The sequence below is a fragment of the Enterococcus pallens ATCC BAA-351 genome, from assembly GCF_000407485.1.
GTDB lineage: Bacteria > Bacillota > Bacilli > Lactobacillales > Enterococcaceae > Enterococcus_A > Enterococcus_A pallens.
Genome location: NZ_ASWD01000001.1, coordinates 517698 through 575368, shown reverse-complemented (window position 1 = coordinate 575368; position 57671 = coordinate 517698). Strand labels below are relative to the sequence as shown.

The 57671-nt window shown below is 39.5% G+C and carries 60 protein-coding genes and 1 riboswitch (2 of these 61 cut by a window edge); of the genes, 38 read left to right on the top strand and 22 right to left on the bottom strand.

Annotated elements, in window-relative coordinates; all coding sequences use genetic code 11:
• From I588_RS02785 to I588_RS02750, 7 genes are all read left to right on the top strand, one after another.
• Nucleotides 1–2089: the 3' end of a WxL domain-containing protein gene (locus I588_RS02785; RefSeq protein ID WP_016250029.1), read on the top strand. 2426 nt of this gene lie to the left of the window's left edge; the window shows 2089 of its 4515 coding nt (coding positions 2427–4515); the start codon falls outside the window, past its left edge; the stop codon is at nt 2087–2089.
• A gap of 47 nt (nt 2090–2136) precedes the next feature.
• Entirely contained in the window at nt 2137–2370 is a 234-nt protein-coding gene (locus I588_RS02780) for a hypothetical protein (protein WP_010757422.1), read from the top strand.
• 26 nt (nt 2371–2396) lie between these two features.
• Nucleotides 2397–3122, top strand: a complete 726-nt coding sequence (locus tag I588_RS02775; RefSeq protein ID WP_010757421.1) for a winged helix-turn-helix domain-containing protein — start codon at nt 2397–2399, stop codon at nt 3120–3122.
• Nucleotides 3123–3713: 591 nt separating this feature from the next.
• Nucleotides 3714–3902 (top strand): YcxB family protein, encoded by a 189-nt coding sequence (locus tag I588_RS02765; protein WP_010757419.1) that lies wholly within the window; start codon nt 3714–3716, stop codon nt 3900–3902.
• Nucleotides 3903–3912: 10 nt separating this feature from the next.
• On the top strand, nt 3913–4329 hold the full coding sequence (locus I588_RS02760; protein ID WP_010757418.1) for a hypothetical protein: 417 nt from the start codon (nt 3913–3915) through the stop codon (nt 4327–4329).
• On the top strand, nt 4316–4693 hold the full coding sequence (locus tag I588_RS02755; RefSeq protein WP_010757417.1) for a hypothetical protein: 378 nt from the start codon (nt 4316–4318) through the stop codon (nt 4691–4693). Before I588_RS02760 ends, I588_RS02755 begins: the two co-directional genes overlap by 14 nt.
• A 71-nt stretch (nt 4694–4764) precedes the next feature.
• The gene (locus I588_RS02750; protein ID WP_010757416.1) at nt 4765–5139 is read left to right on the top strand and encodes a hypothetical protein; all 375 of its coding nucleotides are present in this window, start codon (nt 4765–4767) and stop codon (nt 5137–5139) included.
• A gap of 55 nt (nt 5140–5194) precedes the next feature.
• Here the strand turns inward: I588_RS02750 and I588_RS02745 are convergent, their stop codons facing one another.
• Together I588_RS02745 and proB are read right to left on the bottom strand one after the other, a co-directional pair.
• Nucleotides 5195–6442: a glutamate-5-semialdehyde dehydrogenase gene (locus tag I588_RS02745; RefSeq protein ID WP_010757415.1), complete on the bottom strand. Its 1248-nt coding sequence runs from the start codon at nt 6440–6442 to the stop codon at nt 5195–5197.
• Nucleotides 6442–7248, bottom strand: a complete 807-nt coding sequence (gene proB / locus I588_RS02740) for a glutamate 5-kinase (protein WP_010757414.1) — start codon at nt 7246–7248, stop codon at nt 6442–6444. Before proB ends, I588_RS02745 begins: the two co-directional genes overlap by 1 nt.
• Nucleotides 7249–7487: 239 nt before the next feature.
• Here proB and arcA point away from each other — a divergent pair, with 239 nt between their 5' ends.
• Complete coding sequence (arcA, locus tag I588_RS02735; protein WP_010757413.1) at nt 7488–8714, top strand: arginine deiminase; 1227 nt, start codon at nt 7488–7490, stop codon at nt 8712–8714.
• 13 nt (nt 8715–8727) lie between these two features.
• A complete protein-coding gene (locus I588_RS02730; protein ID WP_010757412.1) occupies nt 8728–9258 on the top strand; it encodes a GNAT family N-acetyltransferase in 531 nt (176 codons plus the stop codon).
• A 101-nt stretch (nt 9259–9359) separates the two neighbouring features.
• Here the strand turns inward: I588_RS02730 and I588_RS02725 are convergent, their stop codons facing one another.
• Nucleotides 9360–11156, bottom strand: a complete 1797-nt coding sequence (locus tag I588_RS02725) for a heavy metal translocating P-type ATPase (RefSeq protein WP_010757411.1) — start codon at nt 11154–11156, stop codon at nt 9360–9362.
• A 337-nt stretch (nt 11157–11493) separates the two neighbouring features.
• On the opposite strand from I588_RS02725, the gene I588_RS02720 reads away from it, so the two are divergent.
• Nucleotides 11494–12168: a L,D-transpeptidase gene (locus I588_RS02720; RefSeq protein ID WP_010757410.1), complete on the top strand. Its 675-nt coding sequence runs from the start codon at nt 11494–11496 to the stop codon at nt 12166–12168.
• 82 nt (nt 12169–12250) lie between these two features.
• Here the strand turns inward: I588_RS02720 and I588_RS02715 are convergent, their stop codons facing one another.
• The 3 genes from I588_RS02715 to I588_RS02705 all read right to left on the bottom strand — a co-directional run bounded on the left by I588_RS02715 (nt 12251) and on the right by I588_RS02705 (nt 15734).
• The gene (locus I588_RS02715) at nt 12251–13291 is read right to left on the bottom strand and encodes a hypothetical protein (protein WP_010757409.1); all 1041 of its coding nucleotides are present in this window, start codon (nt 13289–13291) and stop codon (nt 12251–12253) included.
• A gap of 160 nt (nt 13292–13451) precedes the next feature.
• Nucleotides 13452–14714 (bottom strand): MFS transporter, encoded by a 1263-nt coding sequence (locus tag I588_RS02710; protein ID WP_010757408.1) that lies wholly within the window; start codon nt 14712–14714, stop codon nt 13452–13454.
• A 315-nt stretch (nt 14715–15029) separates the two neighbouring features.
• Nucleotides 15030–15734 carry a MurR/RpiR family transcriptional regulator gene (locus I588_RS02705; protein WP_010757407.1) on the bottom strand — a complete coding sequence of 235 codons (705 nt, stop codon included), beginning with the start codon at nt 15732–15734 and terminating at the stop codon, nt 15030–15032.
• Nucleotides 15735–15943: 209 nt separating this feature from the next.
• Between I588_RS02705 and I588_RS02700 the strand changes: the two genes are divergently transcribed.
• From I588_RS02700 to I588_RS02660, 9 genes are all read left to right on the top strand, one after another.
• Entirely contained in the window at nt 15944–17431 is a 1488-nt protein-coding gene (locus tag I588_RS02700; RefSeq protein ID WP_010757406.1) for an FAD-binding oxidoreductase, read from the top strand.
• Between the two features lie 69 nt (nt 17432–17500).
• Nucleotides 17501–18289 (top strand): electron transfer flavoprotein subunit beta/FixA family protein, encoded by a 789-nt coding sequence (locus I588_RS02695; protein ID WP_010757405.1) that lies wholly within the window; start codon nt 17501–17503, stop codon nt 18287–18289.
• On the top strand, nt 18289–19215 hold the full coding sequence (locus tag I588_RS02690) for an electron transfer flavoprotein subunit alpha/FixB family protein (RefSeq protein ID WP_010757404.1): 927 nt from the start codon (nt 18289–18291) through the stop codon (nt 19213–19215). The genes I588_RS02695 and I588_RS02690 overlap by 1 nt, the downstream gene beginning before the upstream one ends.
• A 55-nt stretch (nt 19216–19270) precedes the next feature.
• Nucleotides 19271–20047 (top strand): SDR family oxidoreductase, encoded by a 777-nt coding sequence (locus I588_RS02685; RefSeq protein ID WP_010757403.1) that lies wholly within the window; start codon nt 19271–19273, stop codon nt 20045–20047.
• A gap of 43 nt (nt 20048–20090) precedes the next feature.
• Nucleotides 20091–21533, top strand: coding sequence for an FGGY-family carbohydrate kinase (locus I588_RS02680; protein ID WP_010757402.1), 1443 nt, complete (start codon nt 20091–20093; stop codon nt 21531–21533).
• A gap of 132 nt (nt 21534–21665) precedes the next feature.
• Complete coding sequence (locus tag I588_RS02675) at nt 21666–22778, top strand: ABC transporter ATP-binding protein (protein WP_010757401.1); 1113 nt, start codon at nt 21666–21668, stop codon at nt 22776–22778.
• A 9-nt stretch (nt 22779–22787) separates the two neighbouring features.
• Complete coding sequence (locus I588_RS02670) at nt 22788–23411, top strand: ABC transporter permease (protein ID WP_010757400.1); 624 nt, start codon at nt 22788–22790, stop codon at nt 23409–23411.
• A 9-nt stretch (nt 23412–23420) separates the two neighbouring features.
• Nucleotides 23421–24332, top strand: coding sequence for an osmoprotectant ABC transporter substrate-binding protein (locus I588_RS02665; protein ID WP_010757399.1), 912 nt, complete (start codon nt 23421–23423; stop codon nt 24330–24332).
• Nucleotides 24329–24946 (top strand): ABC transporter permease, encoded by a 618-nt coding sequence (locus I588_RS02660; RefSeq protein WP_010757398.1) that lies wholly within the window; start codon nt 24329–24331, stop codon nt 24944–24946. Before I588_RS02665 ends, I588_RS02660 begins: the two co-directional genes overlap by 4 nt.
• A gap of 96 nt (nt 24947–25042) precedes the next feature.
• Here the strand turns inward: I588_RS02660 and I588_RS02655 are convergent, their stop codons facing one another.
• Nucleotides 25043–26134 (bottom strand): hypothetical protein, encoded by a 1092-nt coding sequence (locus tag I588_RS02655; protein ID WP_010757397.1) that lies wholly within the window; start codon nt 26132–26134, stop codon nt 25043–25045.
• 424 nt (nt 26135–26558) lie between these two features.
• Between I588_RS02655 and I588_RS02650 the strand changes: the two genes are divergently transcribed.
• Nucleotides 26559–26780: a hypothetical protein gene (locus tag I588_RS02650; protein ID WP_010757396.1), complete on the top strand. Its 222-nt coding sequence runs from the start codon at nt 26559–26561 to the stop codon at nt 26778–26780.
• 72 nt (nt 26781–26852) lie between these two features.
• Nucleotides 26853–27158: a glycosyl hydrolase-related protein gene (locus I588_RS02645; RefSeq protein WP_010757395.1), complete on the top strand. Its 306-nt coding sequence runs from the start codon at nt 26853–26855 to the stop codon at nt 27156–27158.
• 43 nt (nt 27159–27201) lie between these two features.
• On the opposite strand, the gene I588_RS02640 is transcribed toward I588_RS02645, so the two are convergent.
• Nucleotides 27202–28011 (bottom strand): HAD family hydrolase, encoded by an 810-nt coding sequence (locus I588_RS02640; protein WP_010757394.1) that lies wholly within the window; start codon nt 28009–28011, stop codon nt 27202–27204.
• Between the two features lie 309 nt (nt 28012–28320).
• Between I588_RS02640 and I588_RS02635 the strand changes: the two genes are divergently transcribed.
• From I588_RS02635 to I588_RS02620, 4 genes are all read left to right on the top strand, one after another.
• The gene (locus I588_RS02635; RefSeq protein WP_010757393.1) at nt 28321–29172 is read left to right on the top strand and encodes a glycosyltransferase family 8 protein; all 852 of its coding nucleotides are present in this window, start codon (nt 28321–28323) and stop codon (nt 29170–29172) included.
• Nucleotides 29172–30074, top strand: a complete 903-nt coding sequence (locus I588_RS02630; protein ID WP_010757392.1) for a glycosyltransferase family 8 protein — start codon at nt 29172–29174, stop codon at nt 30072–30074. Before I588_RS02635 ends, I588_RS02630 begins: the two co-directional genes overlap by 1 nt.
• A gap of 150 nt (nt 30075–30224) precedes the next feature.
• Nucleotides 30225–30575: an iron-sulfur cluster biosynthesis family protein gene (locus I588_RS02625; RefSeq protein ID WP_010757391.1), complete on the top strand. Its 351-nt coding sequence runs from the start codon at nt 30225–30227 to the stop codon at nt 30573–30575.
• A gap of 78 nt (nt 30576–30653) precedes the next feature.
• Nucleotides 30654–31664, top strand: coding sequence for a DUF3114 domain-containing protein (locus tag I588_RS02620; protein WP_010757390.1), 1011 nt, complete (start codon nt 30654–30656; stop codon nt 31662–31664).
• A 55-nt stretch (nt 31665–31719) separates the two neighbouring features.
• Here I588_RS02620 and I588_RS02615 read toward each other — a convergent pair whose 3' ends face one another.
• Together I588_RS02615 and I588_RS02610 are read right to left on the bottom strand one after the other, a co-directional pair.
• Entirely contained in the window at nt 31720–31938 is a 219-nt protein-coding gene (locus I588_RS02615) for a hypothetical protein (protein WP_010757389.1), read from the bottom strand.
• A gap of 91 nt (nt 31939–32029) precedes the next feature.
• A complete protein-coding gene (locus I588_RS02610; RefSeq protein ID WP_010757388.1) occupies nt 32030–32782 on the bottom strand; it encodes a MerR family transcriptional regulator in 753 nt (250 codons plus the stop codon).
• Nucleotides 32783–32909: 127 nt separating this feature from the next.
• Between I588_RS02610 and I588_RS28010 the strand changes: the two genes are divergently transcribed.
• Nucleotides 32910–33044 (top strand): hypothetical protein, encoded by a 135-nt coding sequence (locus I588_RS28010; RefSeq protein ID WP_010757387.1) that lies wholly within the window; start codon nt 32910–32912, stop codon nt 33042–33044.
• A 51-nt stretch (nt 33045–33095) separates the two neighbouring features.
• On the opposite strand, the gene I588_RS02605 is transcribed toward I588_RS28010, so the two are convergent.
• From I588_RS02605 to I588_RS02575, 8 genes are all read right to left on the bottom strand, one after another.
• On the bottom strand, nt 33096–34763 hold the full coding sequence (locus I588_RS02605; protein ID WP_010757386.1) for a recombinase family protein: 1668 nt from the start codon (nt 34761–34763) through the stop codon (nt 33096–33098).
• A 53-nt stretch (nt 34764–34816) separates the two neighbouring features.
• A complete protein-coding gene (locus I588_RS02600) occupies nt 34817–35026 on the bottom strand; it encodes a hypothetical protein (RefSeq protein WP_139244034.1) in 210 nt (69 codons plus the stop codon).
• Nucleotides 35004–35849, bottom strand: a complete 846-nt coding sequence (locus tag I588_RS02595) for a replication-relaxation family protein (RefSeq protein ID WP_010757385.1) — start codon at nt 35847–35849, stop codon at nt 35004–35006. Before I588_RS02595 ends, I588_RS02600 begins: the two co-directional genes overlap by 23 nt.
• 156 nt (nt 35850–36005) lie before the next feature.
• Nucleotides 36006–38240: a type IV secretory system conjugative DNA transfer family protein gene (locus tag I588_RS02590; protein WP_010757384.1), complete on the bottom strand. Its 2235-nt coding sequence runs from the start codon at nt 38238–38240 to the stop codon at nt 36006–36008.
• Nucleotides 38237–38464, bottom strand: a complete 228-nt coding sequence (locus I588_RS02585; RefSeq protein WP_010757383.1) for a hypothetical protein — start codon at nt 38462–38464, stop codon at nt 38237–38239. Before I588_RS02585 ends, I588_RS02590 begins: the two co-directional genes overlap by 4 nt.
• A 185-nt stretch (nt 38465–38649) precedes the next feature.
• Nucleotides 38650–38823 carry a hypothetical protein gene (locus I588_RS27175; protein ID WP_010757382.1) on the bottom strand — a complete coding sequence of 58 codons (174 nt, stop codon included), beginning with the start codon at nt 38821–38823 and terminating at the stop codon, nt 38650–38652.
• 122 nt (nt 38824–38945) lie between these two features.
• The gene (locus I588_RS02580) at nt 38946–39221 is read right to left on the bottom strand and encodes a hypothetical protein (protein WP_010757381.1); all 276 of its coding nucleotides are present in this window, start codon (nt 39219–39221) and stop codon (nt 38946–38948) included.
• Nucleotides 39222–39239: 18 nt separating this feature from the next.
• Complete coding sequence (locus I588_RS02575; protein WP_010757380.1) at nt 39240–39536, bottom strand: hypothetical protein; 297 nt, start codon at nt 39534–39536, stop codon at nt 39240–39242.
• 392 nt (nt 39537–39928) lie between these two features.
• Between I588_RS02575 and I588_RS02570 the strand changes: the two genes are divergently transcribed.
• Nucleotides 39929–41083, top strand: coding sequence for a hypothetical protein (locus tag I588_RS02570; protein ID WP_010757379.1), 1155 nt, complete (start codon nt 39929–39931; stop codon nt 41081–41083).
• Nucleotides 41084–41241: 158 nt separating this feature from the next.
• Nucleotides 41242–41526, top strand: a complete 285-nt coding sequence (locus I588_RS02565; protein WP_010757378.1) for a hypothetical protein — start codon at nt 41242–41244, stop codon at nt 41524–41526.
• A gap of 136 nt (nt 41527–41662) precedes the next feature.
• Here I588_RS02565 and I588_RS26330 read toward each other — a convergent pair whose 3' ends face one another.
• A complete protein-coding gene (locus I588_RS26330) occupies nt 41663–43360 on the bottom strand; it encodes an Ig-like domain-containing protein (protein WP_010757377.1) in 1698 nt (565 codons plus the stop codon).
• Nucleotides 43361–43622: 262 nt separating this feature from the next.
• On the bottom strand, nt 43623–44294 hold the full coding sequence (locus I588_RS02555) for a recombinase family protein (RefSeq protein ID WP_010757376.1): 672 nt from the start codon (nt 44292–44294) through the stop codon (nt 43623–43625).
• A 127-nt stretch (nt 44295–44421) separates the two neighbouring features.
• Here I588_RS02555 and I588_RS02550 point away from each other — a divergent pair, with 127 nt between their 5' ends.
• The 4 genes from I588_RS02550 to I588_RS02535 all read left to right on the top strand — a co-directional run bounded on the left by I588_RS02550 (nt 44422) and on the right by I588_RS02535 (nt 47609).
• The gene (locus I588_RS02550) at nt 44422–45081 is read left to right on the top strand and encodes an ABC transporter ATP-binding protein (protein ID WP_010757375.1); all 660 of its coding nucleotides are present in this window, start codon (nt 44422–44424) and stop codon (nt 45079–45081) included.
• 1 nt (nt 45082) lies between these two features.
• Complete coding sequence (locus I588_RS02545) at nt 45083–45799, top strand: ABC transporter permease (protein ID WP_010757374.1); 717 nt, start codon at nt 45083–45085, stop codon at nt 45797–45799.
• A gap of 132 nt (nt 45800–45931) precedes the next feature.
• The gene (locus tag I588_RS02540; RefSeq protein ID WP_010757373.1) at nt 45932–46633 is read left to right on the top strand and encodes a DNA-binding response regulator; all 702 of its coding nucleotides are present in this window, start codon (nt 45932–45934) and stop codon (nt 46631–46633) included.
• Nucleotides 46634–46703: 70 nt separating this feature from the next.
• Nucleotides 46704–47609: an NAD(P)-dependent oxidoreductase gene (locus I588_RS02535; RefSeq protein ID WP_010757372.1), complete on the top strand. Its 906-nt coding sequence runs from the start codon at nt 46704–46706 to the stop codon at nt 47607–47609.
• Between the two features lie 64 nt (nt 47610–47673).
• Here I588_RS02535 and I588_RS02530 read toward each other — a convergent pair whose 3' ends face one another.
• Complete coding sequence (locus tag I588_RS02530) at nt 47674–48567, bottom strand: ArsR/SmtB family transcription factor (protein WP_010757371.1); 894 nt, start codon at nt 48565–48567, stop codon at nt 47674–47676.
• Between the two features lie 225 nt (nt 48568–48792).
• Here I588_RS02530 and I588_RS02525 point away from each other — a divergent pair, with 225 nt between their 5' ends.
• From I588_RS02525 to tenA, 5 genes are all read left to right on the top strand, one after another.
• Nucleotides 48793–50058, top strand: a complete 1266-nt coding sequence (locus tag I588_RS02525) for an oligosaccharide MFS transporter (protein ID WP_010757370.1) — start codon at nt 48793–48795, stop codon at nt 50056–50058.
• 19 nt (nt 50059–50077) lie between these two features.
• The gene (locus tag I588_RS02520) at nt 50078–51049 is read left to right on the top strand and encodes a glycoside hydrolase family 43 protein (protein WP_010757369.1); all 972 of its coding nucleotides are present in this window, start codon (nt 50078–50080) and stop codon (nt 51047–51049) included.
• Between the two features lie 239 nt (nt 51050–51288).
• Nucleotides 51289–51507, top strand: coding sequence for a hypothetical protein (locus I588_RS02515; RefSeq protein WP_010757368.1), 219 nt, complete (start codon nt 51289–51291; stop codon nt 51505–51507).
• Between the two features lie 151 nt (nt 51508–51658).
• A complete protein-coding gene (locus I588_RS02510) occupies nt 51659–52642 on the top strand; it encodes an ornithine cyclodeaminase family protein (protein WP_010757367.1) in 984 nt (327 codons plus the stop codon).
• 552 nt (nt 52643–53194) lie between these two features.
• Nucleotides 53195–53287: riboswitch (TPP riboswitch) on the top strand.
• A gap of 130 nt (nt 53288–53417) precedes the next feature.
• Nucleotides 53418–54077, top strand: coding sequence for a thiaminase II (gene tenA / locus I588_RS02505; protein ID WP_010757366.1), 660 nt, complete (start codon nt 53418–53420; stop codon nt 54075–54077).
• A gap of 62 nt (nt 54078–54139) precedes the next feature.
• Here tenA and I588_RS02500 read toward each other — a convergent pair whose 3' ends face one another.
• Complete coding sequence (locus I588_RS02500) at nt 54140–56965, bottom strand: NB-ARC domain-containing protein (RefSeq protein WP_139244035.1); 2826 nt, start codon at nt 56963–56965, stop codon at nt 54140–54142.
• 273 nt (nt 56966–57238) lie between these two features.
• On the opposite strand from I588_RS02500, the gene I588_RS02495 reads away from it, so the two are divergent.
• Nucleotides 57239–57671, top strand: the start of a protein-coding gene (locus tag I588_RS02495; protein ID WP_010757364.1) for an LPXTG cell wall anchor domain-containing protein. 2210 nt of this gene lie beyond the right edge of the window; the window shows 433 of its 2643 coding nt (coding positions 1–433); the start codon lies at nt 57239–57241; its stop codon lies off the right edge, out of view.

Below are 57671 nucleotides of genomic sequence, written 5' to 3'. Positions count from 1 at the left end.
TGGTACTCCCACAGTCGATCAGACTACCCCCAAAGTATCTTTTACAATTGTTGGTTTGACAAATAGGCGAACCTATTGGGTGAGGTGTCGTGTTAAAAACCAAAGCAATGTGTGGTCTCAATATCCTACAGAGGGAAGGGGTTTCACAACGAAATGTATACCTTTGAATATACCACCCCCAACCTTTGATACAGATACTATCACTTCGCACAGTATTACTTTTGAAGATGGTGATTACACTGGTGATATCACTACTACTCCCAATCAAGGAATTCTTACGGTTACAGATGGATTGACTCCAATAGAGTATACGCTAAATCATCAAACTATTTATAATGGCACTTACTTTGGTAGAGTTGCAGACAATTTGCAGCCAGGTACTCGATACAGGGGAAATGTAACCTTAACAGATTATGACGGAAACACTAAAGCTTCTTCGTTGAGTGAGGAATTTCAGACTGCTAATACAGTTGAAACTCCACACCTATTCACTTTAGGTGATCCTCCTGAACTTGGAAATGAAGCAACTGTGACCTTAACAGCTAGGTACGGGGCCGCTGATGGAAGCAAGGGTGCTCACCCAGAGGATTATACGTGGGATTCTGCAAATAATTCTTGGAAGAATGTTCAAGTAGAGATTAGTAAAACAGGTGATGAAACTGGATTTAATCGTATTACTGATGGAACTCCTGAGGGAAGAATATCTCATCTAGAACCACCAGTAGTTGATACCATAAATAAAACAGTCACCTTTAAGGTCTCAAAACTAGCCATAAAACAAGACTATTGGATTCGTTGCCAAGTAAGGAATCAAAGTGGTAAGTGGTCAGGTTATCCAACAAAAGGAAAATATATTAGAACACCTGGGTTAAAATTAACATTAAATGCACCTAAGTTTAAGCAAGATACCGCTACTGATACAAGTATTGACATGGAAGGCCAACAGTATTTTGGAGATATTACACAGTTTAATGGTGGTGGAATAGTAACCGTCACTCCTAATAATGGAGGCATATTGGAAAATAAAGTGACAAATCTAATGCATATGCAGAATCAAGGAAATAGTTGGAATCCTCAATTTTATGGAAGTGTCACCATTGGAAATTTAGAGCCAGGTACACAGTACAAGGGAAAAGTATCTATTAAAGATTCTATTGAAGAATATCGACATTCTCCTTGGGGAGGAAAAGATGGAATTGACACTTTCTTCTATACTAAGAATAGAGTTATGGCTCTTTCAGAACCTATGCAAGAAACACCAACATCAATTAATGGTGCGGTAGCAACCTTCACGGCTGGATATAAAGCGGCAGATAGCAATCCGGCCTATGTTCCAGCCCATCCAACTAAAGTAAAAGTTTATCTTAGCACAGATGATAATAGTTTCGATGAAATAACAACTAGTTCATTGGGACCTAGATTAGTCGCCGATAACAATATCGATACACTGAATAAGCTGACTACATTCCGTTTAGAAGGATTACAAGAAAACACAGTATATTTTGTGAAGTATTCGGTTGTAAATGATGGTGGAGAATCGGCGAAATCTACTTCATATCGTTTTGAAACTTTGAGTCGCCCTGATGGTCTGTACATCAACGAGAGCGCTGCTGATTTTAATTTTGGCACGGTTGGATTTTCTTCAAGCAATAGCACGCATCCATTAGAGGACACTTCTGGAAATGAAACGGCTGTTGATTTTGAAAATATCAATATCAATAGTAACTGGTCACTATCTGCGAAGTTGAGCGAATTAAAAGTTGAAGGAGAGACACACCTTAAGTTAGTTGGAAGTAGTATTACTATGAACAATCAACTTGAGAGATCTACAGATGGAGGAACTACTTGGACATCAGCCGATTCGACAAAGTTTGCATCTGGTTTAAATACGACAGGTCCGATTACGTTGATGGCAGATGGTTCGACTAGTGTGGAACTGTTTAAAACAACTGATATTTCTTATGGACAGAGTCGATTTAAAAATAAGATCCCATTAAGCTCTGTGAGTCTATTTATTCCGGGTAATCAGGGAATGAAAGGAAAAACTTACGAAGGCAAAATCACTTGGACACTTGATGACACACTATAACTCTTATGCGGCAGGAAACTGCCGCGTAAGTATTAGGAGGAAACCACATGGAACGCTATAGCTGGATGATTTTTTTAGCTGTAATTGGAGCAATTGCATTAATCGGCTTCTTTGTTTTCCTATTTGGAGACATGGAAAGGATCAAAGCTTTAAAGAAACCGAAAGTAAATTATTTGCTGAACGCATCGCTGTTAATGATTGCAGCTATCTGTATCGTGTTAGCAATTTATTTGTATTTTGATATTCAGGAACAGATTCGTTTACTGGATACCATTTTATAATTGATGAGGGTAGGAGAGGTGATACAATGTGCAACATTATGATTATAACCAGAAATATTTTAGTCGAACAGCAGCTGCAGCAGCGCCTGCAGCATTTAGGGCATGAAGTGTTTTGCACGGGAATCGAAACCTGTCATGCACAGCTGCGATTATTGGTTGAATTTTTTGATTCGATTATTTTAAGTGAAACTCTATCTAATGAAGATGCTCAGCTGATTATTGATCAGGTGGAGTCAAAGGAACAACCCATCGAAGTACTGCGCAAGGTTGAGACATTACCTTCAAAGGAACAGTCTTCAGAGTTTGCGAAACTTGGGATTAAGAGCTATCTGTCAATTGATGCATCCTTGGAGGAACTGCGGGAGAAATATGCCAAGCAGCAAAAAAGCTGGGTAAGAGATACCAAAACGGTTTTTAATCTTGTAACCAAGCGCTCCTATGTGAATGTCCATTTAGCCAAGAATGAGAAGAAGCTGATGAAGATTTTATTGGAAAATGCCGGAAGCTGTGTGGAACGAAACATAATCTGTGAAAAAATCTGGGACAATCAGCCCACTAATTCCAGCATGTCGCAGCTGTCTGCACTGATTAAAAAGATTCAAACAAAATTTGAAGAAGCTGGTTTGGAGCATAAGCTGGTACTTACATACTGGGGTAGAGGTTATCAGATTAACCCGCAGGCAGAAGAAGCCGTTCAGGAAATTCTGGGGGATAATGACCAGTGGAAAGAACCGCACGTTTTAAAAGCATAAGCCATTCAAAAGGATCTGTCAGTCATTCACTGGCAGTTTTTTCTTTAGCTTAGAATGTCTGAAAAAATTGGGAAGTTGACTGCCTATCCATCAGATAGGATTGTTAAATTGTTAAAAATAGTCTATCTTGTTAGTAATAAAATGAAAACGCGAACAGTTGAAGGGGTAATTAGATGGTTGAACTGTCAAATAAGGTGACCAAGGAAGAATGGGTTAGATTCCAGTTACTATATAGTAAATATCTTGAAAAAAAGAGGAGTAAAACTACCTTAGTGCTGATCACCATTTGTTTACTAGTGAGCGTCATTTCTGGGATTGTGTTGTTCAGCCGCATTGAAGGATATCTGATCGATGTATTACGGTCGTTTGTTTTTCCCATCAGGCTGAGACGAATGATTACTTTCGAGCTTTTGTTTGATCGAATCATGTTTACAGGCTTACTCTTGCTTCTTTTTTTATTTGAACTGTTCAAGTCTTTTAGTTATCAGCTTCCTGATAGTTTAAGAAAAAAATCTACACAATCTTTTGGTAAAAAACGAGCTTTCCGAAAGTCATATTTGTTTTACTGATGAGGCAATTTGGAGCTATTCGGTGGGGATGGATATCCGCTTGAACTGGGAGTTTATTACGGAGGTTTTTAAAACCGAGGAAGTGATTGTCTTCTTCGCACGTGATGGACAACGGATTGTGATCTCAAAAGGCTCGCTTACGGAAAGGCGTCTGCAGCTGCTTGAAGAACAGCTGGCCCGTTGCTTTAAAGGAGCTATTGTCCAATTATAAAGGAGTAAGCATGACAGAAAAAGAGCGCAAAAGCTATTTATTTTGGACCTCGATGGCTTTCTTTGTAGGCGGGTTTATTCGATTGTGTATTGTAACGTCCACACGTATGGCATTTGAACGCAATCATCGGGTGGTGTCGAATCTTTCATTGTTTGAATCCCTCTTTGGTCCAATCAGGGAAGGCGTGTTGGGCGGCTATCTTGGTGTGCTGGTTGTATCGGGCATTCTCTGCTACTACTATTTCATGAAGGGCAAGCCGCTCTGGTTTCAGCTGCTTATACTTATCCTGTTTTTCGTGAGACCAGCAGCTTCTGTCATAATTTATTTTTGGGGCAGCTGGTATTGGACCTATGTGGTTTTTCAATACAATCTGATGAAATTTTGGCAAACAACTAAACGAGGGAGAGAATACAATGACTTATATTGAACGGAAGAAGTATGTAATTTATAGTTCGACAGCTTTTCTTACCGGATTTGTACTATATGGAATATTAGGTTTATTTATTTTTTTTAATCCTGATCTTATTGAGCAATGGACTTTTCTGCAAAGGAGCTTGATGCTAATGGGGATCGGAATAGTGGGCGGCTATTTAATCAGTTCGTTGCTATCAGGGATTTTATTGTTTTCTCATTATACACAGAAAAAGTCGACACGCTTCAAGGTGGTTATGATCGTTCTGTTTATGATTACAGTTCAAGTGATTGCTATTGTGGGGTTTGTTCTTAACCTTCCAATGTATATTGTTAACTTGCTTCACGTATTACGCAGGCGTCAGATTATTGAGAAGTAGTTATCCAGTGAAAAAATGGCAGAGCGATGAGAAGGTTTTTCTTGGTACGAAAAGAATGTAAAGGAGTTCGTATGACAAATGTTGAGCGAAAAAGCTATGTAATTGTACTTTCAGCAGCATTTTTGATGGGCTATGCACTTATTTCTCTGTTAGCAATCCCGGGATTCTTTTTCTTAAGAGGAACCGAAGCCGAAGTATCATTGCTTCGTGGTCTGAGTAATACGATTAGTACCGGGGCAAGTGGCGGCTATTGCTTGGCTTCTGCTATTTCTGCACTTTATTGGCTTAGCTACTTCATTAAAAGAAAAGCGAAGTGGTTTCAGGTTCTGGCTACTATTTTGTTTGTAGTATGTATCAAGCCGCTCCTATTTGTGAGTTTTTCTGTAAAGGGTGTAGTGTATCTTTATCATTTGCTGCGAGTATTGTGGCAAAAATTGATTGCTTAATATAGAAGAAACAAGGCAGCCCAGAGCCTCCCGAGCTCTGAACTGCCTTGTTTTACTATTCCCGAATCTGTCCATCACCGTAAATAATATACTTGGTGGAGGTTAATTCAGGCAAGCCCATTGGTCCACGGGCGTGTAATTTTTGGGTTGAAATGCCGATCTCTGCACCGAAGCCATACATGAAGCCGTCTGTGAAGCGGGTTGAAGCATTGATGTAAACGGCAGCAGCATCGACTTCTTTTAAGAAACGTTGTCCGGCGGTGTAGCTGTCAGTGACGATGGCCTCTGAGTGACCGGAGTTGTACTTGTTAATATGCTGAATCGCTTCATCAACGGAAGCAACCACTTTAACAGCTAAGGTCAAATCTAAATACTCAGTTTCCCAGTCTTCTTCTTGAGCTGGATGGGCTGTTTGTAAATAGTTCAGTGATTTTGGACAACCTCGCAGCTCGACCTGATTTGCCAGCATTACCTGTTCAATTTGGGGTAAAAATTCTTCTGCGACTGCTTCGTGAACTAAAATAGTTTCGATGGAGTTGCAGACAGAGGGTCGTTGAACTTTAGCGTTCAAAATAATATCTGCGGCCATATCCAACTGGGCCGCTTGATCCACATAAACATGGTTATTCCCGGTGCCTGTTTCAATCACCGGAACCGTTGCGTTTTCCGTAATACGTTTGATTAGGGAAGCACCGCCACGAGGGATCAGTACGTCTAAGTATTGATTGGCCGTCATCATTTGATTCGCCACATCATAAGAGGTGTCGTTAACAAACTGAATACAGTTGCGAGGTAAATCGCAGGCTGCCAAGGCTCCTTGTAAAATAGTTACCAGCACTTCGTTAGATTGGAAGGCGTCTTTTCCCCCGCGCAAAATCACGGCGTTGCCGGTTTTGAAGCAAAGAGAAGCTGCATCTGTAGTAACATTTGGGCGAGATTCAAAAATAATCCCGATTACGCCTAAGGGTACTCGTTGCTGACCAATCAGTAGACCGGCTTCATTGCGCCACATTTTACTGACTTCACCGATTGGATCAGGCAGATCAATGACCGCTTCAATTCCTTTGGCCATGTCTTCAATTCGGGCATGGGTCAGGCGTAGACGATCCAGCATAACCTCACGGGTACCATTTTCGGCTGCGCGTTCCAGGTCTTGACGATTGGCTGTTAAAACACGATTGGCATGCTTTCTCAGCTTGTCAGCCATTACCTGCAAACAGTCATTTTTCGTTTTTGTATCTAAACCACTTAAAACAGCAGCGGCTTGCTTTGCATTTTTTCCTAATTCTTCCATCATACTCATCACTCTTCCCCCTTAAATAAGGTGCCGACTTCTTTACCATCTAAAATATCAAAAATAATTCTTGGTGGCTTGCCATTTGCCAGAACCATGGCACTTTGCGCATCTAAAATTCGTTTGGCTGCTTTTAGCTTGCTGATCATTCCGCCAGTGCCGAACTTACTTCCAGCAGATTCGCCAGCTTGAGCCATCGTTTCCTTCGTAATGGCAGAAATAGTAGAGTAGAGGATCGCTTCCTTGTTTTTGTTGGGATTGTCGGAATAAAATCCGTCAATATCCGAAAGCATAATCAATAAATCTGCATCTAACATTTGACTGACAATGGCTGAAAGCTCATCGTTGTCGCCAAATTTTGTTAAATGATCCAGCTCATCAACGGCGACCGCATCGTTTTCGTTGATGATGGGAATAATATTCATACTTAATAATTGCTCCAGCGTATTAATGGCATTCTTACGACTTTCTGGATAATCGACGATGTCCCGCGTCATCAATACCTGAGCCGTTTGTTGATTGTAAGCCAAGAAGCGCTGATTGTAAAAATGCATTAACTCTGATTGCCCCACTGCAGCAACTGCTTGCTGCTCAGGAATCGTGGTTGGCCGTTCGGTCATGCGTAATTTGTCCATCCCTACACCGATTGCTCCAGAGGAAACCAAAATAATTTCCTTTCCCTGGTTGTTTAGGTCGGTCAGTACAAAGGCTAGTTGATCAATGCCTGAAAAATTAACCTTTCCACTTGGATGGATCAAGGAGCTGGTCCCGATTTTGATCACAATTCTGTTTACGTCACTTAAAAACTTTCTCATATCTTCACCTCGAGTTTTGCCGCAAACTCAAATAAAGCTATTTGTGGAATTGTACCAGATTCTCACTGTAATTTCATCTTTTTTTCATCTTAAACTGGAAAAAATTCAAATAAATCGCAATAATTGTCTTAAAAGGACCTTCTTTACCAAGAAAAATAAGACTGTCGAATTAAACAAAAGCGTTATGCATTGTGAAAGGGCAAAGGGTTTGGTAGCATAATTATAAGGAGGTCATGAATATGGCAAATGCATTAAATGTTTTTTCTGAGATTGGGCCATTAAAGCAAGTAATGCTTCATCGTCCCGGCCAAGAGCTGGAAAATTTGATGCCGGATTATTTGGAGCAGCTGCTGTTTGATGATATTCCTTTTTTAGAACAGGCCAGAAAAGAGCATGATTTCTTTGCGGCTACCTTACGTAAACAGGGAATTGACGTTTTATATTTAGAAGATTTGGCTGCGGAAGCACTGCATACAGATGAATTGAAGCAGCAATTTTTAGCAGAGTATCTGGATGAAGCCTACGTTACCGGCAGAAAAACGCGTAAAGAGATCGAGGCGTATTTTTTAGCGATTAAGGATAACCGCGAATTTATTGATCAGACCATGGCGGGGTTACGTAAGAGTCAGCTGTCTATTAGTAAAAATTCAAACCTTTCAGATCTGGTGGCGGACAATTATCCTTTTTATATTGAGCCAATGCCAAATCTTTATTTTACCCGAGATTCATTTGCGATCGTTGGCAAAAGTGTGTCGCTAAATAAGATGTATGCCAAAACCCGGCGACGAGAAACCTTGTACGGGAAATATATTTTCCGGCATCACCCCATGTTTAAGTCGGAAGCAGTGAATTTGCTTTACAACCGTGATATGGATACGCGCATTGAAGGCGGCGATATTTTAGTCCTGTCGCCGCAGGTTTTGGCAATTGGAATTTCTCAACGGACGGACGTTAGCTCAATTGAAAAATTGGCCCGCAACATTTTTGCCAGTGAAGACAGCTTTGAGCATATTTTGGCGTTCAATATTGGGGAAGAACGAAAATTTATGCACCTGGACACAGTATTTACGATGGTGGATTACGATAAATTCACGATTCACCCTGAGATTGAAGAGCATCTGGTGGTCTATTCCATTGCTAAAAAGCATGGAGAGCCTAAGATTGTTGAAGAAATTGATTCATTGGAAAAAATCCTATGCCGTTATTTGGATCTGCCGGCTGTAGCGTTCATTCGCTGCGGGGGCGGGGATTTAACCGCTGCTGCCAGAGAGCAGTGGAATGATGGATCAAACACCTTAGCCATTGCCCCAGGAGAAGTAATTGTTTATGATCGCAATCCGATTACTAATCAAAAACTGGAGGCAGCTGGCGTCAAACTGCATCGCATCCCAGGCAGCGAGCTGGTTCGAGGGCGAGGCGGTCCTCGCTGTATGAGCATGCCTTTTGTTCGGGAAAACTTGTATTAAAGGAGAAGAATAGATGATCATTCGCAGAGGGAAGGCAGAGGATCTGCCAGCCATTCAAGCTTTTTACGCTGAGGTGGTTCCGACGATTGAATTAGCAGTTACCAGTTGGGTGCCTGGGGTCTACCCATCAGCAGAGACGGCTGAAAAGGCGATTGAGATGCAGACAATGTTTGTGGCTTTGATAGAGGACAAAGTAGTGGGTTCAGTAATTTTGAATCACGAGGCAGATGAAGAGTATAAGGCGCTTTCGTGGCATAATCCGCAGCTATCGGCTGATGAAGTGTTGATTATTCATACGTTGATGACTAGTCCCTCTCATCGAAAGCAGGGGATTGCGGTTCAGCTCTTAAACTTTGCGATTGATTTTGCTAAGGAACAAAAGTGTCAGGCAATTCGTTTAGACACCTTCGCGGCGAATCAGCCGGCGCGACAGCTGTACGAAAAGCTGGGCTTTCGTAATTGTGGCACTGGTGAGCTGCCTTCATGGGATGGCAAGGGTACGGATACCTGTGTATTCTTTGAACTAAATTTAGTGAATAGGTAAGTATAGAATGTCTGTGAGCTATCTAAGATAAAGAAAACGCAAAAATACTACTTGAATCATTAAGAATCAAGTAGTATTTTTTGCGTTTATAAGAACGAACGTTAGCGATCACTTCTAGCGCGCAAGGCAGAAAGAATCGAAACGGTATCTACCACTTCTTGTAAGGCTGCACCTAGTAAAGCTGGAATGATTCCTGTACTGGCAATCAGCATCAAGCCAATACAAATAATTAGGCCGATTAAAACGGATTGTCGAGCGATTCGCATGGTGTGCTGAGACAGGCGAACAGCTTCAGAAACGCGAGTTAGATCATCTTTTAAGATTACCGCATCGGCACTTTCACTAGCCGCCGTTGATCCATGGGCGCCCATGGCGATTCCGACATCGGCTACTGCTAAGGCCGGGGCATCGTTTACTCCATCCCCCACCATGATTACGGGGCGTTCTATTTCTGGCAATTCTTTTAAGACCTGGATTTTTTCTTTGGGCAAACAATTGGCATGAATTTCAGATATACCTACCTGACCTGCGATTTGTTTCGCAATTGATGGATGATCACCAGTCAGCATAATCGTTTTGGTAATTCCCAGCTGATTAAGCTGCTCAATTGTTTGTTTAGATTCAGTACGGACGATATCTTTAAAGGTGATATATCCGCCGTATTGCCCATCGACTGAAACATAAACAACAGTTTGGTTAGAACTGACATCCTCTTCTTTGCCAGCGAAACGGCTTTTTCCCACACGAATAGTCATGCCCTTTACGACAGCTTGAATCCCTTGTCCCGTTACTTCTTTCAAATGATCGGAGGGAAGCAGCTGAAGGCTAATGCTTTTGGCATAGGCCACCAGCGACCGAGCAAGAATATGACTGGATTCTTGTTCCGCACTTGCAGCGTATTGCAGCAGCTCCTCAGATGAATACGCTGAATTGGCTAATTCTACATGGTCTACAGAAAGACGGCCTTCTGTTAAGGTCCCAGTCTTATCAAAAGCAATGCTTTTGGCTTTTGCCAATTTTTCAATCGTAGTCCCTGTCTTTACTACAATCCCATTTCGACTAGAGCGACTCATGCCAGCTACTAAAGCAACTGGAGCTGCTAAAATCAAGGGACAAGGGGAGGCTACCACTAAAACTTCGGCAAAACGAACAGGATCTTTAGAAACAAACCAGGCGATTCCGCCAATTAAGTAAGCCACCAGGGTAAAAGGAACCGCGTACTGATCAGCTAGTCTGACAAAATGAGCCGGCTGGGCTTCAGATTCCTTTACCAGCTTTACCAAGGTTTGATACTGACTGTCTACGGCCCGTTTGGTTACTTTGAGGCGAATAGCGGCATCGCCATTGATTGAGCCTGACATTAATAGGTCATTAACTTTCTTTTCAATCGGCTTCGATTCACCTGTTAAACTGGATTCATCAACAGTTGTCTCACCTTCGACAACTCGTCCATCGACGGGAACAATTTCACCAGGCTTTACAAGCAGCAAGTCATTGATTTCAGCTTGCTCAACAGGGATGTCTTGAAGCTCCTCATTGATTATTCGGTGGGCATTTTGGGGTGAATTATCCAATAATGCCCTTAATTCACGACTTGCTTGACGACTCGCATAATCCTCCAAGCTATCTCCGCCGGTCAGCATAATTAGTACCATCAGACTGGCCCAGTATTCTCCTACTAAAAGAGTGGCTACAATCGCTGTAATGGCTAAAATATCTATGCCGTATTTGCCAGATTTCAAGGTCTCGATCATACCGATCAGCATCGAGATTGTGGTGATGCCTCCTACAACGACAATTAACCAATAGGCAATCGAAGACTGATGGAAAACAAATTCCGCTAATAGGGCAACGGCACCCACGAATAAAGTAATCAAAAATTTTTTAAAATTGCTCATATTATCTCCTCGCTTTGATTGAACTAGTAACGCAAGGGAAGATCGGGATTGGGTGATTTTCGGATGGGTCACTAAAATAAGGATAGCACTGCAGCTTTTTAATTGAAAATAAGACTATCTAAATGAGAAAGAGAATCATTAACACCATGGAAAAGCAAGAATAATCATTACAATGATTATAAATATTTTTTTAACAGAAAAATAGAATTTTCTATTAGTAGAAAATAGTATTAGCAAAAGGATAAACAAACTGTAATCCTATTGTAAAGTCTCCTCATGCTATAATAAATGAAATCGTTCTGGGGATTAACTTTTCACTGGAGAAAGGAGCATTTGTTTGAGAAAACATATCGGTTTAATTAGTGTTTTGCTGATGTTGTTTATTCTAGCCGCTATTTATTTTACCCATAGTCTGCAAAGGAAAAAAACATTGGCTTCGCAAGCAACAGCTCTTACTAGTGTTACTTCCAGTGAAGCCAGTACTAGTACAGTCTCAACTGAGAAGGCTTCATCGGCAACGACATCAACAACTTCGGAGACGAAAGCCTCCACTGAAGAGAGTCAATCGCCTAAAAGTAAACTAAATGAACCTTCAGAGGCTAAGCCTTATCCTGAGCTGACACCGGATGTTTGGATTGATGTGTCAGTCAATGATCAAAAGGTCTATTTCAAGCGTGGAGACGAAGTGCTTTATACGATGAACTGTTCCACCGGATTGCCTGGTGAATCAGCTACGCCATTAGGAGAGTTTGCAATTGAGCCGGAACGGGGAGAGACGTTTCGGAATGCAGGTTCAGGTGAAGGAGCCAATTATTGGGTTTCCTGGAAGGATCATGGCGTGTACCTGTTTCATACTGTACCGATTGACGAAAATGGCAATTATATCGAAAGTGAAGCCGAATCTTTGGGCGTTCGGCCAGCTTCTCATGGCTGTATCCGGTTATCTGTTCCAGATGCCAAGTGGATTTTTGATACTGTGCCTGTGGGTATGCGGGTAGTAGTAAGAGAATAAGTGGAAAGTACTCAGATTGAGTGCTTTTTATTTTGGGTAAAAAAGAATGGAAAGCGGAGTAAGCTTCCCATTCTTGCATTCTTTAAAAAAGTGTATCGTTAGAAAAACCTTCTGGACCATTATATGGAGTTAGTGCTTTTACTTCTTCAGGCAGATGCTCTTTAATCAGCAGGTACCAAAAGAAACATAGCTCATCGGACATAAGCGACATGTCCGATTTTGTGAAGGTTTGCATCGTAAAGAGCATTTTTATTCCTTCTAACAAGGCATCTGCATCTGAATTTTTAAAAAACAGCTGCGGAAAAGTCTGGATAACCTTGATCATCAAATTTTCGGCCTGATTGTACAACGGAAAGTTTTGGAAAAAAGGGTTTTGCTCCAGCAAACGTTTCGCAAAGGCTTCATCTGTTTCCTCAGCCTTCCTGGCAGCTGAATGAAACCGAATGTCTTCAAAGGTAAAGTCTTCTACATTCCAATCCTCCTCATCATATTGGTCGTCTCGATATTTATAACACTCTTTTAAAATAGCTAGCTCGTATTCTCGTTGTCCTTGTGAGCGTTTAATTTTAGCAAAGGTAAAATCATCCAATGGAACAAAGAATGGGATTGACGATAAATACCCCTGCTCAGTTGGAACCAAAATTGTGATTAAGCGGACGTTGCGGGGATTCATCGGCAATTCGAGATCCTCAGGAGTATAAGCCAATTGATACTCTTTGCCGGTTTTCATATCCTTATGCCAAACGGTTTCGTCTTTTATGGACAGTTCAAACAGACTTAAAACATAATTTTTCGGCCACTTTAGAATGGTTTGCCGCTGTTCGTCTGTCAGCATGGGCATCCAGTTGGTACTTTGAGAAAAACCGGCAACATTTTGAGCCAGTAAATAATAAAAAGCCAGCAGTTCAAGAAAGGGTCCGGCATCTCCGTCATAATCTTCAGGAGTCAAGAAATTCATCGTTACATCATCTAAAAGTTCAAAAAATGAAAAATCTATTTTATTTTGGGCCTCCAGTAAATAATGGGTAGTGATGCCAAATAGAGCAACGGAATAAGGATCTTCACCGTTAATAATCAGTTCCCGCATTTCATTTTTTAAGTCGGTCATATTTAATGGTTTCACCTGATATTCATCCTTTCGTAAATGAATTCTTACTACTAGTTTATCATTAAATGTCAGTAGAAAAAACAAGTTAAGGAGTAAAAAAAACAAATTAAAAAGACCAATGGCTACCTTTATAAAAGATAGCATTGGTCTTTTGGTTAAGTTTCCAAAAAATTGATTAAGAGATGGCTTTTGAAGGATTTTCCTCCGGTACTTGATCCTTTTTAATGACTTTTGAAAGAACCAGAGAAGCAACCACACAGCCGGCAGCCATCACAATTGCGTAAATGAACATCATGTTAAAGCCGGTTTTTCCAGCATTGTTATCTAACCAGCCGCCAATCATGGTATACATGAAGATATCTGGCATATAGCCTAAACAAGATACGATTCCAGACACTCGTCCAGTCCGTGATACAGGAATCCCAGCATCATCAATAATCGCGAAGTACTGACTGCGAATCAGATAAATAAAGAACATACCTGCCACAAAGTTGCCAAGAACAATTGTCAGCATACCTGCATTAGCTGGCAGAACTAAGAACAGTCCATAAGACATTGCAGTTAGTACTGCACCTCCGATAATGACCTTCAAACGAGAGCCGATTTTGTCGGCGATGAAACCACCAATGATTCCACCAAAGGCTTGAATAATATAACGGAGGCCTCCCAATGTAGCACCACCAGCAACCGATAGACCGTAAACGTTGATTGCCAAGGTGTTAATGTAGCCGAAAATACCGTATAAGCTGTAGCCGAAGAAAACAATTGCGACCAACAACCATACACGAGGAATAGCCAGCTGCTTGAACGTTCCGACGACAACTTCCTTTAGTGATTCAGTATTTTCTGCTTGATCGGTATCTTCAATAATGAACCAATTCAGTATCCCGATAATAATGACAACAATTGCACACGTCCGAATCGCCCATGCTGTACCCAAAATGTCGTTAGCAAACATACCGTAAACCGCCGTCATTCCAAAAACCAGCAGTGCATTCAAAATTCCCCGCAGCCCTTCCTGCAAACCAAACAAACGCCCCTGCTCAGAAGAATCACCTAACATCCGAGTTGCCTTAATCATGGCAGACCAGTAAGTAATGATTGTGGATATGCCCATCAAGACAAAAATTAATCGTGCAGTATTAAAGGATGGGAAGGTGGAGAACCAGATACCCAAAACCCCCGTTGCTAAAAACGAAACAGTCAACAATTTTCTGGCAGAAAACTTATCCGCAACAATTCCTCCCACGAAATAAGAGAAGGTGGCCATCGTCGCATAGCCAGAAGACAGCATGCCCATTTGCGCATTGGAAAGGTTCATGGCTTTTTGAATCGGAACGTAAAACGTCTCTCGAATGTAGGGCAATTGAAAAATAATTCCTGCGCCAGCTGCTAAGAGTAATAGAGTGCCATATTTTTTAATAAATGCTTTATTCATTGATAAAGATACCCCCAGTAAATGATTTTTGAAAAATCTACCCCAAACAGGCGCCGCTTAACACCTGCTTGCTTGGATCAGCTCTTTATCTCTAGTAACAGGTTCAGTGTAAATGCTTTCTCAAAGGGTGTCAACGCTTTTATTATAATAAAACAATCGTCAAATTTTAATCCTGCTATCATTTAAATGTCCGATTAGGCATGGAATATAGAAATTATTGGAATAATTTTCCTTTTTGCTACAGATTAAAATAAAAGAAGACTTTTGTATTTTTGCATAAAAAAGAAGCTGTTGGAACAGGTTTGTTCCAGCAGCTTACTTTTCTTTGGTTAACTGGCGAATGACTTCTTCAATAAAAATCATCAGAATAGTTCGCGTTTTTTCGTGAGAATTTAGATGTTCATCTTGATGGGAGTTAGTCAGATAAATAATATTCTGGCTATCTAAGTTCAAATTAGGATTGAACTCCTCAATCACCAGCAAGGCTTTGGCATGATGCTCCTTAGCGGCTTCAAACAAATGATCAAACTGAGCAAATTTTCCAGCGACTGAGAATACTAATAGTAAAGCATTTTCAGATAGCAGGCTGGGAATCATGGAGGACTGCTTGGCCTGGATAACATTCTTATCAACGATATAGGTTAGCTTGTATTCAAAATATTCCATACAAATACTAGTAGGACCATAGCCAAACAAAATAATTTTGTCGTGGGTTTTGATCTGATCTGCCAGATAGCTGACCGTTTCGTGGTCGAAATTTTCCATAAAGTCCTGAATTCTGGCAAATTCAGAGTTCAGCTTTTTCTTCTTGACTAACTCTTTGCCAGTTAAAAAGCGATAGTATTCCTTATAACCTGAAAAACCGATCTTTTTTACAAACTTAGATATTTTTGAGGGAGAAACGCCGGCTGCTTCAGCTGCTTCAGTAATCGTCATGGTTGGCCGTTCTTGACTGATTTCGCTTAGCTTTTGATGTATTTGGGTTTCCAGCTCGTTTAATCGATCCAATTGCAAACGCATTTTCCTCACCACCTACTATAAAGTACAAGATCAGCATAGCACAAAATAGCTGATCAAAGCAATAAATATGGAAAATTTTCCATATTTACCTATTATGAGTGAATATTTAAGGAAAATATAATTAAATTTTAATGTAAAGTGGAGCTTAGGTCTCTATACTAAGTCCTAGGAAAAGCGCTTCCGAAAAAATAATGAATGGAGCTAATTAAATGAATTCCGATACATTAGTAAAAGAAGCTATTGTTGCAGATGTGAAAAAAATTGTTTCAGAAGATCAGATTGTTACCGATTATGAGGCGTTATATGATGCTTCCTCTGACCGCTACCGCAAATATGCCAAGGCGAAACGAGTATTGGACAATCCATTACCAACCGCGGTTGTGTATCCTAAGAACGCTGAGGAAGTTAAGAATCTATTGATGTATGCCAACGAGAACGGCATCAACGTAATTCCTCGAAGCGGAAAAACAGCGACAGAAGGCGGCCTGGAAAACTGGAAGGATTTGGCCTTAGTTATTGATGGCTCAAAAATGAACAAAATCATTAAAATTGATCCTTACAACATGCAAGCAACAGTGGAAGCTGGTGTTCGATTGCAGGACTTGGAAGATGAATTACGCAAGATCGGTTATACGACCGGACATTCTCCTCAATCAAAACCAGTGGCACAATATGGCGGCTTAGTATCGACGCGTTCGATTGGTCAGTTCTCAACATTATATGGCGGAATTGAAGATATGGTCGTTGGTTTAGAGTGTGTTTTCCCGAACGGTCACATTTCTCGCATTAAGAATGTCTCCCGTCGTGCTGGCGGACCAGATATTCGTCACATTGTGATTGGAAACGAAGGAACCCTTTGCTACATTACTGAAGTGACTGTGAAGATATTCAAATACTATCCAGACAATAATAAATTCTTTGGTTATCTAGTTGACGATGTAGAAACAGGAATCAAAGTATTGCGGGAAGTAATTACTAACGGTTACCGTCCATCCGTCGCTCGGACCTATTCACCGGAGGATGCGCGTCAGCACTTCTATCATTTCTATGAAGGAAAATGCGTACTGATTTTTATGGCGGAAGGTCCTGAAGGTATCGTTGAAGCAACCGGTAAAGGCATTGAAGAAGCGGTTGAAAAATTCAAGGATGGCATTTACAAGCAAGTAGATAGTCAGCTGATTGCTAACTGGTTTAATCAATTAAACTGGACGCAGCAAACCATCGACGACGAAGTGCAAGGTATGATCGACAACGACAAGCATGATGGCTACACTACCGAGGTTTCTGCTGATTGGGAAACGATTACTAAGATTTACAACAATGTCATTGATCGGATTCGCAATGAATATCCACGGGCAAATGATTTAACTATGTTGGGTGGACATTCTTCTCATAGCTACATTAACGGAACCAACATGTACTTTGTTTACAACTACGACATTAATTGCGAACCAGAAGATGAAATGCGAATTTATCATCATCCAATTCAAGCAATTATTGTAGAAGAAACGCTGAAGCTAGGCGGCTCAATGTGTCACCATCACGGAATCGGCAAGTATCGTAATGAGTGGACCAAGCAAGAGCACCAATCAGCTTATTATATGCTGGAAACCTTAAAAGAAGCCTTTGATCCAAAAGGAATTATGAACTACGGCAATATTTATCCAGTTCAAGAAGGCTACAAGTATCAAAAATAGTTTCGTTTTCCTTCAAGGACGCAGCATCGTTCTTGAAGGAACTTTTCCAAAGGTTAGGAAGCGGTTACGATGAAAATTATTTGTCTCATTAAATACGTTCCAGATACAGAACAATTTGAATATGACTACAAGACGGACAAAATCAATCGAGAAAAATCCAAGCTGATTTTAAATCCAGATGATCGCAATGCGGTAGCTTGGGCGCTGCAAAAAAAGAAGCAGCAGCCTTCCGTTGAGGTAGAGATTGTTTCAATGGGTCCTTCCAAGGTGGAAAAGGAGTTAAAGGATCTGATTCGTTTAGGGGCTGACCGGGCTGTTTTGTTAAATGATCGGCAGTTCGCCGGCAGCGACTCGTTGGCAACCAGCTTTATTTTAGCCGGCTATTTGTCTCAGCAGAAATATGATCTGATTCTTACAGGGACCCACACCTTAGATGGTGGCACAGGGCACATTGGTCCACAGGTAGCCGAACTTTTAGCAGTTGATCAATTTTCCAATATTTCCGAAATTGAAGAAACCGCTAGCGACTATATAATCGCCAAAGCAGTGCAGGAGGAACGAGTTTTCCGCTTAAAAATTCCAACTCCTTGTGTGCTGAGTGTGACCCATCAAATGAATTTGCGTTTAGGCTTCGTTAGATATGAAAACATGGACAAAAATGTCGATGCTCAATTCTCTCTAGTAACAAACGAAGAGCTAAAGCTTGCTCAAGATGAGATTGGTCGTAAAGGTTCACCCACTAAAGTAATTAAAAATATAGTGGCTAAACGAACGAAGGTGGAAAACCAGGAAGTTGCAGTGGATGATGCGGGAATTGAAACAGTGGTCCAATTTTTAACAGAAAAGGGGTACTTGTAATGTTTAAAGCACTCATTTTGATTGATCAAGAGGCCGTCAATTACTCCGTGGATCTGATTGAAGCTGCTAGACGACTGGCGGGTGAGGATGAATTAGAAGTATTCGGTCTAGGCATAAATTTGCCGAACAAAGAACTGAAAGGCTTCGATTCATTGATTTGTGTCGATGATCCGACCATTCAAACAAGAGATAGTCGGGTAGTGACGGATATTTTAGAACAGGTTCAAAACAACTGGCACTTTGACAGTGTAATTATTTTGGCGACGGATTTTGGCCGAATGGTGGCACCGAGATTGGCGATGCGCTTGAGAGCCGGGTTAGTGGCAGATATTACAGCGATTGAAGTGGATGAGAAGGGTCGCAAGCTAATTCGACCAGCTTTTTCCGGCAATATATTGGCAAGTATCCTTTGTGATTCCACGCCAATTATGGCCAGTGTACATCCAAATGTTTTTCATGCCAAAGAGCTTTCAAAGATCCCAGAGCGTATTGATTTTCCTGTGACAGAATTGAAAGCGTCGTCAATCGAAGTGCTGGCGGTTGAGGAACAAGCCAAAAATCAAGATATTCGTGAGGCCAAGGTATTAGTCTCAGCGGGAGCAGGCTATAGCGCCGAGGTAAAACAACTCACTGAATTAGCCCACCAGCTAAATGGAGCCGTAGCTGTCTCCAAACCGCTGGTGGAGCAAAATCGAGCCCCGCGAGAAATTCAGGTGGGGCAGTCCGGTAAAACGGTCAGTCCACAACTTTATCTGGCCTTAGGCATTTATGGCTCAATGCAGCATGTGGAAGGACTGAAAAATGTGACGGACATCATTTCGGTCAATACAGACAAGGGTGCTCCGATGAATTATTTAGCTAACATTAGTGTAATCGGTGATGCCGCGGAATTTGCCGAGAGACTGACGGCACGGTTAAACCAGTAATTTAGTAAAAAATTGAAGCAGCCGCTTCAAAATATAAAGAAGAGAAGGTAAAAAAATGGAAATTAAAGACTTTAACATGGGTATGTTCGCAATTGAAGGAAAAAACGCGATTGTCACTGGCGGAAACACTGGCTTGGGTCAAGCATTTTCGTTGGCTTTAGCGGAGGCTGGAGCGAATATCTTTATGCCGTCAATTATGCCAGATGATGAAGCGTTTAATCAAACGCTGCAGGAGCGAGGCGCGAAAACCTTCTACATGCACGCTGATATCACGAAAGACGGTGTGCCGCAAGAAATTATTGATACCTGTGTCAAAGAGTTTGGTTCAGTGGACATTTTGGTTAACTGTGCTGGAATTTGTCCTTGCGATGATGTCTTAAGCTATGGTCGCGATAAATGGGACCCAACCATCAGCATTAATCTAACAGCAGCTTTTGATATGAGTCATGAGGCAGCTAAAGTAATGATTCCACAAAAGAGCGGTAAAATCATCAACATTTGTTCCTTGTTCTCTTTCTTAGGCGGTCAATGGGCACCAGCATATGCGGCCTCTAAACATGGCTTGGCTGGTTTAACCAAAGCTTATTGTGACGAATTGGCGCAATACAATATTCAAGTAAACGGAATTGCACCAGGCTACTTCAAAACAGCGGTAGCTCAAGCATCGATTGATGATCCTGAACGCAATAAATGGATTGTGGACCATACACCAGAAGGACGTTGGGGAGATGTGGCTGATTTAATGGGAGCAACAGTCTTCTTAGCTTCAGAGGCTTCTCATTTTGTAAATGGTCATATCCTGACTGTTGATGGCGGCTTCTTAGTGCGCTAACAACAGACTGCAATCAAAAATCTATTGAGTGAAGGAGAACTTCATGGAAAAGAAATATATTGTCGGTATTGACGGCGGCAGCCAAAGTACCAAAATTGTGATTTTCGATTTGGAAGGAAATGTAGTAGGAGAAGGCAAAGAAAATCTGCGACCGATGCATCTTTCTGAAGGTGTGGTAGTGGAGCATCCTGGCGATGACCTGTGGGAATCGTTGTGTGCAGCTTCGCAAAAAGCAATGGAGCAGTTTGGGATTCGTAAAGAAAATATCGTCGGGATTGGTTTAGGCTCCATTCGCTGCTGCCGAGTACTGTTGAAAAAGGATGGTTCATTGGCTCAGCCGATTATCAGCTGGATGGACAAACGAACCGCTAGTCCGCATGTTCAGGATAATCCAGAGGTGCAATATGTAACCTCAACCAATGGTTACTTGACTCATCGGTTGACTGGAGAATTTAAAGACAATATCGGCAATCACTTTGGACAATGGCCGGTGGATTATGCCAACTGGGATTGGTCAACTGATCCAGAGGTGTTGGAAAACTACAACCTGCCGCGGGAAATGCTGTTTGATCCAGTAAAACCCGGAGATGTGCTGGGATACATTACAGAAGAAGCCAGTCAGAAAACGGGACTGCCGGCAGGACTGCCGTTGTTTGCGACAACCAGCGATAAGGCGGTAGAAGGCTTAGGCGCGGGACTGATTCGCGACACGAGTGCCTTTGTCTCCTTGGGAACGTACATTAGCAGTATGGTGACTGGAACGGAAATGCCGGACAATCCCGTAAATTATTGGGGAATAATGTCTTCGATTCCGGGAAAATATGCCTATGAAGGATACGGAATTCGTCGTGGGATGTGGACGGTATCCTGGTTCAAGGATTTATTAGGTGAAAAAATCAGTATTCGCTCCAATTATCAGGGCATTTCCGAAGAAGAATACTTGAACGAACAGGCCCAGAATGTTCCAGCCGGCAGTGATGGCTTAATGACTGTTTTAGATTGGCTGGCTAATCCTTGGGAGCCCTACAAGCGAGGTGTGATGATCGGCTTTAATGCCCATCACGACTATCGTTATATGTATCGGTCGATTTTAGAAGGTATTGCTTATACCATGAAAAACAATGTGACCAATATGACAGAGGAATTAGGGAAAACCATTGATGAAGTGATCGTGACTGGCGGTGGATCGAATAGTGATTTGTTGATGCAGATTTTTGCGGACGTGTTCAATCTGCCGGTTAAACGCAATGTGGTTAATGGCAGTGCTAGTGTCGGGGCAGCAATTAATGCAGCAGTTGGCTTAGGTATTTATAATACTTACGAAGAAGCGGTGGAAAAGATGGTGAAGGTGAAGGACGTCTTTACACCGATTCCAGAAAATGTTGAGATATACAAGCGATTAAATGAAGAAGTTTATCAAAGCTTGACGACTCATACGGACAAAATTTTAGAAAAGACCTTTGCCATATTGCATCCAGAAGCATAGCAAAGAAAGTAGTGACAAAAAGGACTAACAGCCCCCAGCGGCTTTAGCCTTTTTGTCATTTAAAAAAGCTTTTCCAACTTGTTCACCAGTTCGAAAAGCTTTTTTAAACAGGATTCGGGAAGGGGCAGCTAAATGATTGAGTTTATTGAGGTGGAGAAAAAATACGGAAATGCACCAGCAGCAGTTGAACGGTTGAATCTGACGATTGAAGACAATCAGTTTATCTGTGTGATTGGTACCAGCGGCAGCGGAAAAACCACCTTATTGCGGATGATTAACCGGATGGTGGAACCTTCCAGCGGCAGTATCAAAATTAATGGAAAAGAGACTACCAGTCTAAATGAGGATGAATTGCGGCGGAAAATCGGCTATGTGATTCAAAACATTGGACTGTTTCCCCATCTGACTATTCGCGAGAATATTATGATTGTTCCTAAGCTGTTGAAATGGACGGATAGCCAAAAGCAGGGCATCGCAGAAAGACTGATTGAGCGGGTGGAGCTGCCGTTGGATTATTTAGAGCGCAAACCGAAAAATCTTTCCGGCGGACAGCAGCAAAGAATCGGAGTAATTCGAGCACTTGCCGCCGATCAGGACATTATTTTAATGGATGAACCCTTTGGCGCCCTTGATCCTATCACCCGAGATGCTTTACAGGAGATGATTAAACGGCTGCAGCAGGAGATGCAAAAGACAGTGGTTTTTGTCACCCATGATATGGAAGAAGCTATAAAGCTGGCAGACAAAATTATTATTATGGATCACGGAAAAGTAGTGCAGTACGACACACCAAGCAATATCATCCAAAAACCAGCCAACTCCTTTGTGGATGAGCTGTTGGGCAAACGAAAAAAACAAACCTATGTGGAAAATGAGCTGCGAGTAGTGGATCTGATGAAGTCTCAAGTCGAAGCCATCTCTTTAAGCAAATCGATCGTTGAAGCGATTCGCCAAATGACCCACAAAAAAGTCGATACCTTGCTGGTGGTGGACGATGAACAGCACTTAAAAGGCTTCATTGATATTAAGGATGTCGATCGCAACATTAATAAAGCTGCCAACATTTATGAAATCATGCGTACGGAGACTGCCAGTGTCAATCAAAATGAGAAGCTGTCAGATGTAGTGGATCCGTTGTTTAATATGGAGCTGAAATATCTGCCGGTGGTTGATGATGAAAATTGTCTTGTGGGAATCTTGACCCGATCTTCTTTGGTGTCCTTGATTTACGACAAGCTGAAGTAGGTGAAGCAGATGGAAATTTTTTGGAAGCAATATGGGATCGAAATTCTTTTGAAATTATGGGAGCATTTTTATATCTCTTTTAGCGCTATTCTTTTAGGAACGCTAGTAGCAGTACCACTGGGCGCTTTATTAACTCGAATCAAAAAAGGCTCAGAAACGATTATTAATATAGTAGGTTTTTTTCAAACGATTCCCTCTTTGGCACTGCTGTCGATCATGGTGCCCTTTCTAGGAATCGGTAAAGTACCGGCAATTGCCGCATTGTTTTTGTATTCGCTGCTGCCGATTTTACGCAATACCTATGTAGGGATTCAGTCTGTTGACGCAACTTATTTGGACGCAGCTAAAGGTATGGGCATGTCGAAGTGGCAGCGGCTGTTGCAAATTGAGCTGCCTTTAGCCTCCAGTGTAATTATTTCCGGAATTAAGGTCTCAGCAGTTTACGTAATTTCCTGGACGACGTTGGCTGCTTACATTGGGGCCGGCGGTTTGGGCGATTTTATTTTCAATGGGTTAACCTTGTATCGCATGGATTTGATTATGATGGGGACAATTCCCATTACGCTTTTGGCTTTAGGAACCGATGCTGTTTTGCGTTATGTTGAAGGTCATTTAGCAGTGGATCGAGGGTGAGGAATGTAGATGAAAAAGAAAATTAGTGTCTTTCTCCTGTTTATTGCCTTGTTTGGTCTATTTGTCTTTTCCAATGTTTCTCATCGCAAGGATCAAATCACGGTGAGCGGCGGCGTAACCTCAGAATCGCAGATTTTAGGCAATATCGTGGTGGAATTTTTGAAGCATTCTACCGACAAAGAGGTCGTCTATTTGAATAATTTAGCTTCTGCCAATCTGATGCATGCAGCCATGGAGCGAGGAGATCTGGATATTGCTTCGACGCGCTATACGGGAACGGATCTAGTGGGAACCTTGAATTTACCGATTGAAAAAGATCCGGATAAAGCTTTAACAATTGTTCAAGACGAATTTCAAAAACGTTACAACTTTGAATGGTTTCCAAGCTATGGTTTTTCCAATCAATTTACCTTCATGGTAACCAAAGAAACTGCTGAGAAGTACCAGCTGTCCAAGGTAAGTGACCTGCAAAAATGTGCAGATCAGTTTAGCTTAGGAACCGATCAAACCTGGTACAAACGAGAGGGCGACGGCTATCAAGCCTACACTGAAGAATACGATACTCGCTTTAAACGAGTCTATCCGATGCAGGTAGGGTTGCTGTATGATGCTTTGGTTGCCAATGAGTTGGATGTCATTCTAGGTTACTCTACGGATGGTCGAGTAGGCAGCTATGACTTAGTGATGCTGGAGGATGATCGGCAGTTTTTCCCACCTTATACCTGTAGTCTAGTAGTTTCTGATCAAGCCTTAAAGAAAAATCCGGAGCTGAAGGAACTGTTGGAACGTCTGGAAAATACAATTGACACGGAAGCGATGCAGCGGATGAATGATGAATCGGATAGTCAGCTGTTGGAGCCCGCATTAATTGCCCGCCAATTTTTAGAGGCCCATCATTATTTTGAGGAGGAAACCCAATGATCCAGAATTTAATGAATTACTTGAGTGATAACTCCTCGTATATTATTAGCCAGTTCTTAAGTCACATTTACATTTCTATCGTTGGAGTGGTGTTAACCTGTCTAATTGGTTTTCCCATTGGTATTTTTCTATCCGACAATAAAAAGGCGGCAACCTTTGTGATTGGCTTTATCAATGTGGTCCAGACAATTCCGTCCATTGGTATGCTGACGATTTTGCTGATTTTAATGGGGCTTGGGAAAAACACAGTCATTGCGACAGTTGTCTTGTATTCACTGCTGCCAATTGTAAACAATACTTATGTTGGATTGAATAATGTTGATCCGGTCTACATCGACAGTGCCCGCGGGATTGGCATGAGTCGATTTCAAGTGCTGTATTTAATCAAAATTCCGCTGGCAGCACCGGTTATTCTAGCCGGAATTAGAAATGCTTTAGTCATTTCAGTGGGGATTACTACAATTGGTTCTTTTGTCGGAGCTGGCGGCTTAGGTGATATCATTCTTAGAGGAATCAACATTACTGGCGGTGAACCGATTATCTTTGTGGGCGCGTTTTTATGTGTAGTCATTGCCTTAGGGATGGAAGGGCTGTTTAACTGGTTAATGAAATAAGCTGAAATTTCTGACTTGTCAAAAATATGAAAAAGCAGTTTGTCGTATTGATAAACTGCTTTTTCGTATGGGGTCTTTTTGCTGATCTTCGTTAGCTTATTCAGGAATAATATAGCTTTTAAGCGCTTTTACCTCTTCTGGTAGACTCTGACAAATCAAGCTATACCAGAAAATTGGTGCTTCAGCGGAGCTGTCTCTCAACTCATCGGCGGTAAAAACCTCACCAACAAATAAAAGCCGCAGTGCTTCAATTAAATCATAGGCATTGGCATAAGGATGAAACAGTTGTGGCAATGTACTGATGACTTTAGCCAATAGTTTTTCAGCTTGTTCCAAGTGTTCAAACCTTCGGAAGAATTCATGCTGCCTCAATAGTCGCTGCGCCAATGCATGATCGGTTTCCTTCAGAATTCGGTTGGCTGGATAAAAATCAGGATCTTTCGATAAATTCCGCGTCAATTGCTGTTTCTCCTCACAACGTTTGCTAATTTTAAAATCCTCATAATAGCGTCTTAAAAGGTCATCACAATAATCATAGCTCGCTTCATAGCCGCTTTCTTCATATAGATTTATCCACTTTGCATCAGCAAGAGCAACATCATCCATTTGATAATAAATCGGCTGTGTTGACAAATAAGTTTCTCCAATTGGAACAATCAAGGCCAATACAGTGTCTTTTTTATTTTCGTCAATGCTCAAATGAATATCAGATGCAGCTGCATCTATTATATGCAGCTTTCTGGTATTCAAATCTTTGTAGACAAAGTGTTCATCTTGTTGCGTGACTTCAAACAAGCTCAAGATAAATGTTCTGGGCCAAGTTAACATGATTCTTCTTTGGCCGCGGGTCAAGCCGGGTACCCAGCAGACCGTGTCAGGAAAGTCCTGCATATAATCTAAATGCTCGATAAAAAGATAATACAAAAGCATTAAATCAAAAAAATCCTCCAGTTCGCCTTTAATGTCGAATTTGGGAGATAACTTAATTTTTGTAATACTGTATAAGAAGAAAGAGAAATCACTGGCATCTTCATCATCCAGATATTTTTTTCCTGTAACGATAGCTAGCAAAATCTGTTTGGAGGCGTATAAAGCAACTTTACAAGGATGTTCACCTTTATTTATTCGTTCGGTTAACTCTTCCTTCAAAGCTGGATACTTAGCATCATATTTATAAAGTACTTCCACCGGGGCTCACTTCTTTCGCAACTGGTAATCATATTACTAGTTTATCATTTAAACATGAAATTGTGGATAGTCTATTTGCATGAAGAGTTATTTTTCTATTTGTCATTATTAGCCAAAATAACTCTGAAAGGTGATAGCTGTGTTGGTTGTAAATAGTACAAACAATTAAACAGAGAAGAGTGCTTTTCTCTTCTCAGTTTGAACGTTGGCACGGAGGTGGTAGGAGTATTGTTTGAATCAAAAGCTTCATTTAACTGGTTTCTTTAAGCAAAATCATTGAGAAATAGTGTAAAAAGTGGTTTATTTATTTTTACAGATACACTGCTTTTTTCTTTGAATAGAATAAGTGTGATTGTAAGGCTTCACTTGTAGTTGAAACAGTTGGAGGGGTAATTGGTATATCTAAATGTTAGGAGCAACCCAAATGAAGAAACTTATACTGATCTTGTTACTAGTGGGATTTATGCTTGGAATTTTAACCATTGCACATGACACTGCCAATCAAATTTCGTCTCAACAAAGTTTTGAAAAGAAGCTGAATGTTCACGCAGAAAGGGCAGGCAACCACATGTCCATTATGATTATTGGACTAGTGCTGGCTGGAGCAGCCGGTTCCTTTTATCGTTACTCCAAAATTGAGGGTTAACGTGCAAATGTTGCGAAGTCTGCTGTTACTCCTGTCCAGCTGTATCAATTTGCGGAGTTTCTAAATTCTCGTTTGAACTTTACCTTGGGGGACGAAGCACGAACATTACCAACGAACTATAGCTTGGCAGAAGTCGCAGGAGATTTGACACTAAGTGTGGTTAAGAAGGCTGAAACTAGAAAAGGCTACATTATCCGTTTGTATAATGGACGTCTGAAGGAAGACTGCCAGGCAAGTATTCACTTTAAGCAGGAAGTAAAAAAAGTGGAGCAGGTAAATCTGAAGGAAGAAAGCTTAGCAGAACTAACCCTGCATAATCAAACTGTGAATGTAACAGCGGTCACTCATGCTAAATTCATTACCTTATACGTCGAATAAATCAAAATGAGGACAATCCGCGGATTGTCCTCTTTCGTTGTCTTTACAAATATTCTTCTAAAACTTCAGCTACGCCCGCTTCTTCATTAGAAGTGGTTATTTGTTGAGCAATAGCCTTAACCGGCTCCAAAGCATTATCCATCGCAACCCCAACACCGCTGACCTTCAGCATTTCAATGTCATTTTCCTGATCACCAAAAGCAACAACTTCTTCTGGGTCAATGTGCAGATAATCAGCCAGGAAGGAAAGGGAAGTGCCTTTGTTTACACCATCGGCCATAACCTCCAGCCAGTGAACATCCGTATAAACTGAACGAATGCCAGCCGTGTCAAACTTTTGCCGCAAAGTTGCCAGCTTGTCTACGTCGGTATCATTAAAAGCCAACTTGAAATAGCTGATCGTTCCATCGTTAACCTGCTTCAGCAAAGTCTTTGTCGATGAGTCCTTTAAATGGAATTGGGCATAGTAGGGACTATCCACTTCAACTGGAGCAGTCTCGAACGTAATTCGATCATCTTGCGTTTCGCGACTTGCGACAATTGTTACGCCTACTTCTTCAGCTAGTTGGAAGGCTTGGTTGATGGTTTTAATCGGAATGTCAAAGCGCTTCAGGACAGAAGTCGTTTCCCCCTGCTTAACCTGAGCAATGTAGGCACCATTGGAGGCTAGCACATAGCCGTTCATAGAAAGCTGAGCAAAAACCTTTTTAACAGAAAGAATCGATCGTCCAGTTGCTAACACAACAATGCCCCCCTGCTGGTCAAACGCATGCAGAGCCTCCTGATTTTTCTCAGGAATTTTTCCTGAGTGATCCAGTAACGTGCCATCAAGATCGATTGCTGTTAATTTCATATTTATCCATCCTCTTTAAAAAATATTCTATTTTAAGAGTAGTCTAATTTTTTTCATTTGAGAAGTTTAATGCTCAATAATGACAAAGAACATGTTTTAAAGCAAGAACGTTTCTTAAATGTTTAAGAAATTTTAAATACTATGATACCGCTAAAAAACATCTATTCAATCAATTATTTCCAATTTTTGTGACAAAATGACAGGGATAACAAGCAATTTTTTTGCTAAAAGATTCGATAGGGTCTAGTGTATGTTATAGAAACATGATAGAAGGAAGAAAAAAATCTAACTAAATAGGAGTGATAGTATATGTTCCACAAAAAAAACGTTATTCCTGTGGTAACAGCATCCGATGAGAATTACGCTCCTTACCTGAGCGTGATGCTAAGTTCTTTATTGGACCATGTGTCAGAGGAGGTTTCATTGAATATTTATGTAATTGACGATGAAATATCTGAAGCCAGTAAAGACAAACTGAATGAAACAGTTCAGAATAAATCAGACAAGGCAACCATTCAATACTTAACCGTTGATGGTCAAGTATATGAAGACTTCTTAGTCAGCGATCACATTACCACGACCGCTTACTACCGCATTTCCTTACCTAAAATTTTGAAAAAATACGACTATGAGAAAGTGCTTTATATCGATGCTGACACATTAATTTTAGATGATGTGACTGAGCTTTATCAGCAGGATTTAAAACAAAAAACGATTGGAGCGGTTATTGACCCGGGACAAACTAAGGCGTTAGAGCGTTTAGGAATTGATTCCGAGGATTACTACTTTAACTCAGGCGTTATGGTAATTGATATTAATCGATGGAATGATCGTCAGATTACGGAAAAAACCATCGATTTCTTAAAGAACCACGGCGATCGCATCATTTATCATGATCAAGATGCCTTAAATGCTGTTTTGTATGAAGATTGGGCACCACTGCATCCTAAATGGAATATGCAGTCGTCGTTGATTTTTGATCGACATCCAGCACCTAATTCATGGTACGAAGAATTATACAAAGAAGGTAACGAGGAACCCTCCATTGTTCACTTTACCGGACATGACAAGCCTTGGAATACCTTAGAAGGACATCCTTATCAAGAAGCTTACATGGATTTGTTAGCAGATAGTATTTTTAAGAAAGCGGTGAAAGCATAATGAGTAAAGAGAGAATTACGATTGTTTCAAGCAGTAATGCAGCCTTTGCACCTCATGTTTCTGCCCTGTTTGTCTCAATCTTAGAGAACTGTGAAAATAAACAAGCAACCTTTGATTTTTATGTGATTGACGATAACATTGATTATAAGAGTAAACAACTAATGCTGGACACGATAGCAGATTATGAAGCGACCTTGCATTTCTTGAACATCAACAAAAAGTATTTCAAAAATGTAGTTGAAAGTGACCGGATTCCTCAAACGGCTTACTTCAGAATTGCCATTCCAGAATTATTCCGAGGCAAGAAAGTCGATAAGCTATTGTATCTAGACTGTGATATGATCGCAGTAAACGATATTTGTGAACTGTGGGAAATGGACCTTGGCAACTATACCTTGGCAGCAGTAGAAGATGCTGGCTTCCATAACCGTCTAGAATTAATGGGAATTGAAACGAATTCTAAATTGTATTTCAATTCAGGTTTGATGCTGATTAATGTGAAAAAATGGCTGGATGAAAACATCACGATGCGAGTATTAGACTACATCAAAAATAATCCAGAAAAGTTGAAATTCCATGACCAAGATGCTTTAAACGCAATTTTGCATGACCAATGGCTTCCTCTACATCCAAAATGGAATGCACAAAGTTATATTATGAAGAAGGAAGTAGAACATCCTGATCCAGCTGGTGAGAAAGCCTATGAAGAAACTCGCAAGGCACCAAGTATCATCCATTATTCTGGGCATGTGAAACCTTGGAGTGATGAATTTACTGCACCTATCAAGGGATACTATTTAAAATATGCCAAGAAAACGGCCTTTTCAAGATTACCAACCTATAAACAACGAAAAACAGTAACCTATGTTTCTACTCCACGATATGGTAAAGTGGTTCGATAATTAAATTGTTTAATTTTACCAACAGGAACTGCCATCAGCAGAGGTGGAATTAATCAGTTGAAAATCCTTACTTTTCATATTTCAACAGACTACACTAAAGGAATGTAAGCATTCTTATCAATCAAGTTTTTGTTAGGAGGAGGAAACAAAATGGAAATCGTTGTATCTGATCAAGCAGCTGAAGTGTTATTGCAAAAAGTCGGAGATGACAAAGCTTTTGTTATTGCTTTAAACGAAGAGGTAGAAGCCTTAGCTATGAGCGACCATTCCTGTGCTAAAGGAAGTCAGTTCCAAATTATTCCTTTATTTGCAGATGTCGACGCCAACTTAGTACCGATGGAAAATTCAACCTTCACTGTTTATACTTCTGAAGAAGCTGCACCACTTTTAATTGATGAAGTTACGATGGATTTTGATCCACGTTTGAACAGCTTTCAATTAATAAGTGATAATCAACCAATAGACAGCAACATCAAATTGAAAAATTACTTTTTTAGTTAAAAGCAAAAGAGCTATGTTCATGCTGATTTCTAGCATAAGCATAGTTCTTTTGATGGAAATAGGGAAGGAGAGCAACAAATGAAACCAATTATTTGGGACGAAGCGGCTCAACGTACCCTTTCAAGTGTAATAACCCGAGCAATTCATAGTTTGCCGCTAAAAGAAGCTCGTGAAAAAGAAGAAGAGCTCTTGAAGCAAAGCCGTTTAGTAGGGTCAGCAATTTATACTAAGATGTTTCGTGCATCCAATCAGACTGCTGGTGAAAAGGTAGTCCTGTTACTAGAGCAGTTAGGTGCGCAATTGGAAGAGGGAACCTTACAGCTTCACGGTCCTTACAAAATTGATCCAGAGTTGGCACCCCATGCTGATTTTTTAAGCTTGTTGGCTAAGACAATTCAACAGGCTTATCAGGGAGAAGTTTTGAATGATGCCCGTGTACATCAACTGCGAATGTATTTCGATCGGCAAAATATCCAGTATATCCGCAGTCACTTTAAACAACCTGGTCAAACAGATGAATCCGCCTTAGCTGCTTACGTTCGCAGCCCGAAAAAAGCAGGTGGACTAGGTGGACAAAAGCTGCTGGCTGAGCGAGCAAGGTTCCATAATAAATACCAAAGCCATTATTCTACAGGAAATGAGAATCGTAAACGGCTGACTCCAGATTTTCATTCAGAATTTATTTTGGACACAAAAGGACATTTTGTCAGTCAGTGGAATGTATTAGAGATGGATGAAGCTGGGAGGGTAATAACGGATTTCTTCTATTATAAGGAACGATATCCTACCTATGCAGAATGGCACTATTTTCAGCAGCAGATTCTAAACGGTGAATCCTTTAATTATGCGGATCGCAACGATGATGCGCATCGACGATTGGATAGCTTGCCGCCAAGTCGTTTAGATTATCCCTTACGAAAGAAATTGGCAAAGGAATGGAACAATCCACAAAATAAACTAGAGTATCATTGGCGCCAAGTCGATCGGAAACCTGGGCCATACTCACACAGAAAGAATGCAGGTAAAAAGTGGGGTATGCTCCTCCTTGTCTTAGTGGTTACTAAACTGCTGATTAGAAAACACAACTAATTACAAGATCTCTTAGACGGTAGCAGCAAATCGTTTAAGAGATTTTTTGTCGTACCTAATGGGACAAGTGCCCCATAGCTCCTAGTAATACAACAGCAATGATATAGGTTAAAGCTAAAATTCCTAGCAGTAAAAATACGTATTTCATCAATAAAAAAAGTATAGTTGTTGCTTTAATATCTTTCGTTGCTCTCCATTGCTTTACTGCCCAGGGAAAACTCAAACAAATTAGTAAAATGAAAATAATGAGAACAACTACTAATGAAAAGAACATAAGCTACCTCCATATGCTCATTAAAAAAGAAACCTTCCTAATAATGCAACTTGGCTATTCAATATTTCGAGGTTATCTAATCACTTGATTCTTACTGAGTGAATCGGTCAATTTGCTCTAAATCGTCAATTCTCTTCATAATAGCTACAGCATTTTTCTTTGCCTGCTCCAATGAAGTTAGCAGCTGGTCACAAACTGCAACGATATCTTCATCTGGCTTAGGGGTATCCAAAACTTCTTTAATAGAAGAAACACGTTTTTGATCCATGGTTAGCAGCAAACGAAGAATGGCTTCCAGTGAGTAATTGGCACCTCGCAAGGTCCGAATAATCTTCAATCGTTTTAAATCTTCCTGATTGTATATACGATAACGATTGGCACTTCTTTTAACCGTCAACAAACCATTAAGCTCCCAATTACGCAACGCATCAACGGTCACGCCTAAATACTCCGCTGCGTCACTACGAGTTAAAGTTTCATGTTTATCTTTAGCCGTATTATTGTTAATTATTTCTTCAACAATTTCAATCGCTTCATGTGCCTGAGTAATTTCTTGATCGGCTAAGCGCTGATAATCCATAATCAGCTGTCCAGCAGCTTCAAAATCATAAAGCGCCAAAGCTTTAATGACATCTACCATCTTTCTCCGCAAGCCCGATTGCAGTACCTCGATTTGGAAGGCTATCCGAGCCAAGCGAATTAGTTCTACATGATATTGAGTAAACATTCGATAACCATTAGCTGCTCGTTGGGGTTTGGGGATTAATTCCCATTCTTCATATCGCCGAATCGTATTAGGATGCAGACCAACTAATTTAGCAACCTCCGAAGTGTAATAGGTCATTTCTGTCCTCCTGTCCTATTCATTTTAACTTTATCAAATAATTTCAACAAAGGCTACCCTCCACTAAGCCACCAAGGTCTATTTTCCCGCTATACTAAGAATTCATTCAATGATAGGAGGGGAAAAAATGACAGATCAGGCAATTATTGTAAAAAATCTTAACAAAAAATTTGGCAGCCGCATAGTAGTAAACCAGCTAAGCTTCACAGTAAAAAGAGGCAGTATTTTTGGTCTGCTGGGACACAATGGGAGTAAAACATAAAGAGGAATATAGGACAAGGGCAGATATAACCTTATCCTATATTTTAGGTGTTTAGCACTTGCTAACTATTCTTTCGTAAATATCTGCGGACTTAAATTCAATCGTGATATTTTTATCCTCATGAATATAAATCTTTTCTACTAAGTCAATTAGCATAGCACGGGTTAGTTCTTTAGCATTTTTGTATTCAAGAAAGGTATCAAGATAAGGCTCGATAATATCATTAGCCTGTTGTTGTTTCTCGATTTCTTTTTGAATACTCTCAATAATTTGTTTTAAGTGTGAAATTTTTTCCTCAAAAGACGACTTCATACGAATGTATTCTTCTTTAGTTAAAACCTCGGTTTTCCAATCAATATACAAGCTTTCTGAAATTCTTTCAGCTTCTAATAACTCTTTTTGCCTTTTAGCTAATCTCTTTTGAGAACTATTAGTTTGCTTTGCGATAATCTTTTTACGTTTTGCTGTATCTAGGATTTGCTTTAAATCTTCCACAATTTTGATTTGGTTCTGAATAGCTAACAAAACGGCTTCTTGTAACACTTCATACTTGATATTGTGATTGGTACAAGCTTCTTTAGATTGCATTGTGTACGTAGAACAGGCGTAATACTTGTAAACTTTTTTTCCAGCAACAGTATTCTTGTCGTGACGTCTATAGTGCATACGCATATTACAATCAGCACATTTCAAAAATCCAGAAAACAGGTCAATTTCATGGGTGTTTTTTTGTGGTCGGTGTCGTTTCTCCTGTTGAGCCATAGCCTTATCGAACAAACTTTGTTCGATAATTGGAACATGGGTATCTTTTACGATAATCCATTGTTCTCTGGGTACTTCCATCGATTTTTTTAGGATTGGGCTAACAATTCTTTGCTTGCCTTGTACCATATGACCTAAATAGGACTCATTTTTGAGAATTCTAGCAACTGTTGAAATGCCCCAGCGTCCACTTAATTGTTTGTGCCTACTTTCGTATTTTAAGCCAAGTTTCTTCTTGTGGTCGGTAGGGCAAAGAATACCTAAAGAATTAAGCTTTCTAACAATTCCTAGCATAGTCATGCCGTCATACACGTACCAATGAAAGATTTTACGCACAATTTCCGCCGCTTCCTCGTCAATAAAGAACTGGTGTCGGGTTTCTTCCGTATTGCCTTTTAGATAACCGTATGGGGCAAAACTAGAAGAAAACTCGCCTTTTTCTCTCATCATCTTCATTGTCTTTTTAATCTCGGCTGAAATCATCAGAGGATAGCTTTCATTGAATGTACCATAAAAACCAACGTCCATCGCAAAAGCTTTTTCAGGTTCTAGGAAAGTGTCCATATGTGGCGTATCAATCGTGATAAATCGTGTACTATATTGTGGAAAAAACACTCTCAAATATTCCGATTGGTCGCCAGAATTACGAAAAGCACGTGACAAGCTTTTACAAATGACCGTGTCTACTCGTCCACTTTTTACATCTGAAATCATACGTAAAAACTCGGGGCGATGTACGGCGTTCATGGCGCTAATACCGTCATCAATATAAGTGTCGATTACTTCAAACAAACCAGTAAAATTATTGTTTAGATAATCAAAAACTAGCTTTCTTTGATTGGTAATACTTTGGCTTTCGTCTTTGCCATCTTCTTGAGAAAGTCGCAAGTAAATTGCGACTTTCCACACTTTTTTAGTTGTCAATGTTCTATGATTTGCGGTTCTAAGTTGTTCCATTTTCTAAGTCCTCCTTAGAACGCGCCCATACATCTATTTTACCATATTTAGGGTTATTTTTCAGCATTAATCACACCAATAAAATGCTTTAGCAACAGGGTTTCAAGGCTTTCGCCATCAGCTTTATACTTCACAAAAATTGTTGTTTCTCCACACTGATAACGGTAGATTTTTTGTCCCGATTGGTCGATAGTGTAGGGCGGTATTTTAGGTTGATTGTTCTTTTCTTGGTTTTCGTTTTTAAACACCTGCGCTTTCTTCACTGTCTCCAGCAATTAAAGTTTCAAACTCTGCCATTGTAATAACCCTAAACAGCATTTCGGCTTTTGGTAGCTCATAACGGATATAACGGGTTAGTTGTTCACGGCGTTTTTCGTTTGGCACGATCCACACCACAAACGGGAAAACACCATTTTCATTTTGCCGTTGTTCCACAGCACTGTTAGCATAGGCGATATACTGTTTTGCTTTCACAATACACTTTGACGGTGGCTCTGTGGCTCTATCAAGCTCTAGAAAATAGTGGTCAACATATTCATCTAAAGCGAGACTTACATATAAATCGGGCTTTAAATAGGTGGCTACACCTTTTTCTGAATACGTCCGCCAGCAACGGGGTTCATGCTGGACTTCTAGCAGTTCAATTTTCTTTTGGTGGTCTAGTTCGATTAGTTTGGTATAAGCTTCTGAAATCGTCAGCGTGTGTTCTAGGAATAAAATGCTAGGCTCCATTAAACGTTTTCGATTAGCTTTTAACTGTAAATCGCTATCCAATTTTAATAGCTGAAACCCTGCCGAACTGATAACCCAGACTTTTCCTCTGCTTCCAGCTCTCGCCCCTCCAATCCGATGAATTAGACAATCAATAACTCCATAGCTTTGTAGCTTCTTTAAGCGTCTGTTACACGTCCGTAGATTATTGGCATTGTTACTACTTTTGGTAAAGAAAATTCGTTGTAATTGGCTGGCGGTCATGAATTTAAATTTATAAATCGTTCGTAAAATCTCAAAATTTTGCGAGTCCAGTCGTGCCGATAGGTCTATAAGGTACTGCCGACTTATGCGTTCGTTTTGTTCTTTTGTCATGATTGGTTCGCTCCTCCTATGGGAGGTCGCCCCGCGTATTTAAAAATTAGTAGAAATGCGGGGTGAGTCGCCTCCCTTAATTTGTATAAAGTGAGTTGTCACACCTTTAAGAAACTCGTGTTCGTATGCACGATGAGACAACCGAAAAGACAAAAATTATTCGTCTTTTTTGGTTACTTTTCTTTTGGCTCTTCCAATATTTAAATTGGGTTCGATGTTATCTTTAAAATCTAACTCGGTATCATTTTTTTCGATTAGGTCAATATACGACTTTTCAATTTCAGAAAGTTCGACGCCATATTTTTCGGTACTTTGCATAAAGACATCGGCTGGCTGGCGTTTACTGGGTAGGGGAACATATGTTTTTCCGCTAATCCAAACATTAGCAATTTCTTTTCTGCTCAAGGTGGTATAAAATTGAAATTGAGGCAGGTTCATAAAATGGCTTGCTTCACACACGGACGCTGTCAGGTCGCTATACTCGGCAGCGTCTTTTTTGTTTGGAGTTCCAAAGATTACTTTGGATCGACAATTTGAAAAGATGGTTTCTTTGAGTGACGGCGAAAGCTGTTTTAAATTCTGGAATGCTAGCACTGTGCCTAGCCCTAAACCTCTGGTAAGTGACAACATACTTTCTAAGTCAGCCCCAGACCGATTCAAGAAATTATGCACCTCGTCTATATACATCACGACAGGCTTTCTTTTGTGTTCTGGGATTTCAGCGCGTTTCATGGCAATATCGAATATCTGGTTAATTAGTAAACTGCCTGCTAATTCGGCTACTGTTTGACCGACTACCCCAGAGTTGAGGGGGATAATTAATATTCGATTTTTACTGAAAACATCTTCCAGTGAAAACTTAGGGTTTGGCTGTCCGAGTAGTCCTTTTAATGCTGGACGCATGAGTAAAACTCTTAGTTTGTTCATAACGGGGGCTAACTGCTTGTTACGTTCGCCGTCTGAAAGACTGTTGAAATAGCTCCAGTAAGTTTCCAGTCCTAACTTATCATCTAGGTTAGCGGTCATTTTCTTTCTAAAACTGGCGTTGTTGAGTAAGATTGGCAGATGTAACAGAGTGGTATTTTTGTTCTTAGCAAGGGTCAGGATTGCGGATTGTAAAATATCTTCACTGTAGACGCCCCACGTGTCCGCGAATAAAGATTTAAACGACGCAAGAATACTTTCTGCTACTAATTCAGGGTTACGGTTATTATGCAAACTTTGTAAAGGATTGATACCAATAAACTTGTTGCTTGGATTGCCTAAATCCATTACAACCACATCTTTTAAACGGTGTTCTGGTAGCTTTTCAACCAGTGAGGACGCTAGACTGTATTTCGGGTCAACCAGGATTAAGCCTTGTCCGTTTTTAGCGTCCTCAACACATAACCTCTCGATTAGTGCCGATTTACCAGAGCCAATCACGCCAGCGATCATCATGCCTTTAAGAGCGTCTTGAGCGCTTAAATGTAATAGCTTGCGCTGGGTGGGGTCATCGTTTAAGGTTTCGCCAAAAGCTCGCACGTTCTTAGTAGGGTTAGTCATGTTTCGAGGTGGCAATAATATTTTTTGAGTCACATCACGCACGCCTAAAAACGAGCCGTCACCAGTCGGCAACATAAACAAATTTGCCATTTCTTTGACGCTTAACTTTTGGGAATACCGCCACGGGGCTTTAGCAAGGTTTAGGCGGTCAGTTTCTTCATTTTGCAAGTAAAGTTTCACGCCGATTGCTTCCAGCGTCTTGAGGGCTGAAAACAGGCTTAAAATGTAACTCTGTTGCTTGGCTTGGTCTTTAGCACTCACACCTAGACGAATAACCGTATTAAGCTGAAAGCTTTCAGTTTTAGCTTTAACTGAGTTTCTGATTTCGTTAGTCGCTATTGGCACATTGCCAGAAAGGATTGACCACCACGAGGGGTTAGGCTCTGGAATTTGTCGATTAACAGAACGAGGGGCAAGCGTGCCACCTAACACAATTTGTAACACTAGTTCATCTTCTTTATCTACTTGTGCCAACGTTGACAGAACAGCCCGACATAAGGCGGTATTATCAGATATTTTAAGCGATAACATCGGTTGGTTGACGGATAGCTTTTTACATAGCTTAACGGGCGTTCGCTTATCGGTACTTGCTTTTAAAGGCACTGAAAAATCTACACTACCATAACCACGAAATAGCTTTTCAAGGCGGTTAAACTCGCTTCTTTCAGCTCCTAAAAAATACCTAATAGCTTCACTGTCCTTAGGGCTTCTAATTTCCCAGATAATCGGCTTGCGTGGTTCTTGGGTAGCCATAGCCCCGATTAGCTCCGTTACCTTTAGAAAGTCAATCTCACGTTGCCAGTAGACTTGTTTAAAGGTCAGTTCATGAAAATTGCGCTTTGTCATTTTCTCACCACCAATCTTTTTTGGCTTTTCTGATTCGCCAGCCAATCGTCAAACATACGACGAATATAGCTAGGAATAAAAGCGGTAACCAGATTTCGGCTAACATGGCAATGCCAATTCTTAGTAACCAGCACGCCAGCACAAACAAAATGATATTGTTTACCAGTTTTTTCATGGGCGGGGTCACGTCCTTGTCTTTGTCGTCTTTTTTTGTCATTTCTCATTTACAACTCCTTTCATTTCTTTGCTTAATGACGTTGCTAATTTAAGCTTAAATTAAGCAAAAGCACAATCTTTTCAACAGTTTAAAAACCAAACGATAAGACACTTTTTTGTTTGATTTATTAGGGTTGCTGAAAAATTCCATAACGCATTTTCTCGATGTTGTGTAATGCACAACAGGCTTTTCTTATGGCGGTATCTCTGGCTCTTTTTCAACGTATGGACGAATCATGGATTTATAGAATTGTCTACTAAGTTCAGAAAGTGGGTTTGCCTTTATTTCGTCCTCTAATTGCAATTTGTAGCGATATAGTTCAGCGTTCTTGTAGGTACTTTTGGGAATAGTTTTTTGAGGTGTCATAGATAATCACTCCTTTAATGATGGGCGCTAACTCGTGAGTTTGAATTAGCGCCATATTTATGGTGAGGGTGTTAGAGGTTGTTTATTGCGTGGGTCTAGTGTTTGGTGGGCTTATACGTGGTTTAGGGTCGTCGGTCATGGTACTTAGTGGCGTGGTGGTGCATGAGTTGACGAAATACATAGTAACGTTTGTCTAGTTCGGCTTTCTGCTCTAAATACTGAGCAGTTCTTATTTCGTCGTCGGTGTATTGGGGCTGTCTTCTTTGGATGTTTTGAGTCTTAGTCTCTTTCTTCTTAAGCACTCTATATTTAAAATAATCATGGATACTCTTGAGCGCCATTGTTAGCAAAAAGGACAACACTATCATAGCGATAGTAAAAGCGATGTTTTCAGACATAATTTAATTTCTCCTTTCTTAAAGCAAGTCTTGGGCGCATAGAAAAGTGAAATAGTCAGCAATGTACTTTAGTCGGTCTTTAGCATGTTCATTTTGCATACACAATTCCAACTCCAAAAGTGATATACTACTGACCTTATTTAGGGCATCCATAGTCAAAATTTGACGAGTATTGTTAGTGTTCAGTTGACGGTTCATCTTTTGAACTGCTCGCAAAGTATCGGTTCTCACGGCTAACTGTTGGTTTAGGGGCATAACATTAAATTCTGCGTCTCCTGGCAATATAATTTTTGGGGTATTTTCTGTTTGGTTCATGGTAGTTTCCTCCTAATAGATGTATTTGATTTATTTAAGCTTATATAGTGAACATTTAGGAATAAGTCGACGTCTTAACTTATGCCTAAATTTAGTTGGTAACTTTATGACTTGTTCAATCTCCAAATGTAAATGATTGAACAAATCATAATAATAAAATAGGGGCTAAATACTAAAAGATGAACTAACATTTTTCTCACCACTTTCTTGTTTAAGGTGTTAAGCTTTTCGCGATTGGCTTAACCACATATTGCCACAGAATTTTATGAGTTCTGGGGAGCAAACGGGGAGTTTTCGGGGAGTAAATGGGGAGTAAAACACAAAAAACATTGATTTAAAGCTATTCTTGCGACTATACTATAACTAAACATATTTAACGGGGTGTTTTCGGTATGGAACAGGATTTTGACTTTGTTACGCTTTTTAAGATATTGAATGAGTATAAAAGTGGAGGAAATAATCAACGTTTTTTAGTTGCTTTTACAGGAATAATTTTTAAGAAAGTAAAAAGTGATAGCCGACAATTTAAGAAAGACTGGAAAACAGAAATTGAAAATGGTGGTTCTATTTCAGAAGACTTCGCAAAAACAATATTAAGAAGAACGGATAAGCTACCAGCTAAATATGGTAATGAGTTAGCAACTAGTGATTTTACTGCTATAAATATCAAGGCAGAAATGACTGATGAGGTCTTTTGTTATCTAAATTTAGAGAAAAACGCTGACGATTTAGAGCAACGATTAAAGCAAGAGATTGAAAAATCAAGTAATCCTGAATTAGTTAAACGAAAAGAAAAATTGCTAAGCTATACAGATTTTGAAGATTTTTTATGTGAGCTAATAATTTTTAGTGTTAAAGAGTTAAGTCAAAATACACATACCGCAAAGAAAAAAAGAAAGTCTGTCAAGAATCGTAAAGCTACAAAGAATGAAAAAGTAACTATAGAAAAAAATAATGAACAACCAATCTATAGCGACCAAAAAATTGTATTTCTTCCCGATCAAGAATTAGATAAATACGAAAAGAAACCAGACGAACATTATTTAGAGAAATTTAAGCCTGAATTAAAGACGGGCTTATTAATAGAAAATACAGTTAGAAAAGATACTGATAAGCATTGGAGTAAAACCATTGAAGCCGACGAAAACGAACTAATTCATTTTCAAATAAAAGTTGAGAATAAAGGCGATGTAAAAATAAATGATATTCTTGTGGGAGAGTTGAAAGTCAATAACTTAGTTGTTAGAGACATACTTCCTGATAATTTAATCTATGTGAAAGGAAGCACAGTTCTATATAATACAACCAATCCAAACGGCATATCTGTAAATGATGATTTAATAAGTAACACCGGCATGAATATCGGTGGCTATCAATCGGGAGGTAACGCCTATATAAGATTTTCGGCAAAAGTCGGACAAGCAAAAGACTTCCCTTGTAATGGTCTAAACAAATTTACCAACATCGCACAAATAAGTAATCAGGTAAATAGTTTATATGACAACGCCCATATAATAACTAACAAACCTTTTGATTTCAACGACTGAAACCACTGACAAACATTGACAAAACAACGTTTTTGTAGTATAATACAGCCAGTGTTTTTGTAATTTAATAATTTGATTTTGCCCCACGTGCATAACTCATATGCTCGTGGGTTTTTCTGCGAGCATATCAATTAGACTTGATAAAGGAGAGATTTATTATGAGAATTGAAGGCTTGCAAGAAGACAAAATGTATACCGCTGATGAAGTTAGAGAATTTGTTGAAAGAGAGGTTATCGCAGAACGCACCAGATGGCGCGAAATTTGTGATTACAACGTCTACAAAAGAATGATTGAAGCTGATTTTAGCGTTGACGCTATCCAAACTGCATTTGAAGGACGTAGAACTCTGAGCGACAGACTTCATATTGAAAAAGACAAGGCAGAATACTGGGCAAATAAAATTAAAGAAACACCGTACCTAACACACTATCTGGATGAATAACCAGATAGTGTTTTTTCTTTACCCTAAAATTGCATAGAAAAAGCCCTGTCGCTGTTAATCGCGACAAGGCTTATTTTGTTGCTAGTATTTAGTTTTGTTAAATGTTTCTGTAGTGCGTTATTCTTAGTTATTCCTTTTAAGCTTTCCTTTTCCTCTTAACTAAAGCAACCAGAGAAAGACCAACCATAGATAAGCCAGCAAGTAAGCCGTTTGTGGTAGAGTCACCAGTTAACGGTAGATTGTCTTTGTTAGAGTTACCAGCGTTACTTGTTTGTTTAGATTGGTTGTTTAGGTTAGTAGTGTTAGTTTTATTTGAACTATTTCCAGTACCGCCATTAGCTCCATTGCTTGAGTTAGAGCCATTGTCGTTACCGTTGTTGTCGTTGCCATTTCCGCCGTTATTGCCGTCATCTTTCTTGGCTAGGGCATCTATTGCGTCATTAATATTCTTAACTGCTTCATTTACTTGGGCTTGAGTGGCTTTGTCGTCGTTAAGGACTTTCTTGCCATCTTCAAGCGCAGTTTCAAGGTCACCAGTATCTTTCCAGCCACCTTCGGTGATTTTATCATCGCCGTTCTTAATGGCTTCTTCCAGTCCTGATTTGTCTACATCCTTAGGTGGCGTCACATCTTTCTTAATAGCTAAATCCATAATGGATTGAGCCTTAGCGGCGTAAGCATTTAAATCAGTTTGAAACTGATTTGCATAACCAGACGGAACGGTACCCTCAGCTTCTGGTAGCTGTCTTAGATAGTCAATTAAATGTAATTTACTATCATTATTAATCATCTCAGCTTCCATTGCCTTCCATGACTCTGGGGTGTATTCATTTTCAACCATTGCATCATAACGAGCGATAGCCGCTAAAACTGCTGTATAGTCAAAATCTTTCATTGGTATATCATCGTCTGGATAGACAACACCATGAGATGAGGCAGTGAAGCCTCCATCAGCAGTCGTAGCAGTAATAGTGAATTCTCCTTCTGCAACACCTGTAACAAGACCATTAGCATCTACTGTAGCCACGCTAGGGTTACTACTAGTAAAGGTAACGTTCTTGTTTGTAGCATTTTCTGGCATTACAGTTACTGTTAACTGGTAGGTTTTACCAACAGCCATTTCTGGCATCGACGATATCGTAACTCCTGTTACAGATACCTCACCAGGATTGTTTGCTAGTTCGTCTTTTACTCTTTGAATTTCGTCTTCAAGTGCTGGAACGATACCATGATCGATATCCGCCAACCAAACTGCAGGCACATCACCAATATCATTTTCGTAGTTATTGATATTGATTTCAAAAGCGGAAAGTAAAGCGTTGATAGTTGTCATTTGGTCTGCCGTAGCTCCATCTGCCACTAACTGGCTTGCTTGAGCTTGGTAGCCAGCTAGTTTAGTTCTGTATTCTGCTACTACAGTTGGGTTGCTTAGTGGTGTAACAGCTTGAGCTTGCGCTACATTATTTACAGGCGCTTGGGCTTGTACGGTTTCAGTTGATACTACTGGTTGAGTTTCCTCAGTGGTAACTGGTTGTTCTGACTCAATAACTTCTGCCTCTGGTGTGACAGGCTCTTGGCTTAAAGTGTTAGTCGTTTGTTCTGGTGTAATAGCTTCGGTTGGTTGAGTTTCAGTAACGGGTTCAGCTACAGGCTCGGTAACAGGCTCGGCGGTTTGTTCAGTTGTTGGTGCGGTTTCATCTGCTAAAGCTTGGATTGTGCCGAGTGTTGCAGGGCAAACTAAACCTACAAGAGTTGTTAAGGTAATAAGTCGTTTGTTTCTTCTAATAGTAGCCCTAATCTTTTCTTCATGTCTCTCCATACGGGTTTGTTTCAAGACTTTTTCACGCTCCTTATATCGTCTTTTGTTAAAGTGCTTTGTTTGGATATATAAGTAAAACTCACCTCGCTTAAAGTATTCCTACTAACTGCACCAGACGAACGTTAAATAAACGTATTAAAACATAGCAAAAAACGCCAATCTTATAAGGAGTAATCCCTATAAAATCAGCGTTTAGCTAATAAGTGCTAATATCTCTTTTATACCTTTACCGAACGTTCGTTCGGTATAGTAAAGGTTAACAAAATCATAACATAGTTTATTCCATATTTAAAGGAACTTTTGCATTATTTCGCCGTGAAAGCCCATTGCGTCGGGCTACATTATAGATAGTTGATTCACATACTTTTAATCTTTTAGCAATAAGAGAAATTGGTATAGTATTGAGTGTATACATATCAATTATTTTTCTTTCAAGCTTAGGGTCAAGTCCTTGGTTGCCTAATTTCTTGCCGTTCTTCTTGGCTTGAGCTAGTCCGTCTTTAGTTCGTTGCCGTAAATTGTTGAGTTCAAATTCAGAGAATATACCAAGTAATTGGTACATTAATACACCAGTGGGGGTTGAAGTGTCTATGCTTTCCTTTATGCTAACAAATTCTATACCGTGGTCTTTTAGTTCCTCAATGGTCCTAAGTAAGGTTGAGGTTTTTCTACCTAATCTATCCATTTTGTATACGGTAAAATATACCTGTTGTTTCTGCTTAGCTAACTCTTTGGCTAAAGTAATTGCTTTGTTAAACTCCTCCCGATTGTCTTTGCTACCTGACTGCTGTTCTGAAAATACCACGTCACAATCTCTTAAGGCTTCTAGTTGCACCTCAAGCCCTAAGTTTTGATCTAGGGTACTAGTGCGAGCGTAGCCAATCCTCAAAACAGTGTTGCTCTTTATGAGACTTTCCAGTTCCTTTACTTTTTCTCTTTGTTCTACCATTCTCTAAACCTCCATTGTATTATTTTATGGTACATACTAATGGTAAAACTAAAAGGGATAAAAACCTAAAAGAATACACAAGAAAAAGCCTATAACGGTGAGGGTTACAGGCTTTTAACTACATTTTATGGGCGCGTTCTTTTTTATTATTAAGTTTATTTTTCTTCTTTATGTTTCAGTGCCTAATGGCGCAGGAAAATCCACCACAATTGATTGTATCCTAGGCACGAAAAGCAGTCAGGCGGATGGAATTCGAGTGTTGGGCAAGGATCCCCGTAAAGAGAGAAAAACTTTATTCCAACGTGTGGGTGTACAATTTCAGGAATCTGCCTTTCAAGGACAATTAAAAGTAAAAGAGATTTGTGAAATCACTCATTCCTTATACCGCAATCCCATTAACTGGGAAAAAGGACTGCAGGAGTTCGGATTGACAGACAAAAAGGAGGCCTTTCTTCAGACACTGTCTGGTGGAGAAAAACAGAAATTATGTATTCTACTGGCAGCAATGGGAAATCCGGAAATTATTTTCTTGGATGAGCTGACGACGGGGTTGGATCCGATGGCTAGACGAGAAGTATGGCGCTACCTGAAACTATTAAAAGAACAGGGAGTAACAATTTTTTTAACTTCTCATTACATGGATGAAGTGGAAATTCTTTGCGATGAAATTTTGGTAATTAAGGCTGGACAGGAGATTGAACGTGGGACTGTGAATGAGGTGGTTGCACGGAGTGGTCAAAAAAGTATGGATGAAGCGTTTATTTCATTAATTGGGGAGGAATTGTAGGATGAAAACATTTTGGTTGTTGTATAAATCAGAAGCAAAGCTGTCCATTCGTGAAATGTCATCAGTCATATTTGGTCTGTTTGTACCGATAGGGATTGTTGTACTTATGGCTTTTATGGAGGATAGCAATCCTGCGTTGAATCGAATATTTGCCTCGGTAACTACTGTTGGTATTTGTTCGGCGGGGGTTATGGGATTGCCATTAGCGCTATCCTCTTATCGGGAACGCAAAATCTTGAAATGGTATCAGGTAACTCCCATAAGTCCGATTCAACTACTGTTGGCTCACTTGTTATTTTGCTTTACTCTCAGCTTGGTGTCGATGCTTTTAATTTTTGCACTACTCACTGTAGCTTTCGATTTTCATTATCAAGGAAGTTGGTTAACCTTCATTCCAGCCTATTTGTTAGTAATGCTGTCAGTCCATGCGATTGGCTTAATTATTGCTAGTCTTTCTCCTAGTGAAAAGGCCACTGGGGCAATCAATTCAGCCGTGTTTTTTCCGATGTTTTTTCTTTCTGGAGCTACAGTACCGTTTGAGATTCTGCCAAAGGGCCTGCAAAAAATTGCGAGTGTCCTGCCTTTGACTCAAGGGATCAAACTGCTTAAAGCAATAACTTTTCAAGAGCAGGCACAAATTCCAGCTATTGTAGTTTTGTTAATGCTTATTACGTTAGTAGGGACAGCAATTGCCTTCAAATTTTTCAAATGGGAATAACTGGCTATCAGTGAAGCAGGGATACTTTCCTGCTTTTTTATTTTGCAAAAAAATAAGCAAATAAAAAATAAATTTGAAAAGAATGCGTAGTTTATAGTAGGGAATTTAACCCAAGGAAAGGAGAAAATAGAAATGAAAATTCTTGTACTAACAAACTGTATTTTTAGAGAGAAAATGATGGAGGAGCAGTTTCATCTATTGGGGTATGAGGTATTTATCAGTCAAGCACTTTTGACTGAATCATTGACGATGGTGCGCTTTTTTGATGTCATTCTTTTAAGCGATACCTTGCCAGCTGATCAGCAAATAATCATTGCCAAGAAACTGTTAAGCTTTAAGGTTCCTATCATGAAAATTACTTGTGATGAATCGATTACCTTGAATGGTATTTTTGAAGGTATAATTGATCCAGAGTGGGATGTAGAGGAAATGGGAAACAAGCTTGCTGCAGTGGCAAAATTGAAGAAACGAGTGGTTAATGAACAATCGTTTCTTCATGCTGGTAAGAAGGAAGTACAAGACATAAACTTTTATTTATCTAAAATGGAGAAAAAGCTTTTGAATTGTTTAAAAGAAGCAGAGGGAGAAATCGTATCCAAGGAAGATATTTCGTTATATTTGTGGGAGGGGGAGCCTACAGCATCTCGACTATGCCATGTGTCAAATCTAGTTAAACATGTTCGGGAAAAGATTGAACGATATCAGTCTGATTGGTACCGAATTATAACCGTTTGGGGACAGGGGTATTATCTGCAAACTGCTGACGGTTGGGAAGAACCTGTGGAAGAGATTAGTCAAGAAACTACCAAAGAGCGGAATCAAGCAATTATCTAATCTCTTCATTTCTGTTTGACTCCGTTATTGACTACACGATATGATGGGTTGGTAAGAAGGGGAGGATTTTATGCACAAGACACGGTTTAGAAAAATGGTTGCCATTGAGCCAACTAAATTATTATCTGAATGGGATGAAAAATTAAAGACGTACGCGGAAGAAACAGTTTTCTATGAAGATATTCCTAGTGATGAAGCTGAAATTATTCGCCGAATTAGCGATGCTGATTGCGTCATGCTGAGCTTTACCAGCTTCATTAATCAAACTATTTTAGAAGCCTGTCCCAATATTCGCTATATCGGCATGTGCTGCAGCTTGTATTCACCAGAAAGTGCCAACGTTGATATTCTGACGGCTGAAAAAATGGGAATTGTAGTTACTGGAATTCGTGATTATGGCGATGAAGGTGTTCGAGAATATGTCATCAGCGAGTTGGTTCGCTTGCTTCAAGGTCGAGGAGAAGCCATGTGGAAAGATGAACCGATGGAATTAACTGGGGTTAAAGTTGGGGTTATCGGCATGGGAACTGTGGGCTCACTGGTATCTGAAGCTCTTCATTTTTTCGGGGCAGAGGTTTCCTATTATAGCCGCACTCGTAAGCCTGAACTAGAAGAAAAATTAACGATGGCCTATTATCCGTTGAACGACTTATTAGCTCAGGTAGATATCGTGATTACCGCGCTAAACAAAAATGTTATTCTGCTGGAATCTGAGCAATTTCAAAAAATTGGTCCTGGGAAAATAGTAATGAATCTTTCTATTGCACCCTCTCATGATGTTGCTGCTCTGGCTGACTGGCTGGAATTGCCGGGAACCTATGCTTTTAGCGATACCGTCGCCGGAATCGGTGAAGCAGTAGCAGCGCGTACAAATGTTTTTGCCGGGGATCACAGTGCAGGATTAACTTCAATGGCCAAGGTACGTTTAGCACAAAAAGTAATCAAAAATGTAGAGACCTTTTTAGCAGAAGATTAGTCCCGATTTAAATAACAAAGCAGCAGCTATTAGTCATAGGAACTAAATAGCTGCTGCTGTCTTTTTAACTATAAAATAAAGTTAAGTCAATGTCCTGATCGTGGTTGCCAAAATGCTTCCCATAAATCGTGCAGCCACCCACGTGTTCAGCATCCTCTTTTACCTCAATCCGCAACGTCCACAATTGATTCTCCGGTGAAGCAAAATCAGTTATTTTAGTATCCGACATTGGTTCGCCTTCCATATAGGTTCCGTGCTCCAAAATGCGAATCGTTTTAAGCAATCCGTATTGATTCAAATTATCCGGATACCAGTCAGGATTATTTTTACCTCGAATATCCGAAAAATCACCTGGAGAGGTCCAGGTTCCTAAATACTTATTATTTAAAGAAAAAGTGATATCTGAAGGCCAATTGTTGTTGGAAAAAGGAAACTCTGAAGCGATCTCCATGGAAATTTCCATCATTTCCAACTGCTGATCTTCTTCCAGTAAATTGGGAATTTGATACTCAATGAAACCTTGCGTAAACCACAAAATCTGAGCATTCATCCGCTTTGGATCCATAAAATATTTTGGGTGATCATTAATGCCGATAAAGTCTTCTGACGTAGCTAAGCCACAGGGAGCCTTAATCGAAAAATTCGTATATTGTCCAATTGGAATAGCCGTACTTAATGTTTTATAAGCAGTATAGATTTTTTTGGGAAAATTGACAGTAATAGAATCAACCTTCAAGCTAGACACCTTGGATCTCCCCAAACGGTCGGTACTTATCAAGCCTGCTGTTTCTAATTTTTTCACATGCATGGTTACTATCGCGCTGCTTAAACCTAGCTCTGTAGCTAGTTCTTTCACACTCATTTTGTTGCTGGATAAAAGTTGAATAATTTTTAAACGAACAGCACTTGCCAATGCTTCATAGACAGGTAGCGAATCGTTAGAGATATCTAATTGCATGAAGTGAAACCTCCTTTGGATTAACAATTACCTTAATGATACATGAAACAGGAGAAAATTCAAGCTATAAAGGTTAATGTAAAAGCTGATTTAAGGACGAAAAATATTTCATGATTAATAAAAATATGATTGACAAAGCCTTTTTTATGGATTATGATGAACTCGTAATAGAAAAGCGCTTTCTCTTTACAGTTTGGATTAATAAATATGTTAAGGGAGAAAATCATGGTTAGTAATAAAAAGATGAACAGTCAAAAGAAACACTTTTGGAGTTTTGCCGGTACCCATTTTTCTTATTTCTTTTCTTGGGCGGTTATTTACGGTTATTTAACGTTATGGTTAGAACGAGTTGCAGGGCTTCGCGGAACAGAGGCAGGCTTGCTATTTTCTTTAATGGCAGGAATTTCTTTGCTTTTTCAACCTGTTTTTGGGATTTTATCTGATCGGTTGAAATTTAAAAAGACCTTGTTAGCGACAATTTCTTTAAGTGCAATTTTTATCGGCCCATTTTTCCAATGGCTCTTCCTGCCAATGCTGGATGTAAACATGTATTTGGGTATCGCATTTGCAGGCTTATATCTAAGCTTTGTGTTAAATGGCGGCGTGGGTGTGATTGAACAATATATTGAGCGTGCCAGCTGGGTAAATAATTTTGAATATGGTCACTCTCGGATGGGCGGCTCACTTGCTGGAATTACAGCAACATTAGTAGCTGGACGCTTATTTGTTTGGAATCCCACAGCTATTTTCTGGGCATGCTCTGCAGCTGCAACGATCCTTTCTATTTTAGTTATTTTTTTCGACAAGGTAGACGTAACCGAAGAGGAAGTACCTGCCAAGACAGAAGAAGACAGCAAATTGGACAAAAAAACTATTCTGTCCATTTTCAAAATTAGAAACTTCTGGGCATTGGCCTTGTTCTACATTGGAGCTGCGGCTATTTATGATGTATTTGATCAGCAGTTTATCGTGTATTTCCAAAGTTTTTTTGAAAACGCCAACAGCGGAACGATTATTTACAGTTACATGGCTTCAGCTCAGGTAGGCTTAGAATTGCTGTTAATGATTCCAATGCCGTATATCATTAACAAGATTGGAGCGAAAAGAGGATTAATCATTTTTGGATTTATTACTTTTATTCGGATCTTTGGAAGCGCTCTTGCGCCGAATTATCAGTTGCTGATCTTTTTCCGCATTCTGGCTGGATTAGAAATGCCATTATTATTGGTGTCCATTATGAAATACATTGCTAATACCTTTGATCGTAAGCTTTATGCAACGATCTACATGCTGGGATCAAACTTCGCCAAACAAGTGTCAGTATTTGTTTTTTCGACCGTGTGTGGTAGACTGTATGACTCCATCGGCTTTCATCAAACGTACTTCTTATTATCTGCAATCGTTCTTTTCATAACGGTTGTGAGTATCTTTACTCTAAAAAATGATCAAAAAACAGAAAAAGTAAAAACAACGGCAGCAGATGCCGCCTGAAATTTGGAGGAATAATCAAATGAGTACACAACAATACAATAATCCTATCGTTTTGGAAAGAGCCGATCCTTGGGTATACAAGCATACAGATGGCTATTACTATTTTATGGGTTCAGTTCCAGGCTATCAGACCTTAGAGCTGCGAAGAGCAAAAAACATAAATGACCTTGGAAAAGCAGAAACCAAAACGATTTGGCAGGCACATGATACCGGAATTATGAGTGAACTGATTTGGGCACCAGAAATCCATTATATTAACAATAAATGGTATGTTTACTTTGCGGCAAGTGATCATAGTGAAATTCGCGATCAGTATCATCATCACCGGATGTTTGTGATCGAAAACGATAGTGCCAATCCCTTAGAAGGATGCTGGAAAGAAAAAGGGCAAATTAAGACACAATTTGAAAGCTTCAGTTTAGATGCAACAACCTTTGAACATCAAGGAAGATTGTTTTATGTTTGGGCGCAGCTTGACCCGCGTATTCCGGGAAATTCTAATCTGTATATTTCGGAAATGGAAAATCCTTGGACCTTAAAAGGCAAACAGACACTATTGGCCATTCCTGAATACGATTGGGAAAAGATTGGCTTCTGGGTAAATGAAGGCCCAGCTGTCATTAAGCGAAACAATAAAATTTTCATTACTTATTCAGGCAGTGCAACGGACGAAAATTATGCGATGGGACTTTTGTGGGCGGATGCTGATAGTGATTTGTTGGATGGTTTTTCTTGGCATAAGAGTAAAGAGCCTGTTTTTACCTCATCAGAAAAAAATTCACAGTATGGACCTGGACATAATTCGTTCACTCGCAACGAAGAGGACACAGAAGATGTACTGATTTTTCATGCTCGACCAGAAAAAAATAAAGCAGGTGATCCCTTAGACAATCCTAATCGCCATGCTAATGCACAAGTCTTTACTTGGGATAAAGATGGATTCCCTGATTTCGGTGAACCAGTGGCTTATCGGGAAAAGGTATTAAGCTAATTTCGCATGATATTCTCTAGCTGATAAAAAGACTTTATGAAAAATATCAAGACAAACTAACTAGTTGCAATAAGCTGAACGTGTTAAAGTAACCGTTCGGCTTATTTTTTATAGTTAGACAATCTATAGCTAAAATCTATAGGAAACCACTGATTTACCAATGGTTTTTCATGGAATTAAACTTTGGCGGTGTTTCTCATCATGCTATAATTAAAGAAACGCCTTTAGGAGGTTTGGCCATGTTTAATCTTACGTATGACGACAAGCAGCGAATTGCTGCGATCATCATTTTAGCCATTTCCTTTTTCTTTCCGTTACCTTTTCTAGGAATTATTTCTGGTATTTATTTATTGTGGCAAAATTTGCCGATTGGATTTAAAATTGGTGCGGTTTTAGTTATTTTAGAGCAGTTTTTAATTTATGTACCAGCTATTGCTTATTTGATGATAACAAGGTGAAAATATACGAGTGTTTGCTAGCAAGATCTGAATAAACACGGGTACTTAAGTATTCGTGATTTTAACTTTTTAAGGTGTTTAGATTTTTTGTTGTTTAATTAATGGAACCATGAGGTGAATAATCTCATTAATATAACAAGGAGTGAAAAGTATGCTGTTTTTAACAAAGGATGATATCATAAAAACCTTTACTATGAAGGATGCGGTGGAGGCAGATAAGCAAGCCTTGATGATCTTTTCAAAAGGGGAAACGAATGCACCGTTGCGAACAAATGTTGATATCCGTGAAGAGAATGGTGTCAGCTCATATATGCCTGCTTACATTGGCGGTGAGAAACCAGCTTTAGGTGTTAAAATCGTCTCAACTTATTTGCATAATATTGAAAGAGGCCTGCCTAGTGTAACTGGAACAATGATCGTGATGGATCCAAAGACCGGTATGGTAAATGCTATGGTGGACGGTACTTATTTAACTCAGTTACGTACAGGTGCTGTACAAGGGGTAGCCACGGATATTCTTGCTAGAAAGGATGCCAAAATCGGCGCATTGATCGGAACAGGTGGTCAGGCGGAGAAACAACTTGAGGCGATGATGGCTGCACGACCTCTAGAAGAAGTTCGAATCTTTGACTTAGATCAAAACCGGGCAGAAGCCTTTGCAAAGGCCCGTCAAAAAGATTGTACCGTTCGTTTAATTCCAACAAAAACCAGCCGTGAATGTGTTGAAGGAGCTGACATCATTACTACAGCCACTCCTTCCAATGAACCAACCTTTGAATCAGCTTGGGTTAAGGATGGGGCTCATATCAATGGAATCGGCTCTTTCACTCCAAGTATGTTTGAGATTCCTAAAGAATTAATCAAACGAGCAGACCGAGTTATTTTCGATACCACAGAAGGCGTGTTGAATGCAGCAGGAGATTTCATTACTCCGTTGAAGGAAGAATACATTCCTAAGGACAAATATTCAGGTGAGTTGGGGCAAATTTTGTTAGGTGAGGTTGAAGGACGTACCTCGGACCAAGAAATTACTATTTTCAAATCAGTAGGTACGGCAGTGCTGGATTTAGTAGTAGCAGGACAAATTGTTGAAAAAGCCCGTGAAAAAGGCTTAGGTACTGAGATTCCTGATTAAATAGAAAGGCAAGTTTCCGTAATGGAGCTTGCTTTTTTTTGTTAGCAATTTGCTTAGAATGTAGTGTATACGACACAGTATTTGAGGAGAAAAAGAAACTGTCGGTTTAAGCCTCAGAACTGACCGTTTTGGACAGAAAGAACTATAGCTATTTAATAAGAAGTAAACTTGGTTTAAGAGATAACGTAGGAGGAAATGCTATGCTGTTGGGGATAATAACAGGAGGCTCTCTATTTCTATTATTTGATCATCTTTTATAAAAGTTTACCTTAAATTTAAAATTTGAAAGCATTGATAAAACAGTGTGTTAAGCGCTTACTGTTAATTAGGTTTACTTTTTTAAAAGTGAATCAGAGAGTTGTTATGGAAGCGAGATTTCAGGTTTCGGAAAAGCAGAATGATAAATCGACGTACAATAGCTAACCATTTATAATAGGATTCATAGGTCGACCAATATCGCCCACAGCTAGACTTTGATGGAGAAATTTGACAAAAGAAAACTAGCAATGGTCGTTTTTTGCTAAAAGGTATGTTATACTTTTATTAATCGAATAAGAACACTAGGGGTGCTTTTGAAGCTGAGATTATACCCATTGAACCTGAAACAGTTAGTACTGACGCAGGGACTTGTGTAGCATTTTTTTATGTAGAAACCGTCATTGTACCCGATCGCTTTTTTGTGGTCGGGTTTTGTTTTTGCTTTTTTAGCAAACTTCTCTTAGTGAACTTACTTTGAGGAGTTTTTTTTGACTAAAAATGAATGTGGAGGATACGAATGTTTACAGAAATCGCACGTAAAGAGGCAGCACCTTATTGGGAAGAAAGTTTTGTTCATCCATTTGTTCATGCGATCGGGGATGGAACTTTGTCACCAGAAATTTTTCGTTTCTATTTATTGCAGGATCGTTATTACTTGGAACACTTCAGCAAGCTTTATGAATTAATCGCTGATCAAACAACTGATCAAGAGGTGAAGGCCTTGCTGAGAGAAAACGCGGAAAATCTTCGTTTAGGAGAAATTGCAGTTCGTGAAGATTTTTTCAACGAACTAAACATCACTGAAAAAGAGATCGCTGAAACACCGATCGCACCAACCGCTTATCACTATGTTTCTCATATGTATCGTCAGTTGATTGACGGCACACCTAACGCAGCCTTTGCTGGAATGCTGCCATGCGCTTGGTTATATCAAGAAATCGGAGTTCGACTAATTCAATCTGGATCACCAAATCCATTATATCAGCGATGGATCGAAACTTATTCAGGTGAAGAAGCAGCCCAAGGAATTCTGAAAGAACGAGCAGCTTTGGACCGATTGTATGAAGCAAGTGGAAAAGATGAACAGCAACAGATGATAGAGGCTTTTGTGATTAGCAGTAGGATGGAGTATGCTTTTTGGGAAATGGCGATGGCTAAAGAAGGATGGGAACTTTAACATCTTAAAAAAAGTAAGTCCAGTTGAGGTTTATATTACATCCTCTCAATTGGACTTCTGTTTTATTCTTGAGAATTATCAAAATAATCAATTTCTTGTTCAATTTCTTGAATCCTTGCACGATTTCGTCTGCTGTCTCGATTATCCTCACCTGCATGTAAACGCTCTGAAATTTCGAGTGCTTCTTTGGAGTACTCGAGTGCCTTTTCTAACAAGGAGCGCTCTTTTGTTGTCTGATGCTGAAACTCTTTTAAATGAATTAAACCTAAAAATCGAGCATCTATCATAAGTCCGCGGGTTGAATCTGAGTTTGTTTTGCTTTTTCTTAACATATAGGCGATCGTGGCATACATTTTGGCTTTTGCAAAATCATATCTTCGTATAAATAAGCTTGCAACGTTTTTAGTTGCTGTAATACACTGGCTGGAATTTTCGCCGTAACGCTCAACCGCTATTTGGTAGGAAAGTTGCAAATAATGCTCAGCCTCGTTTAAGAGTGAATCATCTTTTTTCTCATCATACATATAGAGATAAGTCATTCCTAAGTCATTATAACAGGAGCGTAATTTATAAGAATCTTTTGTCAAAAAAGTTTTGCCAATTTTTAAATATTTTTTTCGAATAGTTAGGATCTCCTCTAAAGATTTCGACTTATCATCCAACCATTGGGCGTTGCTAACTATGCCTAGCAATTCATAATTTCTAAAGAGTGCATAATTCCATTCGTCAGTATTTGAAAGATCCTTCTGTTGTAGAGCAAATTGAATATTTTTTTCCTGTTCATTTAGTAATTTTAATGCTTCTTCGAATTCCCCATCTCGATTTAGAGAACTTGCATACATTTGATTAATCCGTATACACAATAAAGGTTTTTCTTCATAATAGCTTTTGGCAGCTTCAGCCGTTATCATCCGCATTTTTCTGACTTTTGAAGCTTTGCCTATTTCATTCGAGGCTTGAAAGTATGTTTCGTTGTTAATATATTGGCAAATAATTTTTTCCAACTGGTAATTCTCAGATTCTGTTGAATAAAATTTATTAAACAGATTTAGCATTTCTTCCTTGTATTCAAGGCATTCTGTGTTGCAGCAGCCAAAATAAATGCAACAAGAAAGATATTGTTTAATTAACTGATAACGTTCTTTCGTTTCTTCATTATATTTTGCTAGAATCACAGAAAGATTAGGTAAGTTTTTGAAAATATCTGTTCGTTCCACACCGTCATAAGGAAAATTCAAGTATTGCGTCACATTTTTTATAAAGGGTAAGTAGTCAAAAGAGTCCTTCGTTTCCTTGTCCATGGTTAGTGCATTTTGAACAAGACTATGGCATTTATACTCTCGATCTCCTGAATTCCCCTTCAATAGCAAGCTCTTCTCACAGAGACCCGTAAGAACAGTACACAGCGGAATCGGCAATAATTCTTTTTCATCCGACATCCATTGGATCAATAGTTGCTGGCTTGAAGGAGTATCAGGCATCAGAGTAAAATAACCTAGTATTCGTTTTTCATTCTTATCTAGTTTGCTCATATTAATTAAAGTTAAAATGATATTTCGAATTTTTCGATTTTTATGTTCTCGCTTATCATAAACTTTGGCATCTAGGATACCATCCAATTTCAAGGTATTCGTTTTTTTTTCAACAATTGTGTCTAGCAATTCGGAAATATCAGCACCTGAACTTTTTCCTACCTGTGCTACTAATTGAGTCAAATACGTGTGGTATTTCAGGATTTTTAGTAGTTTTCTTAACTTCTTTTCTTGGTTGGGGAAAAGCTCTTGTTTAGCTTCATTATCAAAATAATAATAATTAAATAGTCGTATACAATTTTCTTCAGATAAATGCTTAATTTCGTAAATCGTTTTGCTGGCAATTGCCTCGTTTGTAATTCGAGTAGTGATAAGAATTTTCCAGCCGATGTCTCTTAACGGTTTCAGATGGTCAATTGAGAATAATTGATCATCTGAATCAAGATTGTCGATTATCAAAAGTACTTGTTTCTCATAGTTTTTCATACCTTCTGCAAATTTGTATAAGGCTTTAATGATATTCTTGCCAGTACTATTGTCGTTTGAATAATTCAGCTGTTCAGGAGCTAATTCATTTAAAACATCGTAACAAACATTTTTAGAGCTAGAAGGAACAGAAATCATCAGATCCAGCCGATCAGAATATACTCTCACATATTTTTGTACTATAGTGGTTTTCCCAAGACCTGCCATGGAATACAAGTAAATAGGATCCTTACATGTATTCAACAACTGATGGATCTCCTCACATTCTTTTTCTCGACCAATAATAATCTGACCTTTCATTTTACTAGGAGATAGATAAGGAGGGAAGGACAATTTCTTTTGATCATCCGGCCGGTAAGTTAGCCAGTAAGGAACTGACAACCGATCATATTCGATTAGATTTAGACAATACGGAATCAATTGTTTACAAATATTTTCATCAGGCTCGATGTATTTTGGTTCATTAGACTGAGCAAAGACTCCAAGTGCCATTAGATCTTGATTGAAATTATTCAGCAAAGATCTCATTTCAGCCAAGTTTTCTTTGTCTGCGTCATAATAATTTTCTTGATATACGAGTTTAATTCTTGGAAGCAAAAGCCGCATCGTTCCCTTACTAGGGTTTGCTCTACCGGCTCGACAATCAATAATTGTCGATTCAGAAACTGAAAAATAATCATCAGTGAGCAACTTGACATTTGGAATCAATTTTATAAGATTATAAGCTATTTTACTTCGGATTTTTCTCATTTGACGTGCGTTATCTGACATAACGAAAACCTGCCTTTCAAATGCGTAAACGAATGATCTCTTTACTTTATAATGTAAAGCAAAATATAAAAAAATCAAGCAATTTTGAAATCTGTTCAATTAATTCAAAAAATCCCAATAAAAACGAAAACTCTTATTTTTTTCGAAAAAACGTTGATTTATCAGTGTTTTAAAGGGTGGAAAAATTTACTCGTTTATCGGTAATTTTGATAGTATGACTTTTTATTATTAATGATAAAATTAATCGAACTCTTCGATTTTTAAAATTTAGAAAATAGATTAGGATTCGTTTTTAGACTATTTTTAGCAAGCGGAGAGTATCATAAAAAAGCTTTACAAATACAAAAAAAGGGTATTAAAAAGGAGTTAAAAATGAAAAACACACGAATGATGCGTTACCACAAGAAAAAAATAGTACAAAACAAACGGAATAAGTGCTTTTATCAAGTAACCACAGTTGTAACCTTACTTTGTCCAATGGTATTAGGTTCAGTAAGTGTAATGGCTGAAGAAGTTACTCCGGTGGAAGCAACTGCCGAGACAGCAGATTTAACAGGAAATACTTTGCTCAATCCTGATCCTGCACCATTAGAAGCACCAGCCGTACAAGAGCCAGAAGCTAAACCAGAAACACCTGAAGTTTCCGTTATTGAAGAAGCAGAAGCAGAAGTTTCTACTTCGGAAAGTAATGCTGCTCAGGAAGTAGTGGTTGCTGAACCGGCAGAACAAGAATCCATTACTAGTGATACTGCCACAGTTCAAGTTCAAGAAAATGAATTTGAACCTGAAGAAGAAACAGAAGAAA

Excerpts from the sequence above, each read along its gene's own strand:
- I588_RS02780 (WP_010757422.1), top strand. The coding sequence starts at position 2,137 with ATGGAACGCTATAGCTGGATGATTTTTTTAGCTGTAATTGGAGCAATT.
- I588_RS02775 (WP_010757421.1), top strand. The coding sequence starts at position 2,397 with ATGTGCAACATTATGATTATAACCAGAAATATTTTAGTCGAACAGCAG.
- I588_RS02760 (WP_010757418.1), top strand. The coding sequence starts at position 3,913 with ATGACAGAAAAAGAGCGCAAAAGCTATTTATTTTGGACCTCGATGGCT.
- I588_RS02755 (WP_010757417.1), top strand. The coding sequence starts at position 4,316 with ATGACTTATATTGAACGGAAGAAGTATGTAATTTATAGTTCGACAGCT.
- I588_RS02750 (WP_010757416.1), top strand. The coding sequence starts at position 4,765 with ATGACAAATGTTGAGCGAAAAAGCTATGTAATTGTACTTTCAGCAGCA.
- I588_RS02745 (WP_010757415.1), bottom strand. The coding sequence starts at position 6,442 with ATGAGTATGATGGAAGAATTAGGAAAAAATGCAAAGCAAGCCGCTGCT.
- proB (WP_010757414.1), bottom strand. The coding sequence starts at position 7,248 with ATGAGAAAGTTTTTAAGTGACGTAAACAGAATTGTGATCAAAATCGGG.
- arcA (WP_010757413.1), top strand. The coding sequence starts at position 7,488 with ATGGCAAATGCATTAAATGTTTTTTCTGAGATTGGGCCATTAAAGCAA.
- I588_RS02730 (WP_010757412.1), top strand. The coding sequence starts at position 8,728 with ATGATCATTCGCAGAGGGAAGGCAGAGGATCTGCCAGCCATTCAAGCT.
- I588_RS02725 (WP_010757411.1), bottom strand. The coding sequence starts at position 11,156 with ATGAGCAATTTTAAAAAATTTTTGATTACTTTATTCGTGGGTGCCGTT.
- I588_RS02710 (WP_010757408.1), bottom strand. The coding sequence starts at position 14,714 with ATGAATAAAGCATTTATTAAAAAATATGGCACTCTATTACTCTTAGCA.
- I588_RS02705 (WP_010757407.1), bottom strand. The coding sequence starts at position 15,734 with ATGCGTTTGCAATTGGATCGATTAAACGAGCTGGAAACCCAAATACAT.
- I588_RS02700 (WP_010757406.1), top strand. The coding sequence starts at position 15,944 with ATGAATTCCGATACATTAGTAAAAGAAGCTATTGTTGCAGATGTGAAA.
- I588_RS02695 (WP_010757405.1), top strand. The coding sequence starts at position 17,501 with ATGAAAATTATTTGTCTCATTAAATACGTTCCAGATACAGAACAATTT.
- I588_RS02690 (WP_010757404.1), top strand. The coding sequence starts at position 18,289 with ATGTTTAAAGCACTCATTTTGATTGATCAAGAGGCCGTCAATTACTCC.
- I588_RS02685 (WP_010757403.1), top strand. The coding sequence starts at position 19,271 with ATGGAAATTAAAGACTTTAACATGGGTATGTTCGCAATTGAAGGAAAA.
- I588_RS02680 (WP_010757402.1), top strand. The coding sequence starts at position 20,091 with ATGGAAAAGAAATATATTGTCGGTATTGACGGCGGCAGCCAAAGTACC.
- I588_RS02675 (WP_010757401.1), top strand. The coding sequence starts at position 21,666 with ATGATTGAGTTTATTGAGGTGGAGAAAAAATACGGAAATGCACCAGCA.
- I588_RS02670 (WP_010757400.1), top strand. The coding sequence starts at position 22,788 with ATGGAAATTTTTTGGAAGCAATATGGGATCGAAATTCTTTTGAAATTA.
- I588_RS02665 (WP_010757399.1), top strand. The coding sequence starts at position 23,421 with ATGAAAAAGAAAATTAGTGTCTTTCTCCTGTTTATTGCCTTGTTTGGT.
- I588_RS02660 (WP_010757398.1), top strand. The coding sequence starts at position 24,329 with ATGATCCAGAATTTAATGAATTACTTGAGTGATAACTCCTCGTATATT.
- I588_RS02650 (WP_010757396.1), top strand. The coding sequence starts at position 26,559 with ATGAAGAAACTTATACTGATCTTGTTACTAGTGGGATTTATGCTTGGA.
- I588_RS02640 (WP_010757394.1), bottom strand. The coding sequence starts at position 28,011 with ATGAAATTAACAGCAATCGATCTTGATGGCACGTTACTGGATCACTCA.
- I588_RS02635 (WP_010757393.1), top strand. The coding sequence starts at position 28,321 with ATGTTCCACAAAAAAAACGTTATTCCTGTGGTAACAGCATCCGATGAG.
- I588_RS02630 (WP_010757392.1), top strand. The coding sequence starts at position 29,172 with ATGAGTAAAGAGAGAATTACGATTGTTTCAAGCAGTAATGCAGCCTTT.
- I588_RS02625 (WP_010757391.1), top strand. The coding sequence starts at position 30,225 with ATGGAAATCGTTGTATCTGATCAAGCAGCTGAAGTGTTATTGCAAAAA.
- I588_RS02620 (WP_010757390.1), top strand. The coding sequence starts at position 30,654 with ATGAAACCAATTATTTGGGACGAAGCGGCTCAACGTACCCTTTCAAGT.
- I588_RS02615 (WP_010757389.1), bottom strand. The coding sequence starts at position 31,938 with ATGTTCTTTTCATTAGTAGTTGTTCTCATTATTTTCATTTTACTAATT.
- I588_RS02610 (WP_010757388.1), bottom strand. The coding sequence starts at position 32,782 with ATGACCTATTACACTTCGGAGGTTGCTAAATTAGTTGGTCTGCATCCT.
- I588_RS28010 (WP_010757387.1), top strand. The coding sequence starts at position 32,910 with ATGACAGATCAGGCAATTATTGTAAAAAATCTTAACAAAAAATTTGGC.
- I588_RS02605 (WP_010757386.1), bottom strand. The coding sequence starts at position 34,763 with ATGGAACAACTTAGAACCGCAAATCATAGAACATTGACAACTAAAAAA.
- I588_RS02595 (WP_010757385.1), bottom strand. The coding sequence starts at position 35,849 with ATGACAAAAGAACAAAACGAACGCATAAGTCGGCAGTACCTTATAGAC.
- I588_RS02590 (WP_010757384.1), bottom strand. The coding sequence starts at position 38,240 with ATGACAAAGCGCAATTTTCATGAACTGACCTTTAAACAAGTCTACTGG.
- I588_RS02585 (WP_010757383.1), bottom strand. The coding sequence starts at position 38,464 with ATGAGAAATGACAAAAAAAGACGACAAAGACAAGGACGTGACCCCGCC.
- I588_RS27175 (WP_010757382.1), bottom strand. The coding sequence starts at position 38,823 with ATGACACCTCAAAAAACTATTCCCAAAAGTACCTACAAGAACGCTGAA.
- I588_RS02580 (WP_010757381.1), bottom strand. The coding sequence starts at position 39,221 with ATGTCTGAAAACATCGCTTTTACTATCGCTATGATAGTGTTGTCCTTT.
- I588_RS02575 (WP_010757380.1), bottom strand. The coding sequence starts at position 39,536 with ATGAACCAAACAGAAAATACCCCAAAAATTATATTGCCAGGAGACGCA.
- I588_RS02570 (WP_010757379.1), top strand. The coding sequence starts at position 39,929 with ATGGAACAGGATTTTGACTTTGTTACGCTTTTTAAGATATTGAATGAG.
- I588_RS02565 (WP_010757378.1), top strand. The coding sequence starts at position 41,242 with ATGAGAATTGAAGGCTTGCAAGAAGACAAAATGTATACCGCTGATGAA.
- I588_RS02555 (WP_010757376.1), bottom strand. The coding sequence starts at position 44,294 with ATGGTAGAACAAAGAGAAAAAGTAAAGGAACTGGAAAGTCTCATAAAG.
- I588_RS02550 (WP_010757375.1), top strand. The coding sequence starts at position 44,422 with ATGGGCGCGTTCTTTTTTATTATTAAGTTTATTTTTCTTCTTTATGTT.
- I588_RS02545 (WP_010757374.1), top strand. The coding sequence starts at position 45,083 with ATGAAAACATTTTGGTTGTTGTATAAATCAGAAGCAAAGCTGTCCATT.
- I588_RS02540 (WP_010757373.1), top strand. The coding sequence starts at position 45,932 with ATGAAAATTCTTGTACTAACAAACTGTATTTTTAGAGAGAAAATGATG.
- I588_RS02535 (WP_010757372.1), top strand. The coding sequence starts at position 46,704 with ATGCACAAGACACGGTTTAGAAAAATGGTTGCCATTGAGCCAACTAAA.
- I588_RS02530 (WP_010757371.1), bottom strand. The coding sequence starts at position 48,567 with ATGCAATTAGATATCTCTAACGATTCGCTACCTGTCTATGAAGCATTG.
- I588_RS02525 (WP_010757370.1), top strand. The coding sequence starts at position 48,793 with ATGGTTAGTAATAAAAAGATGAACAGTCAAAAGAAACACTTTTGGAGT.
- I588_RS02520 (WP_010757369.1), top strand. The coding sequence starts at position 50,078 with ATGAGTACACAACAATACAATAATCCTATCGTTTTGGAAAGAGCCGAT.
- I588_RS02515 (WP_010757368.1), top strand. The coding sequence starts at position 51,289 with ATGTTTAATCTTACGTATGACGACAAGCAGCGAATTGCTGCGATCATC.
- I588_RS02510 (WP_010757367.1), top strand. The coding sequence starts at position 51,659 with ATGCTGTTTTTAACAAAGGATGATATCATAAAAACCTTTACTATGAAG.
- tenA (WP_010757366.1), top strand. The coding sequence starts at position 53,418 with ATGTTTACAGAAATCGCACGTAAAGAGGCAGCACCTTATTGGGAAGAA.